Raw genomic sequence first — 57671 nt, 5'->3', positions numbered from 1 at the left:
AAAGTACCTGGGATCCTGCGGGATCCCTGCCGTCACCTTCAGCTGATACCTCGACCGGAAGAGAAGCACATGAGCACCGAACTTCGTATCGCAGTTCTCGGCGTCGGCATGATGGGTGCCGACCACGTCGCCCGCATCACCGGAACGATCTCCGGGGCGCGTGTCGCCGTCATCAACGACTACGACGCCGCCAAAGCGGAGGCACTGGCCGCCACCATCGACGGCTGTCGGGTGGTGAACGATCCGATGGACGCGATCGCCGACCCCGAGGTCGACGCCGTCCTGCTGGCCACCCCCGGCCCCACGCACGAGAAGCAGCTCCTGGCCTGCCTGGAACACGGCAAGCCCGTCATGTGCGAGAAGCCGCTGACCACCGACGTCGAGACCTCGCTCGCCGTGGTGAAGGCGGAAGCCGAGTCCGGGAAGAAGCTCATCCAGGTCGGCTTCATGCGCCGGTTCGACACCGAGTACGAGGAGTTGAAGGCCCTCGTCGATTCCGGCGACCTCGGCCGACCGCTGGTGGTGCACTGCGTGCATCGCAACGCTGCGGTACCGGCCCACTTCGACAGCGCGATGATCGTCAAGGACTCGCTGGTGCACGAGGTGGACGTCACGCGGTTCCTCCTCGACGAGGAGATCACCTCGGTCCAGATCATCGCGCCGTCGTCGAATCCCGCTGCCCGCGAGGGGTTGAAGGATCCGCAGATCGCCGTCTTCACCACCGAATCCGGTCGACACGTCGACGCCGAGGTGTTCGTCACCACGGGAGTCGGCTACGAGGTTCGCACCGAGGTCGTCGCTGAGCGCGGCAGCGCGATGATCGGGCTCGACGTCGGCCTCGTTCGCACGTCGGCACCCGGCACCCGGGGCGGATCGATCACGCCCGGATTCGTCCAGCGTTTCGGCCACGCGTACGACGTCGAGATCCAACGGTGGGTCGACGCGGTGCGCAGCGGCGCCGACACGGGCAACTACGTGGACGGCCCCGGAGCCTGGGACGGCTACGCCGCCGCCGCTGTCTGCGCGGCCGGAGTGATCTCGCTCGAATCCGGCACGCCGGTCGCGGTCGACATGGTCGAGCGCTCGTCCATCCCCGGAGCCTGAACGACCGTGAAGATCGCGCTGGATCCCACCCCGTTCCACCACGACCACTCGCTCCTGGAACTGCCGCGCGTCGTCGCCGATCTCGGCTTCGAATGGCTGCAGTTGACACCGCACGTCGACATGATTCCGTTCTTCGGTCACCCCAAGGCCGACGACGCGCTCGTGACGAAGTTCGGGGACGCCTGCAGAGATGCCGGGGTGGGCATCGCATCCATCCTGCCGGTGCTGCGCTGGTCCGGGCCCGACGAGGACGCGCGTGAGGCCGCGGTGCGGTACTGGAAACGCGCCGTGCAGATTGCCGTCGACCTCGGGGTCGACACCATGAACACCGAGTTCAGCGGGCGCCCGGAGAAGCCCGAGGAGTCCGAGCGCGCGTTCTACCGATCGATGGAGGAGCTCGTACCGATCTTCGAACGCGAGGGCATCGACGTGCTCGTCGACCCGCATCCCGACGATTTCGTGGAGGACGGCCTGCAGGCCGTCCGCACTCTTCGCGGTGTCAACTCGAAGAACCTGGGCATGGTGATCGTCGCATGTCATCAGTTCCACATGGGCGGCGATCTCGACGCCGTTCTCGATGCGGCAGGCGACATGGTGCGACTGGTGCACGTGGCCGACACCATGGATCACCATCGCTCGCACGGGCTTCGGTACATCACCAATCCGCCGGGTAACGCCGTTCGCGTGCACCAGCATCTGAAGATCGGCGACGGCGACGTCGATTGGGACCAGTTCTTCGGCGGACTCGGCCGACTCGGCTTCTACGACCGCGACACCGTGATGGTGTCGAGTGTCTTCGCCGAGAACGAGAACGCGCGCGACGTCTCGCGCTACCAGCTCGACACCATGTCCGAGTACATCTCGACGTACTCCTGATCCGAAACACACCACGTAGGGAAACAAATGAGTGAGAACGTGATTGCCCACTGGGTCGACGGAAAGCCGTTCGGCGGCAGCTCCGACCGCACCGCACCCGTCACCAATCCGGCCACCGGACAGGTCACCGGGCAGGTCGCGCTGGCGACCCTCGAGGACGCCCGTGCGGTGATCGACTCCGCCGCCGCCGCCTTCCCCGGTTGGCGCGACACGTCCCTCGCGAAACGCACCGCGGTGCTGTTCGCCTTCCGAGAACTGCTCAACGCCAGGAAGGGCGAGCTCGCCGAGATCATCACCGCCGAGCACGGGAAGGTTCTCTCCGATGCACTCGGCGAGATCGGTCGCGGCCAGGAGGTCGTCGAATTCGCCTGCGGCATTGCGCATCTGCTCAAGGGTGGCTACACGGAGAACGCGTCGACGAAGGTCGACATCTACTCCATCCGCCAGCCCCTCGGGCCCGTCGGCATCATCAGCCCGTTCAACTTCCCCGCGATGGTCCCGATGTGGTTCTTCCCCATCGCGATCGCGGCCGGGAACACCGTCGTGCTCAAGCCCAGCGAGAAGGACCCCACCGCCTCGCTGTGGATCGCGAAGCTGTGGGAGGAAGCCGGTCTGCCCCCGGGTGTCTTCAACGTTCTGCAGGGCGACAAACTCGCCGTCGACGAACTGCTGGCGAACAAGGCGATCAAGTCCATCAGTTTCGTCGGCTCCACTCCCATCGCGCAGTACGTGTGCGCCACGGGCACCTCGCACGGAAAGCGCGTCCAGGCCCTCGGCGGCGCCAAGAACCACGCCATCGTGCTGCCCGACGCCGATCTCGACCTCGCCGCCGACGCGATGGTGAACGCCGGCTTCGGCTCCGCCGGAGAACGGTGCATGGCCATCTCGGCACTGGTCGCCGTCGGCGACATCGCGGACGAACTCGTGGCCAAGATCGTCGAACGCACCACGCCACTGAAGACCGGCGACGGTACGAAGAACTCGGACATGGGGCCGCTGGTGACCAAGGCGCACCGCGACAAGGTCGCCTCGTACGTCGATGCCGGCGAGGCGGACGGCGCCACCATCGTCGTCGACGGCCGCACGGTCGACCCCGACGGCGGAGCCGACGGATTCTGGCTCGGACCGACCCTGATCGATCACGTGAAGACCGACATGTCCGTCTACACCGACGAGATCTTCGGCCCCGTGCTCTCCGTCGTGCGCGTCGACACCTACGACGAGGCGCTCGAACTGATCAACGCCAACCCCTACGGCAACGGCACCGCCATCTTCACCAACGACGGCGGCGCGGCACGACGCTTTCAGAACGAGGTCGAGGTCGGGATGATCGGCATCAACGTGCCCATCCCGGTACCCATGGCCTACTACAGCTTCGGCGGCTGGAAGAACAGCCTGTTCGGCGACACCCACGCCCACGGGATGGAGGGAGTGCACTTCTTCACCCGGGGCAAGGCCATCACCTCGCGCTGGCTCGACCCCAGCCACGGCGGCATCAACCTGGGATTCCCCGAGAACAGCTGAGGCACCGCCACCCCCCACATCCACAGCCGCACCCGGTCCGCGTTCTCGAACGCCGGATCGGTGCGGCTGTGGTGTTCGGGCAGCATCTAGGCTCGATCTCGATGACGACGTATCGACGCGCGGCCGCCGCCGCTGCCGCCGCCGGAGCCCTGCTGCTCACCGCGACCCCCGCTCTCGCGCAGCCGCTCCCCCCACCGACCAGCACGCCGTTCGCTACCCCCAGCACCGACGCGTGCCCGCATCGCGACGTCCCACCGCCCGCCGTCGACGCGTCCGAGGTGCCGGAACCGGGCCGGGCCGCACCCGCTCCCCTGCCGGTCCCGGCCGATCCGGTCGGCGGTCCTCGACTCGCTGCCTGCGGCGTCGTCGCGGCGGACGGAACCCCGCCCGTCCCGGACGACATCTCGGCGACGTCGTGGACGGTGAGCGACCTCGACTCCGGGGCGGTCGTCGCGGCCAAGGACCCGCACGGTCGCTACCGGCCCGCCAGCACGATCAAGGTCCTGCTCGCCCTGGTGGTACTCGACGAACTCGACCTCGACCGTTCCGTCGTGGCGACCGCCGAGGAAGCGAACATCATCGGCAGCGCCGTCGGTATCGGCGAAGGGGGCGTCTACACCGTGCGCCAGCTCATGCAGGGCCTGGTGATGGCGTCGGGCAACGATGCGGCGCAGGCGCTGTCGACCCAACTCGGTGGTGTCGAGGCCACGCTCGAGAAGATGAACGCGAAAGCCGACGATCTCGGGGCACTCGACACCAGGGCCGCGACACCGTCGGGTCTGGATGCCCCCGGAATGTCCAGTTCGGCGTACGACCTCGCGCTGATCTTCCGCGCTGCGATGGAGCAGCCCGTGTTCCGCGAGCTGGTGACCACCGAATCCGTGGAGTTCCCCGGCTACCCGCGGGATCCGTCGCGTCCGGAGAATCCGGCGATCGAGGGCAACCCCGGCATCGGGGTGGATCCGACGCAGCCGGTCAACGAGGACCGGCCGGGATTCACGCTGAGCAACGACAACCAGCTTCTGTACAACTACCCCGGCGCGATCGGTGGCAAGAACGGATACACCGACAACGCGAGACAGACGTTCGTCGGAGCCGCCGAACGCAACGGTCGTCGGCTCGTGGTCACCCTGCTCGACGCGGACGTTCTCCCCATCCGGCCGTGGGAGCAGGCCGCACGCCTGCTCGACTTCGGCTTCGCCGCACCCGATTCCGCCGCCGTCGGAGAGCTCGTCGATCCGGGGTCGGCGACCGAGACGACCACCGGCTCCGCCACCCCCACCACGGCTCCCCCGACCACGACGTCCCCGACCACCGGCTCCGTCCCGTCCGCACGGTCGGCCGGATCCGCCGACGACGAGAGCGATCTCGCGGTGCGCGTCGGCGTCGGTGTGCTCGGACTGATCGTGGTCGTCGGACTCGTCCTGTGGGCGCGCAAGCTGTCCCGCGGCTGAGCGCGTGCCGCCGCCTATCGGCCGATCAGCGCCGGAACCGGTCGCGAACGCCGTTGATACCGATGGCGGTCAGAACCCCGGCTCCGATCAGCGCGGCCGCACCGGCGGGTGAGAGTCCTTCACGTACCTCCACGCGCGGGGCGATGACGGCTCCGTCGGGCACCGGAGTGGCCTGCTGCTGGAGATTCTCCTGAGCCGTGGCCGCCCACGCGGTGCTGAAGAGCAGCAACCGGGACGTGGTGAACGCGAACACCAGAATGCCGATGATCGGACCGAACGCCACTCCTGCGGGTCCGGACGTCACACTCTCGAGGTAGACCGCACCGAGCTGCTTGAAGATCTCGAACACTACGGCGGCCATCAGCGCAGCGCGGGCGGCGCTGCGAACCGTGACGGGCTCGCGCGGCAACCGCGCGATCACCCAGGCGAACAGCGCCCACGTGGCCGTGAGAGCCAGGAGAATCGACACCACGCGGACCAGAATTCCGATTCCCGGGATGCCGTCGACGCCGAAGAAGTCGAGTAGCGCCGGAACCACGGAACCGCTGGCGAGAGCAGACAATCCGAGGGAGATCACCAGGGCGAGACCGAGACCGAGCAGCGCACCCAGATCCTTGACCTTGGTGGCGAGGAAGCTGCCGCGCTCGTGCTGGCGCTCCCACATGGCGGTCAACGCCTCGCGCAGATTCGCCGTCCATCCCAGGCCTGCGTACAGCGCGCCGACGAGTCCGATGAGACCGACGCTGGTGCGCGAGGCGACGGCCGATTCCACCAGATCGTTGATGGTGCCACCGAAGCTTCCCGGCACGTTGTCCGCGATCTGGGTCTGCAGTTCGGTCAGCAGGTCCGGGCGCGAGCTGAGAACGAAGCCGACCACCGCGAACGCCACCATCAGCAACGGGAACAGAGCCAACACGCTGAAGTAGGTGATTCCGGCGGCGTAGTAGTCGCCCTTCTGCCCCTGGTACCGAGCACCCGCCCGAGCGAGGTGGTCGAACCAGGTCCAGTCACGGCGCTTCTGCGCCACGGCGCCGGCGATATCGGGCATGTCCGTCAGCCTTTCGGTCGCAGAAAACCGACGCGCTCGTAGACCTGCGCGAGGGTGGCGGACGCGACCGAGCGTGCCCGGTCCGCGCCGTCGTTCAGTATTCGATCCAACTCGGCCGGATCGTTCATGTACTGGTCGAAGGCCGCACGCAGCGGCGTCACGAACTCGGCGAGGGCGTCGGCGGTGTCGTTCTTCAGGTCGCCGTATCCCCGACCCTCGTACCCGTCGACGAGCGTCGGGATCGGGGTTCCGGTCAGTGCGGACTGGATGGTCAGCAGGTTGCTCACGCCCGGCTTCGCTTCGGTGTCGAAGCGGATCTCGCGCTCGTTGTCGGTCACCGCAGACCGAATCTTCTTGGCGGACACGGTGGGATCGTCGAGCAGATCGATGCGGCCGGCTTCCGAGGATCCGGACTTGCTCATCTTGGCCGTCGGGTCCTGCAGGTCGTAGATCTTCGCGGCGCCGGTGACGATGTGCGCTTCGGGGACGACGAACGTCTTCTTGAAGCGGGTGTTGAAGCGTTGCGCGAGATCACGGGTCAGCTCGAGATGCTGGCGTTGGTCCTCGCCGACCGGCACCAGCGCCGGGCGGTAGAGCAGGATGTCCGCCGCCTGGAGTACCGGATAGGTGAAGAGGCCGACGCTGGTCTGCTCGCTGCCCTGCTTGGTCGATTTGTCCTTGAACTGCGTCATCCGACCCGCTTCGCCGAAGCCGGTGATGCAGTTCAACACCCACGCCAACTGTGCGTGTTCGGGAACCTGCGACTGGACGAACAGCGTCGACTTCGCCGGATCGATACCCACGGCCAACAGCTGGGCTGCACCTCGGAGCGTGCGCGCGCGCAGCTTCTTCGGGTCCTGCGGAACGGTGATGGCGTGCAGATCCGGAATGAAATAGAAGGCGTCGAACTCGTCCTGCAAAGTCACCCAGTTCCGCACCGCGCCGAGAAAGTTTCCGAGGTGATACGAATCGGCGGTCGGCTGAATGCCGGACAGAACGCGATCGCGCGGACGATCGGCAGGCGCAGTGGACATGGTGGGTAATCCTTCCACAGCGGGCACGGCACTCGAGACGGCCGATCCGGGTCAGCGGTAGGCCACGGTCACGGGTGCGTGGTCCGACCACCGCTGGTCGTAGGACTCGGCCCGCTCGACGACGGCGGTCTCGGCGCGTGCCGCCAGATCCGGGGTGGCGACCTGGTAGTCGATGCGCCACCCCGCATCGTTGTCGAAGGCCTTACCGCGGTACGACCACCAGGAGTACGGGCCGTCCTGATCGGGGTGCAGTGCGCGCATCACGTCGACCCACGGCGCATCGACGCCGATGATCCGGTCCAGCCAGGCGCGTTCGGTCTCGAGGAACCCCGACTTGGTGCGGTTCGCCTTCCAGTTCTTCAGGTCTCGCTCGGTGTGGGCGATGTTCCAGTCCCCACACACCACGACCGGCGATCCCGATGCCCGCGCCGCGCGGAGCCGGTCCGCCAACGCGCTCATGAATCGTTCCTTCGACTCCTGCCGCTCCGTGCCGACCTCGCCGGACGGCAGATACAGACTCGCGACGGTGAGATCGTCGAACGTGGCGGACAGGAACCGGCCGGCGTCGTCGAACTCCGGATCGCCGATGCCGACCTCGTGCGACGACGGCGGCGTGCGCGACAGCACCGCAACCCCGTTGCGACTTTTCTCCGACGGCTCGGCCGACACCAGGTTCCACCCCTGCCCCAGAGCGGGGCCGAGGGCACCCAGGAGTTCGTCGTCCGTCGCCCGCGTCTCCTGCAGACAGATGACATCGGCACGGGAGGACTCGATCCATCCAAGCATTCCTTTGCGAGCCGCCGCGCGAACTCCGTTGACGTTGACCGTGGTGATGATGTGAGGCACGCGGAGCACGGTAGCGAACTCCACCGACACCCTCGGCGGCTGCGTCAGACCGGACGCCGACGCTCCAGCGCGACCGCGAACATCAGGACGAACAGGCCCAGGACCGCCAAGCCGGCACCGGCGAGTGCCGGTGCGGTGTAGCCGAAGCCGGCCGCGATCACGACGCCGCCGATCCAGGCACCGGCGGCGTTGGCCAGGTTCAGCGCCGCGTGGTTGAGAGTCGCGGCGAGGGTCTGCGCGTCACCGGCCACGTCCATGAGCCGCGTCTGTAGTCCGGGCACCAGCATCGAACCCGACATTCCGATCAGGAAGACGAAGGTGAGCGCGCCGACCGGGGTGGCCGCGAACAGCACGAACCCCAGCAACGACGCGATGACCGCGAAGATCGACACGAACAGTCCGGGAATCAGCGCGCGGTCCGCGAGCCGGCCGCCGAGGATGTTGCCCGCCACCATGCCGCTGCCGTAGACGGCGAGGGCCAGGGGAATCGCGGCGCGCGACATGCCCGACACCTCGGTCAGGGTCGATGCGATGTATGTGTAGACGGCGAACATGCCGCCGAACCCGACCATGCCGAACACGAGGGTCATCCACACCTGCGAGCGACGCAGCGCACCGAGCTCGGTGAGCGGATTGGTGATCGCCATCCCCCGCAGCGGCGGCACGAGCCGCCAGATCGCGAGGATGGTGGCGAGGCCGATCAGGACGACCAGCGCGAACGCCGAACGCCACCCGGCGGTCTGACCCACCCACGAGGCGAACGGAACCCCGACGACGTTGGCGATGGACAAGCCGAGCATCACGGTCGCGACGGCCTTCGCGCGCCGACCCGGTTCGGCGAGATGCGCGGCGACGAGCGCAGCCACGCCGAAGTAGGCGCCGTGGGGAAGTCCGGCGACGAACCGCGCGGCGAGGAGTTCGGAGTAACCGGGTGCGAACACGGTGGCGAGGTTGCCGAGCGTGAACGCGACCATCAGCGCCAGGAGCAGCTTTCGGCGCTCGACGCGAGCGGCGAGGGCCGCGATGGTGGGCGCACCGACGACCACGCCGAGCGCGTAGGCGGAGATGGCGTGACCGGCGACCGGTTCGGTGACGCCCACGCCGACCGCGATGTCGGGTAGCAGCCCCATCGCGACGAATTCGGTGGTACCGATGCCGAAGCCGCCGAGCGCGAGCGCCCACATCGCAGCCCGGCGACGCCGTGTACGGGTGGCGCGACGTTCCGCATCGGTCGCGTGGATGTCGTCGTGTCCGAGCGTGTCGGAGTCGAAGGTCACGGAGGGCGGGGTCACGGTCTCACTTCTCGTTTCGTACGGAGCGGGCGGAATCGATTCAGTCGGATCCGAGTCATCCGGATCGCAGTCCGGCAATAGGACATCATCCACCCGCCGGGGAGTCTTTCGCCAATCGAACGACCGTGAGTTCGCGCACCCGACGCGGCCACGGACCCGCGGAAGGGAGGGCCGTGCTCTCGGCTGCCGCCGGGTCGGACCTACATAACGCCGGCGCGCTCCTTGGACGTTTCCCAAAAACAAACCCGAGGCTGGTTTCCCGTGGGAAAGCACGGCATGGTCGAACCTTGGAAGTGTCCGCATTCGACACACGGAATCGGCCTCGCGACGCCCGCGACGGGCGAATCGGAGTGGTCGACGCTCATGTCGAGCAGAACGGTCTGCAGGGGTTCGAAGGTGGATATCGCGTCATCCGACGGCAATGACGCCGTTCGTCTCGGTGACACTGCGTCTCGCTATGCGGAGATATTGGCCGACGTACTCGATCTCCCGTCCGTGGACGTCGACGCCCACTGGTTCTCCGACCTCGGCGCCGACTCGTTGGTCATGGCCAAGTTCTGCGCCCGGGTACGTCGCCACTCGGACCTTCCCCCTGTGACCATGCGCGATATCTACGCCACGTCGTCCGCGCGCGACCTGGCCGCGGCTGTCGACGGTGTCGGTGGTGTCGACGAAACGCGCGGCGATACCGAGCACCCCGGCGCACCGTCCGTCGTCGGCGCGCTTGCGGTCGACGAGAACGAGCACCGCGCCGGAACCGCGCAATACGTGTTCTGCGGTGGTCCTCCTCGGCTACCGAGCGACCGACGGCGTCGTCGAAACGGGGCCCGTCACGATCGGGCCGCGAGCACTGATCAGCGAGGCGACCGTCGTCGACATCGATTCCGAGATGGGTGACGACACCCAATTGGGACACCAGTCGAGCCTGCACACAGGTCAGCGCGTGCCCGACGGAGAACAGTGGGCCGGGTCGCCCGCCTCCCGAACGGAGTCCGATTTCGCGCTTCCCGCCACACCCGTGGACATCGGACGTCGCCGGGCGCGCTACGTGACCGCCCAGATGTTCTCGCTGCTGTTCCTCTACCTCCCGCTGTTCGTGGGCGGTGCGGATGTGCTGCTGTCGATGATTCCGGACTTCGAACTGAATCCGGCCGCGGCGTCACCGGCGTCACCCTTCTTCTACCTGGAGGCGCTCGAGATCTCGGCGCTGTGGTTCGCGGGTGTGTTCGTCGGCGGACTCGTGGTCGTCGCGGTGGTCCCGCGACTGCTGGCGCCGCTGGTGCGCCCGGGAAAGACGTATCCGCTGTACGGAATCCACTACACCGCGGCTCGGACCATCGCCCGCCTCACGACGGTGAAATATTATCTGTTTCTCTTCGGTGACAGCTCGTACGTCCTGAATTATCTCCGCTGGATCGGATACCGCCTCCATCACGTCGCGCAGACCGGTTCGAATTTCGGTACCGCGGTGAAACAGGAGAATCCGTTCGCGACATCCGTGGGCAGCGGAACGATGGTCGCCGACGGTCTCTCGGTCATGAATGCCGAATACACCAGTACCTCGTTCCGTATTTCACCGGTTCGGCTGGGCTCCAACAGTTTTCTCGGTAATCGGATCGCCTTTCCGCCGAGCGGTCGTACGGGCGACGATTGCCTGTTGGCCACCAAGGTGATGGTGCCTGTCGACGGCCCCCTCAGGACGGGCGTGGGTCTTCTCGGGTCACCGGCGTTCGAGATTCCGCGGACCGTCGAACGCGACCACCGGTTCGACCACTGGACCGAGGGCGCCGAGTTGCATCGCCGGCTGCAGGCGAAGAACCGACACAACCGGACGAGCATGGTTCTGACGCTCCTCGCGCGCTGGTTCTACTTCTTCGGCGTGACGGTACTGACGACTCTGACGGCACTCGCCCTTCCACGCCTCGGCGTTCTCGCCTTCCTCGGTCAGGCTCTGGCCTTCCTGATCTTCACCACGGTGTGGTTCGTGGTCCTCGAACGTGCCGGGGCCGGCTTTCGTCGCCTCCGCCCCCGGTTCTGTTCGATCTACCACCCCGATTTCTGGCGGCACGAACGTTACTGGAAGTTCGTGGTACCCGACTGGGACCGGGCCCTGGGCGGTACGCCGTTCAAGAATCTCGTGTCTCGCATGCTCGGTGTCGACATCGGACGGAGGGTGTTCGACGACGGATGCTCGCTCACCGAACGCACGCTGGTGACCATCGGAGACGACGTCACGCTCAACGGACACAGCGTGATTCAGTGCCACTCGCAGGAGGACGGCACCTTCAAGTCCGACCGCGTGCGCCTGGGCGACCGCAGCACCATCGGGCTGGGCGCCTTCGTCCACTACGGAACCGTTCTCGGCGCCGACGCGCGTCTGGAACCCGACAGCTTCCTCATGAAGGGCGAGGAGGTGCCGGACGGTTCCGAGTGGGGTGGGAATCCGGCGGTGCACCTCACGGCCGGTCCGAACCGGGTCGGCCGGCAGGATCACGTTCGTGATCGATCGAACGGTCACGTCGTTGCATTCGTCGCGCCGACCGTCGACGTTGCGAACGTCGGGGTCGCGAACGCCGGGGGCGAGAACGGCGGGTTCGAGAACGTCGGGGTTGCGAACGCGGACCGTGACGATTCCTCCGAGGTCGCCGCGCGCGCTTTCTGGGCCGGAGTCCTCGCTCGCGGTGGGGTGACGTCGGTACCCCCGTGGTCGCCACCCGGAACGGCGGCCGAGATCGCCGACCTCACCGTCGATCTCGGTCCGTTCCTCCGCGCGGGCCTGGACCAGATCGAGCACGTGTCACGTCGCACGTTGGTGCTGGCGGCGCACGTGGCGGTTCTCGCCACCGTCACTCGGGCGGACGAGGTGTGCACGCGGTTTCGCACCGATCCGCTCGAGACTCCGGTTCCGTTCGTCGCCGCAACGGCCGTCGACACCTGGCGCGAACTCCTGGTTGCCGTCGCTCGCACCGAGCAGGCGATCGGGGAGCACGGCGGTCCCCCGGCCCCCGAGTCGATGGAGACCGTCGCCGAGGTGGGTCCGGTCACCAACGCGATGTTCGTCGGGGAGAACGCCTCCTCGACGTCTCTGCCCCCGTCCGTCGCCGTCGCCGTCGGGTGCGCAGGCGACGGCAATGCTCTGACCCTGCGGTATCGCACCGAGCATCTGTCGTCGGAGGCGGCGGCCCGATTCGCGGGGTACCACCTCCGAGCGCTCGAACTGATGACGGCCGATCTCGACGCTGCCTGGACCGCGAACACGCTCCTGTCGGACACCGAACTACTGGTGCAACGCACCGGGATGTGGTTTCGCCGTGTCGAGGTGCCGGAGCTGCCCGTTCACCGGCAGTTCGCCGATCGGGCTCGACGACACCCCCATGCCGTCGCCGCGGTCTCCGGCACCACCGAGTGGACCTACCGCCGACTGCAGGCCGCCGCCAACCGCGTCGCACACACCCTCGTCGAGGGCCACGTGCATCCGGGTGATGTGGTGGCCGTCGCCACCGAACGCACACTCGGCTGGCTGGCGACGGTGCTCGCCGTGTTCGAAGTCGGGGCGGTCTACCTGCCGATCGAACCGCACTTCCCGACCGAGCGCATCGAGACCACCCTGCGGCGGGCGGAGTGCAGGATCGTAGCGGTGGAGGGTTCCGGCTCCACCTCCGTCCGCGACGCCTCGGCTCGCGCGAACGCGACCGTGATCGACCTGGAGGACCCGCTCGGCCGATTCACGAAGGGCGAGGAAATCCACTGGGCGGGCCGCTCGTCCGGTGCGCCGGTCACCCTGGACAGCCCCGCGTACATCTATTTCACCTCCGGGTCCACCGGTCAGCCCAAGGGCGCGGTCTGCGCTCACTCCGGCATGGTCAATCACATCGCGGCGAAGATCGACGACCTGTCGATCGGCGACGGAGCCGTCGTCGCCCAGATCGCCCCGCAGTGCTTCGACATCTCCCTGTGGCAGCTCGTCGCCGGGCCGCTCGTGGGCGGCCGCACGGTGCTGATACCGGGGGATGTGCTGCTCGACGTCGCACGATTCGTCGACTGCGTGGTCGACGCCGAAGTGTCCGTCCTGCAGGTGGTTCCGTCCTACCTGGACGTGGTCCTCGCCTATCTCGAATCCTCACCGCGGGAACTTCCCCACCTCGGCTGCGTTTCGGTCACCGGAGAAGCCGTCAAGAAGGATCTCACCGAACGATTCTTCGCGACGCTGCCGACCGTCGCGCTGGTGAACGCGTACGGACTCACCGAGACCTCGGACGACACCAATCACGAGGTCATGCACTCGGTTCCGGAGCGCGACCGCGTGCCACTCGGTCGACCCATCGGCAATACCCGGATCTACGTGCTGAACGACGAGTTGGAGCCGGTCCCCCTGGGGTCTCACGGCGAGATCGTGTTCTCCGGCGTCTGCGTCGGGCTCGGCTACGTCAACGACCCCGAGCGAACCGCAGCGGTATTCCTCGAAGATCCGTTCCACGCGGGCGAGCGGCTCTACCGCAGTGGAGATCTGGGACGGTGGTTGCCGGAGGGCAAGCTCGAGTTCCTCGGACGACGAGACACGCAGGTCAAGGTGCGCGGCTTCCGCATCGAGATCGGTGAGATCGAGAACGCCCTGCTCGAGGTCCCCGGAGTGCGCGACGGCGCGGTGGTCGTGGCCGAATCCGCGGACGGCGGTGACCATCTCGTCGCGTTCTACACCTCCACCGAACCCATCGCGGTGCGGACGATTCGCGACCACATCGCCGCGTTGCTGCCGCACTACATGGTGCCGTCGGTATGGCACCACTGCGAGACCCTGCCCCTGACGGCAAACAGCAAGATCGACCGCGCCGCACTGACGCGACGAGCCACGGCCACACTCACGCAATCGGTGACACCCGAAGTTGCCGCGGCAGCGTCCACGTCACCCGCGGAACGACGTCTGGCCGAGGTCTGGGCGCGAGTGTTGGGCGTGGAAGCGGACGCGATCGCCCCGACGGACAGTTTCGCCCTCCACGGCGGAACCTCGCTCTCTGCAGTCAAACTGGTGATCGCTCTGGATCATTCGGTGGGTATCGAGGACGTCAGGTCGGCGCCCACCCTCGCCGAACTGGCGCGGCTGCTTCCCTCCACCTCTCCCTCGCCGCGAGACACCGGTGTCGTTCACGCGAACGGCGTGGCCCGTACGGACACGGCCGACGTGACAGGACCCCCGCGATGACTGCCACTGCCACTGGTACGACAGCCACTGGTACGACTGCCACCGGCACGACTGCTGTCGACACGACCGTCCGAGACGCGAGCGCGATCGACGTTCGATCGGATCCCGGTCGGCCCCCGATCGTGATCGCCGACGACACCGATGTCCGGGCGTGGGTCGCACGTCGTCGTTCCGACCTGCAGCGAACGGTCGGCGAGCGGGGAGCCGTGATGGTCCGCGGTCTCGCACCGGCGAACCCGGCGGACGTCGAGTTCGTCGTGCGATCGATCGCCGGCGAATCCATGGCCGAACGCGAGCCCTTCGCCGCGCGTCGCCGCCTCGGCAACGGCGTCTACTCCTCCACGGACTGGCCGGCGAGACAACGGATGTGCCTGCACAACGAGACGAGTTACGCGCTGGACCTCCCGTCACTCGTCGTCTTCGCCTGCCGAGTCGCGCCGACCGACGGCGGTGCCACCCCGATCGCCGACGGCTGTGCCGTGCTCGACGCGCTGCCACCGGCTCTCGTCGAGCGGGTGGCCCGGGAAGGGTGGATGCTCCGACGAGCGTTCACCGGTGACGTGGGATCGACGGCAGCCGAATGCTTCGGCTCCGCAGACCGGGCCGACCTCGCGAAGTACTGCCGCAACAACGCTGTACGAGCGGAGTGGCGAGGCGACGTGCTGACCACCTCGCAGGTGCGGCCCGGAGTGGTCCGGCACTCGGGGAACGACGAACCGATCTGGTTCAACCAACTGGCGTTCCTCAGCGAATGGGGCATGGATCCGGACGTGCGGCAGTTCCTTCTGGACATCGGCGGGCCCGAGGCGCTGCCGTTCACCACGGCGTACGGCAGCGGTGAGCCGATCGACGCCGAGACGGTCGATGCCATCGGGGCGGCATACGACGCGTGCGCGGTCCGCGAACCCTGGCAGGCCGGCGACCTGTTGATCGTCGACAACATTCGTACCGCTCACGGCCGCGACCCGTTTTCGGGTGACCGTGACGTCATCGTCGGCATGGGAGGACCCGTGCGCCACGAAGGATCGGAGAACTGGACATGAGCACCGATACGATCGGAACGTTCGCCGTCATCTCGGGCGGACAGGTGCGGTCTGCGTTGACCGGCCGCGAATCGGACGTCGTGGCGTTGGTGGAGGAGACCTATCGGCGACACGGATCGGGCGACACCGTCAACCCACCGTCGTACTTCCTTCGCTTCCCCGACCGCCCGCGCTCACGGATCATCGCGCTTCCTGCGTCGATCGGGACCGGACCCCGGCCGGTGGACGGGATCAAATGGATCTCGAGTTTCCCCGACAATGTGGACAACGGCATTCCGAGGGCGTCGGCGGTCCTCGTTCTCAACGACGTCGAGACCGGGTATCCCTTTGCCTGCCTGGAGAGTTCCATCATCAGCGCAACCAGGACGGCGGCATCCGCCGCGCTCGCCGCGGATGTGCTGACCCGAGACAGACCGACTCGGCCGACACGCATCGGATTCGTCGGGACGGGTCTCATCGCCCGGTACATCCACGGATTTCTCGCTGCCACCGGGTGGTCCTTCGATCGGATCGGTCTCCACGACGCCGTTCCCGCCGGAATGGACGGGTTCCACGGCTATCTCGAGAGCGCGGGAGTCGACGTCGACATCACCCACCACGCGACGGCGCGGGAGTTGATCCAGGCCAGCGAGATCGTCGTGTTCGCCACCAACGCGGGCGAACCGCACGTTCACGATGCGTCGTGGTTCGCACACAATCCGCTCGTTCTGCACATCTCGCTCCGTGATCTCTCCCCCGAGATCATCCTGTCCTCGACCAATGTGGTGGACGACGTCGAGCACTGCCTGAAGGCGAACACCTCACCGCATCTCGCCGAACTACGTTCAGGATCGAGAGATTTCGTCGACGGCACCCTTCCCGAGGTACTGGAGGGCACCGTCACGTTGCCCGCCGACAAGCCGATCGTGTTCTCTCCCTTCGGTCTCGGCGTTCTCGATCTCGCGGTCGGCACCTTCGTCTACGACGCCGTGACGAACTCGGGAGATCTGCTCGTCATCGACGACTTCTTCCACGAGCGCACGCGATTCGGCTGATCCGATCCACCCAGTCACCCCACCGACGTCAGGACATCCCTGTGCCCGTCATCTCCGCACCGCACGAGTACCACGAGGACGATCTCTTCGTGGATCTGTCGCCACTGTTCGAGTTCCCTCTCGCTCTGAAATGCGAATGCTTCAACTTCGCCGGTTCGGTCAAGTTGACGCCTGCACTCGCGATGGTCGAGGCAGCCGAACGCGGCGGGCGCTTGCGGAAAGGATCGGTGCTCGTCGAATCGTCCTCGGGCAATCTCGGTGTGGCTCTCGCCGTCATCGCGGCGAGCAAGGGGTACGGATTCGTCTGCATCACCGACAACCGGTGCAACCGCTCCACGCGTCAGACGATGGAGGCACTGGGAGCGTCGGTGCAGGTGATCACCGAACCGGATCCGGTTCACGGGTTGCTCGGGGCGCGGATCGACCGGGTGCGCACACTGTGTGCGTCGGATTCGAAGTACGTCTGGCTGAACCAGTACGAGAACGAGAACAACTGGCAGTCGCACTTCGCGCGCACCGCCCCCGCCATCGCTCGACAGTTCCCCGACGTCGACGTCGTGTTCATCGGCGCCGGAACCACGGGAACTCTGATGGGCTGCGCAAGATGGTTCGCTCGATCGGGCCGCGACGTCCGCATCGTCGCGGTCGACACCGTCGGGTCGGTGACGTTCGGCGGACCTCCCAGCGTGCGGATGATTCCGGGCCTCGGTACCGGTATCCGGCCATCGATGCTCGACGAGAGTCTCGTCCACGATGTCGTGATGGTCCCGGAGGCGGACACGGTGCGGATGTGTCGGCGCCTCGCCGCACGCGGCTTTCTCTTCGGCGGTTCCACCGGAACGGTGGTCAGTGGCGCTGCCCGATGGCTGGCCGATCACCGGCCGGCCGATTCCCTGGCTGCGATGCCGCGGGCGGTCGCCATCGCGCCGGATCTCGGCGAGCGGTACCTCGACACCATCTACACGGCGCCCTGGGCGGACGCCCTGCTCGAACGCGGTGCGGATGCCCTGCTCGAACGCGGTGCGGTCTCGGTGTCGCCGTTGCCGGTTCGCGCATGACGGGCATCGGCACGTTCGTTCCCTCCCCGTGGAGCGCGGCGGGCCGCGAACTCGCCGCACGCATGGAACCGGCGGACGTCTCGGTCTCCGAGACACCCGTTCCCCGGACACCCGCGCCCCGGACACCCGTGCCCGACGAACGAATGGTCGAGCCCCCGGGTCGTCCGTCCCGGCGGGCCGCACGACCGCGTGGCGGGACGGCACTGCGCACCGGTGTCGCGGCGTTCGCGCGTCGGCGACGCGTGCTCGTGGCGGCGTCGCTACTGCTCGGGCTGATGCGGCTCGGGTCGACGGTCGGGCTCTCGGGTGGGTCCCTCGACGTCCGAGCTCTCGTCGATGCGGTCGCGGTGTCGGTGGCCGCTCTCGTCGTGCTGGCCGTGGCGGTCCCCGTCGTCCGCTACGGGCGCGACCGATTCACCGAGTTCGCTCCGGGGGAAGACGTCGTCGATCGCCTGGGGCTCCCCGCGGCCACGGTCCGGCCCGACGAGCCCACTTTCGCGCTCGCACTGCTCGACATCGCCGGATGCGTCTCGGAGCACGACAGCCTGACTGTCGTTCAGCTCAGCCACCCGGCCGACTGCGAACTCGGCCGGGACCTCGCCGCGGCCTCGGCGCTCGTCGGTCGACCGCGCACCCTGCACGAGCTGACCCCCGGAAGTCCCCCTCACCGGTCCGGCCGCAACATCGACGAATCCGCCGGTCGGCTGTACACGTATCGGACCACCGAACTGTCCCTCGCCGCCGTGACCACCCTGTCTGCCACGCCGCGCCCCTGCCTTCTCGTCGTGGACACCGCGCGCTCCACCTGGCGCGACCTCACGGGCGCGGTGGAACGGTTGAATGCACTCGGCTGCGCGGTGCAGGCCGTCGTCGTCTGGACGGGCCGCATTCCACGCGACCCTTCGGACAGCTGGGACCCCGGCCTCGTCTCGGTGCCGCACCACTCCTGAGCGGGCTCCCGGCGGACGAATTCGAGGCACTCGTTCACCCCTTTTCCCGGACCCGCTACCATTCTCGACAAGGTCATGAGCGCCAGCATCGAGCCCCGGCTTGCTGGCCGGCAACCCTCCAACCGCGGTGGGGTGCCCCGGGTGATGACCGGGTTACTCGGCGCAGTACGACAGCCGAGAGCAAGCGCGGGTCCGTCACCTCGGGCCCACCGACCGGGCCGATCCTTCGGCCCCGACCGGCCGCTTCCGACGCGGCCACTCGGAGGTTTCCACGTGTGTAGCTGTTCGCGATAGGCCCCGACCACTTCCCTCGTGCCCGACCCGACTCCGTGATCTCGGGCGTGTCCGACCCACGACGCAGCACGCGCCGACCGGGTCCGCGCACCGCATGGTCACCGACTCGATCGGGCTCTGTTCGACCACCAGCAGAGGACACAGAACCGTCATGACCGATACCCCGAACGACGCCGAACTCGTGAACGAAGTCGGCGCCCCCGTCGACGATCCCGCGCTCAACTGGAGCTTCGAAACCCGGCAGGTCCACGTCGGTCAGGTCGCCGACTCCACCACCCATGCCCGTGCTCTGCCGATCTACCAGACCACCTCGTACACGTTCGACAACACCGACCACGCGGCCGCGCTGTTCGGTCTCGCCGAGCCGGGCAACATCTACACCCGCATCATGAACCCCACCCAGGACGTCGTGGAACAGCGCATCGCCGCCCTCGAGGGCGGCGTGGCGGCGTTGATGCTCGCGTCGGGTCAGGCCGCGGAGACGCTCGCGATTCTGAACCTCGCGGAAGCCGGAGATCACATTGTCTCGAGCCCCAGGCTCTACGGCGGCACGTACAACCTGTTCCACTACACCCTGCCGAAGATGGGCATCACCACGACGTTCGTCGACGATCCCGATGATCTCGACCAGTGGCGCGCCGCCGTCACGCCGAAAACGAAAGCGTTCTACGGCGAGACGATCTCCAATCCCAAGAACGACATCTTCGACATTCCAGGGGTCTCTGCGGTCGCCCACGACAACGGTGTGCCGCTGATCGTCGACAACACGGTCGCGACGCCGTATCTGATCCGGCCGCTCGAGCACGGCGCGGACATCGTGGTGCACTCCGCGACCAAGTACCTCGGCGGCCACGGCACAGCCGTCGCCGGAGTGATCGTCGACGGTGGCACGTTCGACTGGACGCAGGGACGTCACCCGAACTTCACCACCCCCGATCCGAGCTATCACGGCGTCGTGTTCGCCGACCTCGGCGCACCGGCTTTCGCGCTGAAGGCGCGGGTACAGCTGTTGCGCGACATCGGTGCGGCCGTGTCCCCGTTCAACGCTTTTCTCATCAGTCAGGGCATCGAGACACTCAGCCTGCGCATGGAGCGGCATGTGCAGAACGCCACCGCCGTCGCGACGTACCTCGAAGGCCGTGACGATGTGACATCGGTGAACTACGCCGGCCTCGAATCGTCGCCGTGGTACCGCCGCGGACAGGACATCGCCCCGCGCGGGACCGGCGCCATCGTGGCGTTCGAGCTGGCCGGAGGCCTGGATGCGGGCAAACGCTTCGTCGATGCGCTCGAACTGCACAGCCATGTCGCTAATATCGGGGACGTGCGTTCTCTTGTGATACATCCCGCGTCGACGACGCACTCGCAGTTGACGCCCGACGAGCAGATCGCGTCCGGGGTCACTCCCGGCCTCGTGCGGCTCGCCGTCGGGATCGAGGGTATCGACGACATCGTCGCCGATCTGGAGAAGGGTTTCCGGGCCGCATCTTGATACTCGACACCCCATCGTTCGCCCGTTCGTCGGCGCTTCCGCCGCCGGACGGGCGAGTGGGCTCGGTGCACATCGGTGATGTGCCGCTGGAGAACGGCGACGTGATCTCCGACGTCACCGTGGCCGTTCAGCGTTGGGGGGCGCTGTCGCCCGGGCGCGACAACGTGGTGCTCGTCGAACATGCGCTCACCGGCGACTCCCACCTCACGGGCCCGGCCGGACCGGATCACCCGTCGCCGGGTTGGTGGACCGGCTTGGTCGGTTCCGGCCTCCCTCTCGACACCGACCGTTGGTGCGTGATGGCCACCAACGTCCTCGGTGGGTGCCGCGGCACCACCGGCCCCTCGTCGCTCGCACCCGACGGCCGAGCGTGGGGCTCCCGCTTCCCCGCCATCTCCATTCGGGATCAGGTCACGGCCGAGACGATGGTGGCCGATGTGCTCGGCATCGATCGCTTCGCGGCGGTCGTCGGTGGATCCATGGGGGGCATGCGGACACTCGAATGGCTCGTCGGACATCCCGCCAGGGTCGCGTCGGGCCTGGTGTTGGCGGTCGGCGCGCGGGCGTCCGCGGATCAGATCGGGACGCAGACCACGCAGATGGCCGCCATCACCGGCGATCCGGACTGGCGGGGCGGGGACTACTTCGACGCCGGTGTCGAGCCCCTGACCGGCTTAAAGATCGCCCGTCGCATCGCGCACCTGACGTATCGCACGGAACACGAACTCGACGCGCGGTTCGGGAACTCGTCCCAGGTGGGCGAGGATGCGTTGGCCGGCGGTCGCTACTCGGTCCAGAGCTACCTCGAGCATCAGGCCGACAAGCTGGTCGGTCGATTCGACGCGGCGACGTACGTTCTGCTCACCGAGGCGATGAACCGGCACGACGTCGGTCGTGGCCGCGGCGGAATCGAGCAGGCGTTGCGATCGGTCACGGTGCCGACGGTGGTAGGTGGGGTCGATTCCGACCGGCTCTATCCGCTGCGTCAGCAGCAGGAGATCGCCGACCTGATTCCGACCTGCGACGGTCTGCGAATCATCTCCTCGAGGGACGGTCATGACGGATTTCTGACCGAGCCGGAGCCGGTCGCGGCGATGTTGCTGGCCACGATGGATCTGGCGACCGACTCGATCGGCTGACCCGCCGGACCCGTCGGTCGGGTCGGTAACTCGGGTCCGGGTATCGAACCCGTCAGTCGGTGCCCAGCGGGTCGATCGACACCGCGAGCCACACGACGGCTCCGCCGACCGCGGCGAGCGACAGGGTGTCGAACATCCGCGACCGCACGGCCAGAAGCCCGACGCGTTCGGTGCTCAGGAACAAACGGCACGCGGCCGCGAGCAGGGTGGCGAGGCCGAAGACGAACGCCCCGCGTCGCCACCGGTCCGCGAGAACCAGCACGACGGCCGCCGCGATGACCACCACCACGGCGATCATCGGCAGGCTGCGGCGAATCGCGTCCCGCGTCATCGTCCGCTCGTCGCCGTTGCTCGTTCGGCGCTCTCGACCACATTGCTCAACAGGAACGCACGCGTGAGGGGCCCGACTCCGCCGGGATTCGGGGACAGGAATCCGGCGACCTCGGCGACGTCGGCCGCGATGTCTCCGCGGAGTCCGTCGTCGGTCCGCGAGACCCCGACATCGACGACGGCCGCACCGGGCTTGACCATGTCGGCGGTGATCAGGTTCGGAACGCCGGCGCCGGCGATCACGATGTCGGCGCGACGCACCTCGGCCGCGAGGTCACGAGTTCCCGTGTGGCACAGGGTGACCGTGGCGTTCTCGGAGCGTCGGGTCAGAATGAGACCCATCGGACGCCCCACCGTGACCCCGCGGCCCACGACAACCACGTGCGCCCCGGCGATGGGAACGTCGTAGCGCCGAAGGAGATGCACGATCCCGCGCGGCGTACACGGCAGCGTCGATTCCTTTCCGAGAACCAGACGTCCGAGGTTCACCGGGTGCAAGCCGTCGGCGTCCTTGGCGGGATCCACCCGCTCGAGGGCGCGGTTCTCGTCGAGATGTTTCGGCAGAGGCAGTTGCACGATGTACCCGGTGCACGCGGGATCGGCATTCAGTTCGTCGATGACCGCGTCCAGTTCGTCCGAGGTGACATCCGCGGGCAGATCTTTGCGGATCGAGTGGATTCCCACCTTGGCGCAGTCGTTGTGCTTGCCACGGACGTAAGCGGCGGATCCGGGATCGTCGCCCACCAGGACTGTGCCCAGTCCCGGGACGATGCCTTTCTCCCGGAGCGCGGAGACCCGCGCGGTGAGGTCCACGAACATCTCGTCGCGGGTGATCTTTCCGTCCAGTCGCGTTGCGGTCACGGGGGCCAGTTTCCCACGTCCGCGTCCGTCGGCGGCGCATGGCAGGGTGAAGCGGTGTTTCGACTGATGTTTCATGAACCCCGGATTCCGCAGAACACCGGCAACGCCATACGTCTGGTTGCCGGGACCGGCTGCGAACTGCATCTGATCGAGCCGCTCGGGTTCGATCTGTCCGAACCGAAACTGCGCCGAGCCGGGCTGGATTACCACGATCTGGCCTCGGTGACCGTTCACCCGGACCTCGCGACCGCGTGGGAGGCGCTGGCACCCGATCGGGTGTTCGCGTTCACCACGCACGCCACGACGTCCTACGCCTCGATCGAGTACCGGGAAGGGGACGTGTTGCTGTTCGGTCCCGAGCCCACCGGACTGGCTCCCGAAGTACTCGACGATCCTCGCGTCACCGATCGCATCCGCATTCCGATGCTCGAGGGACGACGCTCGATGAACCTGGCCAATGCGGCCTCGGTCGTCGTCTACGAGGCGTGGCGTCAGCTCGGCTTCGCCGGCGGCGTCTGACCCTTCGCCCTGCGGCGCCGAATCTTTCGGACGACGATCACGATTCCCACCAGCACGGCGACGAACGCGAGCCAGGGCAGCGCGGCGGCGATGAAGAGAACCCCGGCGCCCAGAGCACTCAGCAGCGCGTTCCATCCGTCCACGATCGCGCCGGTCACTCCCCCGGACGACACCTCGTCGGGGTCGGTGGCCGTGAGTTGCAGCGTGATCGTCGCCAGTTCGATCCGGTCGTCGAGCGATTGCTGTTGGGAACGCAGGCTGTCGAGTTCTCCCTGTCGATCCGACAACGCCGTTTCGATGGCGATGAGGTCCGCGGTGTCCGCGGCTGTGGTGAGGAGTTCTCGGAACCGGTCGACGGTTGCCTGCAGCGCCGCGATTCGAGCCGAGAGATCCTGGCTCTGCATCGTCACGTCGGATCGATCGAGGCTCGACGACGTCACGGTGCCGAGATCCCGGAGTTCCACCAGGGTCGCGTCGAGTTCGTCCACCGGGATGCGCAGTGTCAGCGAGCTCGATGCGATCTGATCCTCGACCGCCGGGGAGTCCGTCCGGGAATCGACTCGGCCACCTCGTGTACTCACCGCATCCTGAGCGCGGTCGGCCACTTCCTGCGGTTCGTCCACGGTGACAGCGAGGAATCCGTTGACGACGTCCTGCCGCGAGGACTCCGACGTCGAGAACTGGCCGCGCGCGGGTGCGTCGGCGGGGCCGACCGAATCGAGCATCGCTTCGGTTCCTGGTTGTTCCACGACGTCGACGGCCGTGCCCGGACCCAGATCCGGTTCGTTCTCCGCGCATCCGGCCAGGAAAAGAGCGCCGAGAATCGAGAGCGTCACCAGCAATCGTGTTCGCATGACGTGCATGCTAGCCAGCCAGAATGGAGTTGTTCCTCGACACAAACTGCACCCTTTACGTTCGGAGTAAGTAATCGAACACTTGTTCGATATGTCGGTTACTCTGGACGTATGGAACCGGGGGGTCCGCAGGATCAGGGGGTGAGCGACGCAGCCGAGGCTGAGGCGCCGGCCTCGCCGTGCCCGGACGGCTCGGCTGCCGGTGATTCCGATGCTGCTGGTTCTGCTGCTGGTGTTCCGGTGGTGTCGACGGCGATCTCCGACCCGGCGGCGGGTGCGGTGATCGCCGACCTCGAAGCCGCGGTGTCGGCGGTGGCGGCGCTCGATTCGTGGTCGCTGCCCGCCGCGGACACCCGCGCGGTACTGGTGCGGGCGGAGACGGTGATCCGCACCCTGGTGGGGGCCTCGCACACCTGGTTGCACGAGGTCGTCGAACGCGGCGGGTTCGACGACGTCGTCGGCGCCCTGGGATCCGGGGGTGCGCCGTCGGCGTTGGCGCATCTGCTGCGCGTCACTCCCCGCAATGCCGCCCTGCGCCTGCACGTCGCGGCCGACCTCGCGGACCGGACGACGCTGACGGGCGATCCGGTGGACCCGCGGATGCCCCACGTCGCCGCAGCCTCCCGCGAAGGAGTCCTCGATCCGGGGCACGTGGCGGTGATCCGCAAGTTCCATCGGGATCTGCCCGCTCGCACGGACCCGGGGCAGCGTGATCAGGCGGAGAAGCAGTTGGTGGACCTGGCCCGGTGGGTGCGCCCGGACGAGTTGGCGGTGGCGGCGAAGCGGATCCTGGAGTTGCTCGACCCCGACGGCGCCGCCCCCGACGACCACGATGCCGCGCGGAAGCGGTTCATCCGGTTCGACCCGCAGGGGGTGGACGGGATGTCGACGGGCAGTTTCTGTGTCGATGCGCATCTGCGGGCGATGCTCGAGGTGGCGTTCGAGGCGCTGTCCACTCCGGGGCGTTGCATGCCCGGCGAGGACGATGCCGGTACCGACGGGGTGAGGTTCCCGGCCGGCGCCGCCGAACCCCCCACACAGACACCGGACGCGGACGCGGACGGCGCGAACGGCGCGGACGACGAGACCGCAACCGACGCCGATCGCGCTGATGTCGATGACGCTGCGGGCGATATGGACGACGCTGACGACTCCGCCGGCCCTGCCGTGCCTGACGACGCCGCCGAGACCGACGATGACGACGTCGACAGCCCTGTCGACGATCTCGACGCCGCCGACTACGCCGGAGCCGGTCACGACGCCACCCTCGACCTCGAGCTGGACCTGGACTGGGCCTCGGGTACCCCCGAGGCCGTACCAGGGGAGAAGTCTGCCTCCGACCCTGCTGCTGCGGATCGCGCCGGCCGGGATTTCCGCACCGGTGGGCAACGACGCCACGACGCCCTCAAACACCTCCTCGCAGAAGTGCTGGCCTCCGGCACCCTCGGCACCCACCGGGGCTTTCCCACCACCGTCGTCGCCACCATCGGCATCGACGAACTCACCGCCGCCGCCGGACTCGCCCCCACCACCGGCACCACCCTGTCCATCGGCGACCTCATCCGACTGGCGTCGGCCTCGCACCCGTACCTCGCGGTGTTCGACGACGCCTCCGGCCGCACCCTGCAACTACTGCGCAGCAAACGCTGCGCCAGCACCGATCAGCGTCTGGCCCTGTTCGCCCGCGAACGCGGCTGCACCTTCCCCGGCTGCACCCGACCCGCCATGAGAACCCAGGCCCACCACACCCACGAGTGGGCCGACGGCGGCTACACCGACATCGACACCCTCACCCTCGCCTGCCCGATGCACCACCGCCTCATCGGCACCGCCCCCAACCAGTGGGCCACCACCAGAGCCCCCGCCGGACACCGCCACGCCGGCCTGACCCTGTGGCACCCACCGGCCGTCCTCGACCCCGACCGACGCGGGCGACCCAACCACTACTTCTTCCCCGAGAGATACTTCCTCGAGTAGCTCGGCCGAGCACAGGTCACGAGCCGACCCGATCATGAGCACGTGATCGGGTCCTTCGTGCTACCTACCGAAAGTCTCTGGACCGCAGCAGTACTCGAAGATCGAGAGGATCGAGACGATCGGCGACCAAGGTCACCACCCCCTCGGCGTTCTGGACGATTCCGCGAATGAACAGCGCTTGCGACAGCTGCGCCAGACTGCGGTACTTGGCCCACAACCCCACCGAGCACACCACGTTGATCATGCCCGTCTCGTCCTCGAGGTTGATGAACGTGACCCCGGCGGCAGTCGCGGGACGCTGACGATGGGTCACGGCTCCTGCCACCAACACTCGATCCCCGTTCGCCACCGCCAGCAGCCCGTCGGCAGGAACCACGCCCATCTCGTCCAACTGCTTCCGCAGGAACTGCGTGGGATAGCTGTCGGCCGACACTCCGGTTGCCCAGATGTCGGCCGCCGCCAATTCCCACGAACTCATGCCGGGCAGCGACGGCGCTCGTACGGACGCGCCCAGCCCCGGCAGTCGGTCGGGCCGCTCCCCCGCCGCGGCACCGGCAGCCCAGAGGGCCTCCCGACGCGTCACTCCGAAGCAGGTCAGGGCACCGGCCGTCGCCAAGGACTCCGCCCTCGGTACCGAAAGCTCCACCCGCCCGGTAAGATCGAGCAACGATGTGAACGGGCCACCCTCGTCTCGAACGCGCACGATCTGCTCCGCCAGATCCGTCCCGATGCCCCGCACCTCGGCCAATCCCAGCCGCACATCCATACCGCCCGCTTCGACGGTCGCGTGGGCGAGGCTTCGCGACACGTCCGGACCGTGCACGGTCACCCCGTGCCGTCGGGCATCGGCCACGAGGGACTGCGGCGAATAGAAGCCCATGGGTTGAGCACGGAGCAGACCGGCGCAGAACACCGCCGGATGGTGGAGTTTGAACCACGACGAATAGAACACCAGGGACGCGAAACTCTGCGAATGACTCTCGGGAAAACCGAAATTCGCGAAGGCATACAGCTTGTCGAAGATGCGGTCCGCCTTCGTCCCCTCGATACCGTGCAGCTTCTTCATCCCGTCGTAGAACCGCTGACGAAGCTGGTTCATCTTCTCCGGGCTTCGTTTCGAACCCATGGCCCGTCGCAACTGGTCGGCCTCGGTCGCCGAGAAGCCGGCCACGTCCACGGCCATCTGCATCAGCTGCTCCTGGAAGAGCGGCACCCCGAGGGTGCGCTCGAGCGCTCGCTCCAACGAGGGGTGGTCGAAGGTCACCGGCTCCAGACCGTTGCGTCGACGGACGTAGGGGTGCACCGAATTACCCTGAATGGGACCGGGTCTGATGAGTGCGACCTCCACCACCAGGTCGTAGAACTCTCGCGGTTTGAGCCGTGGCAGTGTGGCCATCTGGGCCCGCGACTCGACCTGGAAGACACCGACGGAATCGGCGCGCTGGAGCATCTCGTACACGGCGGGCTCGCCGAGATCGAGTTCGGCGAGATCGACGGTGAGCCCCTTGTGCTCGTCGACGAGGTCGATCATGTAGCGCAGCGCCGACAACATGCCGAGTCCGAGCATGTCGAATTTGACCAGTCCCACTGCGGCACAATCGTCCTTGTCCCATTGCAGGACAGTTCGCCCCTCCATGCGGGCCCATTCCACCGGGCACACGTCGGCAATGGGCCGGTCGCAGATCACCATGCCCCCGGAGTGAATTCCGAGATGACGCGGAAAGTTCTCGATCTGCGCCGCGAGATCCAGGACAGGCTCCGGAATCCCGGTCACCTCGTCGGTGTTCCGATCGATTCCCGACCACCGAGTGATCTGCTTGCTCCACGCATCCTGTTGACCCTGCGAGGCTCCGAGTGCGCGCGCCATGTCGCGAACCGACGACTTGCCCCGATAGGTGATCACGTTCGCGACCTGCGCCGCGTAATCCCGCCCGTACTTCGCGTAGACGTGTTGGATGGCCTCTTCGCGGCGATCCGACTCGATGTCGACGTCGATGTCCGGCGGCCCGTCCCGCTCCACGGACAGAAATCGTTCGAACAGCAGCCCGTTGCGTACCGGATCGACGTTGGTGATCCCGATGGCGTAGCACACCGCGGAGTTGGCCGCGGATCCTCGACCCTGACAGAGGATTCGACGGCTCTTGCAGAAATCGACGATGTCGTGGACCACCAGGAAGTAGCCGGGAAAATCGAGCTCGGTGATGGTCGCCAACTCGTGCTCGATCTGAGCGTAGGCCGCCGGCTCGTCCTCACGGCGACCGTACCGGCGAGCGGCCCCCACCATCGTCAACTCACGCAGCCAGGTGATCTCGGTATGGCCGGAGGGAACGTCGAACGGGGGCAACTGGGGCGCGATGAGCTGGAGATCGAACGCGCAGTCCGCTCCCAGCGCGGCCGCACCGGCAACGGCACCCGGATAGCGCTCGAACATCCGAGCCATCTCCGCCCCCGAGCGCAGATGGGTGCCACCCAGCGGCGGAAGCCATCCCGACGCGTCGTCGAGGCTGCGTCGGGCCCGGACCGCGGCCATCGCCATCGCCAACCGCCGACGCTCCGGTCTCGCGAAATGTGCTGCGGTGGTGGCGATCACCTGCACGCCGACACGAGTGGCGATCTCGAACAACGCATCGTTGCGCTCGTCGTCCTCCGCCGTGCAGTGGTCGGTGAGTTCCACCGAGACCCGCCGCGCACCGAAGCGCTCGACCAGATCACCGAGCGCGTTCTCGGCGGCCGCGACACCACCCTGCGTCAACGCCTGTCGCACACTGCCTTTGCGGCATCCGGTGAGAATCTGCCAGTGCCCCTCGGCGGCAGCGGTCAACTCGTCGTAATCGTAGATCGGCTTGCCCTTCTCCTCTCCGGCGAGATGTGCCGCCGCGATCCGACGGGACAGGCGCCGATACCCCTCCTGACCGCGCGCGATCACCAGCAGATGGGTGCCGGCCGGGTCGGGAGCACCTGTGCGGGGGCCCGCCACGGTCCCGTCGCCGGGCCCCAGGGACAGCTCGGCTCCGAACACCGTCTTCATACCCAGTTCGCGCGCCGCCTCGGCGAAACGGACGACCCCGTACATTCCGTCGTGATCGGTAAGAGCGATCGCGTCCAGTCCCAGACGCGCCGCCTCCTCCACCATCTCCTCGGGCTGCGACGCCCCATCGAGGAAACTGAACGCCGAATGGGCGTGCAGTTCCGCATACGGAACCGCGCTCGGCGGGCGCTCGATCGCCCCGACGTACGCTTCGCGCTTGCGCGACCAGGCCGGGCTGTCTCCTCCGTCACCGACCAGCGGGTCCACGACCCGGGGCCGTCCGGACAGCACCCGTTCCATCTCGGACCACGTGGGAGGACCGTCGTTCCACGACACCGACCCCACCCCTTTCGCCGTCGTTCGAGGCTCGTTCCCGAGCCCTACTTATTCGAACATACGTTCGTCGAACAAGCGAATTGCTGGAACCTGACCAAACTTCGTCACGGGTGCCGGTCGACCGTGACAAGACCTCCGATGGAGCCCTCGAAACGCGCTCGAGTGCACGTACTGTGCGGACGTCGGGAAGTAGCGGGAGACCGAATATCGGTTCGCGGCCTTCGAACACTTCGCTGTAGGGACGGAACCGTAGATGGAACATGTGACCGGGACGAGCGCCCCCACGGACCGCGTCGACGAGCACACGGCGCACATCGACACCGAGCACGACGAGACGTTCGAGCTCACCTCGGTTCAGCGCGACATGTGGTTCGCCCAGCAGTTGCACCCCCACGTATCGGCGTCCGTGGCCCACTACCTCGAAATTCGCGGACCGATCGACTTCGAGCTGCTGCAACACTGCGCTCGGACCGCGACCATCGAAACGGGTTCGTTGCTGACGCGCTTCGTGCCGTCGCCGGGCGACGCCGCGCTCCCCGTCCAGATCGTCGACTCGGTACACATCCCGGAAGCGACGTGGGTCGACGTCAGCGATCGACCGGATCCGACGGCCGCGGCCAGGGAGTGGATGCACGCCGACTACACGCGCCCGGCCGACCTCATGTCGACCCGCGGGTGCACCACCGCTTTCATCACCATCGGCCCCGACCACCTCTACTGGTACGCCCGCGCGCACCACACCCTGATCGACGGATACGGGGCGGCCGTCATGGCCCGTCGCGCCGGCGAGATCTACACCGCCGTGCAGCGCGGTCGAACCCCACCGCCCGCCCGCTCCCGCCACCCTCGTGAATTCCTGGAAGCGGATCGTCGGTACCGCGCCTCACCACGAATCGCGAAGGACCGGGCGTACTGGAGCGAGGTCGTACGAGGACTGCCGGACCCCGTGTCGCTGAGCGGACGCACCTCCGCCCCCTCCGCGCACAACCATCGCGCCGATCGCAGATTGGACACGTCCGAGGACCGCGCGGTGCGGGACGGCGCCACCCGAGCGGGGACCACCGTGTCCGGACTGGTGATCGCCGCTTTCGCCGCCTATCTCGGCCGATGCACCGACCGAGACGACGTCGTCCTGACCCTTCCGCTGGCGGCCAGGGTGTCCGCGTGGATGCGCACCAGCGCAGGGATGACCGCCAACGCGGTGCCTCTTCCCCTGTCCACCGCACCGACGTCGACGGTGCGAGACATGGTGACCGAGGTCGGCGGCCGCATCCCCACATCGTTGCGTCACCAACTGCTTCCGGCCTCGGAGATCGCCGGGGAGAATCGCGTCGGGAACACCTCGTTCGGGCCCACGGTGAACCTCATGCTGTTCAGCACGAACATCGAGTTCGGCGATGTCACCGCGCACCTCGAACTGCTGACGTCCGGCCCCGCCGACGACATGGCCCTCACGGTGTACGACGCCTACGGCGACAACGACTCCCGTCCGTCCGCGACCGAGGTCGACGGGGGAATCCGAGTCGATCTCGAGGGCAACCCGGCGCTGTATTCCGCGGACGAGATCCACCGTCACAACGAGCGTTTCGTCGGCTTCCTGGTCGCGTTCGCACAGGCCGAACCCCGGACCCGGCTGGCCGATCTGGCCATCCTCACCGCTGCGGACCGACGCATTCTCGCGGCCGCGTGCGACGGTGGCCGCGGTCCCGACCCGACCGTGCTGCCGGAGATCTTCGATCGTGCCACCCGTCTGTCCGCGGACCGACCTGCCGTGGTGGACGGCGACACGGTCATCGACTACCGCGAGCTCGATCGGCGCAGCAACGCGTTGGGGAGGTATCTGATCGACCTCGGCGTGGGACCGGACACGTTGGTGGCCATGGTTCTTCCGCGGTCCCACCTCTCGGTCACCGCAATGTGGGCGATCGCCCGCGCCGGCGGGGCGTACGTGCCGGTCGATCCCCGGTACCCGGCCGAACGTACAGCGGCCATCGTCGCCGACAGCGGAGCATCGGTGGGCATCGCGACCTCGGACCGAATCGAGACGCTGTCGAGCGACGTTCGGTGGATCGCCATCGACGACCCGGACGACCTCGACGTCCACTGGAGCACCTACCCGTCGGATCCCATCGAACAGCGCGACCGCAGCACCGACCTGCTCCCCGACCACCTGGCCTACATCGTCTACACCTCGGGCAGCACCGGAACACCCAAGGGCGTCGCGGTGACCCACAGCGGCATCGCCGCGATCACCTCCGCGGCCGTCGAGGTCCACGACGTCGGCCGGGGTTCACGCGTGATGCACTTCGTGTCCCCGAGTTTCGACGCTTCCGTCCTCGAGACCATCCTCGCGTTCGGTGCGGCGGGCACCCTGGTCGTCGTTCCGCCCGACGTGGTCGGTGGTGACGAGCTGGGGACGATCATCGAATCGCAGTGCATCGATTCCGGGTTCATCACTCCCGGCGCGTTGAGCACCATCGCACCCCGGTTCGGACGCTCGCTGTCCTCCATCGGTATCGGTGGGGAGGCCGTACCGGCGTCGCTGGTCGACGAATGGCAGCACGACCGTCGCGTGGTCAACGTCTACGGACCGACGGAGACCACCATCGCGGTCACCCTGGAACTCCTCCGAGCCGGCGAACCGGTGACCCTGGGACGGCCCATTCCGGGCGTGTTCACGTACGTCCTGGACCGATCCCTGTCCATCGTGCCGCCGGGGTGCATCGGCGAGCTCTACGTCGGCGGGCCCGGTCTCGCTCGCGGCTACCTCGGCGACAGTGCCCGTACCGCAACGCGTTTCGTCGCCGATCCGTGGGGCGCTCCGGGCGGGGGCTCTCGGCTCTATCGCACCGGCGACCTGGTGATGCCGACGTCGGACGGACGCCTGACCTACGTCGGGCGCCGAGACGACCAGGTCAAGATTCGCGGCTTCCGCATCGAGCTCGGCGAGATCGAGCAGGCCCTGCGCTCGCACGCGTCGGTCGTCGACGCCGTCGTCACCGTGCACGGCGACGCCGACCGCCGTCGCCTGGTGGCGTATCTACGGACGGACGGCGGTGTGTGCGACGAGCGCTCGGTGATCGAGCACGTGTCCCGCCTGCTACCGCAGTTCATGGTGCCTCGGACCGTTCTCACCGTGGAGTCGTTTCCCCTGACCGTCAACGGAAAGATCGATCGCCGCGCTCTGCCGCCTCCACCCGCGGATCACGGCACCCGACTCGGCGGCGTTCCGACCACGAAGACCGAAATCCTCGTCGCGGAGATCATGCAGGAGGAGGTCGGCATCTCTCCGCTGGGTACGGACGACGACTTCTTCGCCGTGGGCGGAAACTCCCTCACCGCAACGCGAGTGGCCATGCGCGCCACCGCCGCGACCGGGCGGCGTATCGGCGTGCGCGATGTCTTCGAATCGCCGACGGTGGCCGGACTGGCCGCGCGCATCGACGCCGCGCCCGTCACCGACAACCGCTCGTGGGACGACCTCGTGGTCTCGCCGCGACCCGACGTGGTGCCGCTCTCGCCCGCGCAGCGAAGCATGTGGCTCCTCGCCCGCTACGACGACTCACCCGCGTACCACGTACCGTTGGTGCTGAGGGTCTCCGGCGAACTGCACGTCGGCGCGGCGGCGGCGGCCATCGACGACCTGGTGGCGCGGCACGAGTCGCTTCGGACCGTGTACCCGGCCGTCGACGGAGTTCCTCGCCAGCACGTGCTGTCGGAGGTGGTGATGTCCGTGACGGAACGGCGCGTCGATGTCGATACCGTCGCGTCCGCCGTCGTCGACTTCGCCTCCACACCTTTCGAACTCGACACCGAAGTGCCCGTCCGTGCCGCCGTGTTCACCGTGGGCGACCGGGGTGACGATCACGTACTCGCCCTCGTTCTGCACCACATCTGCGTGGACGGATCGTCACTGCGCCCACTGGCCCGTGATCTCGCGGAGTTCTATCGAGGTCGGGTCGAGGGCTCAACACCCACGCTCCCGGCCATGCCGGTGCAGTACGCCGACGTCACGCTGTGGCAACAGCGGGCCCTCGGTTCGGAGACCGATCCGCAGTCCCGCCTCTCGTCGTCGGTGCAGACCTGGCGGGAGATTCTCCGCGACCTTCCCGACGCGATGCCGCTTCCGGCGGATCGACCGAGGCCGCCGGTCCCCACGGGAAGAGCCGAGTCGCTGGATCTCGTGCTGTCCCCCACCGACCGAGCGGCTCTGTCCGAGTTCTGCACTCGTCACTCGGCGACGGAGTTCATGGCGGTGCACACCGCAGTGGCCGTCGCGCTCGCGCGATCGGGGGCGGGCTACGACGTCGTGGTCGGCACCGCTGCGGCCGGCCGCGACGACAACCGCCTCGACGACGTGGTCGGCATGTTCGTCAACAGCGTCGTGCTCCGCACGCGGCTGAACTCGGCCGCACCCATCGGCGACGCGCTCGACGCGGTGAGAGCGGCGGACCTGCAGGCCTATTCGGGCGCGGACACGCCCTTCGACGTGCTCGTCGAACACCTCGACCCACCCCGAGTGCCCGGTCGACACCCGCTGTTCCAGGTCATGGTCAGTGCACGCTCGGTGGTGTCCGGCACGGTCGAACTACCGGGCGCGACGGCTACCACCCACGGCTTTTCGCTCCCGGTCACCAAGTACGACCTGGAGTTCACCGTCGACGACGCCCGGAGCGACGGACTCGGCATCACCCTCACCCATGCCACCGACCTGTTCGACGACTCCACCGCCCGCTCCATTCTCCACCGAGTCCGACTGATGATCGACGCCATGATCGGCGACGACGCCACCCCCATCCGTGCACTCACCATCCTCACCGCCGAGGAACTCGCCGAGACCGTCCCCTTCGGCGGCGCACCCGCGGTCGGTCGACTACGCGTCGATCGTGAGATCATCGGAACTGCTCGGCTGCAACCGGATTCGATCGCTCTCACCGACGGAGAACGATCGATGAACTACGCCGAGCTCGAGCAGACGGTGACGGCGCTCGCCCATCGACTGGTCGCCGAGGGTGTGTCGGTCGAGAGTCGGGTGGCGTCGTTCGTGCCGCGTTCCGTCGATTCCGTCGTGGCCCTGCTGGCCGTGCTGCGCAGCGGCGGCGCCTGTGTTCCCGTCGATCCCGCGTATCCCTCCGACCGACGTCGCCGCATGACCGATGACGCGGGCATCGAACTCGGGCTGGCGACCGAGGAGACGCGAGTGGACGCCGATACCGACATCCGGTGGATCGTCCTCGACGACGACACGGGGACCTCCCTCACCGACACTGCCTCGTCCGACACGGTCTCTTCCGACACGGCCTCGCGCGAGACATCGCTCGTGGAAGCACCCGATACGTCCGCGGCCTACGTCATCTACACCTCGGGAACCACCGGTCGACCCAAGGGCGTTGTCGTCACGCACGCCGGTCTCGCCAACGCGGCGGTCCGGTTGCGTCGGGCGTTCCGGATGGATGCGACGGCGCGGGTGCTCGCGTTCGCCTCTCCCAGCTTCGATGCATCCGTGCTCGAGATCGTCCTCCCGCTCGAGGTGGGTGCATCGACGGTCGTGGCACCGGCCGGCATACACGGCGGGCGTGAGCTCGAGGAATTCATCGATCGACACGGCGTCACCCACGCGTTCCTCACGCCCTCGGTGCTCTCGTCGATGGATCCCGACCGCGTGCCGAGCCTGCGCACCCTGGGGATCGGCGGCGAGAACTTCGGCCGCGATCTGCTCGACGCCTGGGCCGCCGACCGCCGCATCGTGAACGTCTACGGTCCCACCGAGACGACCATCACCACGCACCTACCGGCGTTGACGGCCGGGTCCCCGGTCGCGATCGACGCACCCGGACCCGGGGTGAGCGCCGTGGTGCTCGACTCCGGACTGCAACCGGTTGCCGCCAACGTGGTGGGAGAGCTCTACGTCAGCGGAGTGCAGGTGGCCCGCGGGTACCTCGATCGGCCGGGGACCACGTCGGTGCGCTTCGTGCCCGCGCTCGTCGGTGACGCGGGTGGCCGGATGTACCGCACGGGTGACCTCGCCAAATGGTCGTCCACCCCCGAGGGCCCGACGGTCCGTATCGTCGGCCGTGCCGATTCTCAGGTCAAGGTGCGCGGCTTCCGCATCGAACTCGGCGAGATCGACGCCGCGATCACCGATCTCGGCGGTATCGACGTGTGCCTGACGACGACGGTCGACGGACCCGCGGGCGAGAAGGCCCTGGTGGCGTACGTCCACGGCCCCGGTGCCGACGAGACGATCGCCGCTCGGCTCGCTCGCTCCCTGCCCGGGTACATGATTCCCGCGTCCATCATGGTGCTGGACGAGGTGCCGCTCACCCCGGTCGGAAAGATCGACCGGGGCGCGCTCCCTGCCCCTGTGTTCGTCCGCGCGCAGGGTTCCGCGCCGACGACGGACACCGAGCGAGCTCTGGTGGAGATCGTGGACGCGGTGCTCGACACGAACGGCGTCGGAGCCGATTCCGATTTCTTCTGGGTGGGCGGTACGTCGCTGTCCGCGACTCGATACGTCGCTCGAATCGACGAGGTCTTCGGCGTGCGGGTCCCGGTTCGCTCGGTGTTCGAACATCCCGTCGTGGCCGACCTCGCTCGCGAAGTCGACGCGTTGCTCACCCGATCCGAGTCGGACGACGACGACCCCGCGGGAACCGCGACTCCGATCGACGACGCGGACACTCGGGCCGCTCTCGACCCACCGCAGCGGCCCGACCCGCTGCCGCTCTCACCCATGCAGTTCGCGATGTGGTTCCACAACCGCATACCCGGCAGCGCCGTGGCCCTGAACATCGTTGCCGTACTGCGTGTATCGGGTCCGTTTCATCCGGAGGCCGCGCGCGATGCACTGGTCGACGTCGTGGCGCGACACGAGTCCCTGCGCACGGTGTTTCCCTCGACCCCCGACGGCCCCGTCCAACGGATTCTCGTCTCGGACCAGGCGGAGATCGACTTCGATCTCGTATCTCTCGACGACGCCGCGCACGTCCTCCGAGGTCGCCCAACCGAGGATGCCGCCGTGCGCGATGCCGTGCGGCGCATCGCGGATCGCCCCTTCGACCTCACGACGGACGTGCCGATCAGAGCTCGGGTCGTCGTGGTCTCACCGACCGACCACGTTCTGGTGCTCGTCGTTCATCACATCGCCGCGGACGGTTTCTCGATGCGACCACTCACTGCAGATTTGTTGACCGCGTACGGTTTTCGATCGACCGGTCGGGCCCCGGAATGGGCCGCGCCGCCCATGCAGTACGCCGACTACATGCTCGCGCGAGAGTCGGCCGCCGACGACTCGACCGAGTCCTGGAACCATTGGACGAACCGACTACGTGATCTGCCCGACGAAGTGACGTTCCCGCCGGACTCCCCGCGTCCCACCACGGGCACGGGCAGGGCATCGTCGGTGCGATCTATCGTTCCGGCCGCCGCCTGGAGTGCCGTCCGGAAACACGCCCTGGACTTCGGGTGCACTCCCTTCATGGTGGTCCACGCCGTCGCCGTCGCACTCCTCGCGCGGCGCGCCGACACCAGCGATGTCGTGGTGGGCACCCCGGTCGCCGGACGCGGTGGCTCGGCACTGGACTCGATGATCGGCATGGCCGTCGACACGCTGGTTCTGCGGACCGATGTCGACGGCGCAGCATCGTTCGCCGACCATTCCCGTCGCGTTCGAGCGGACGACCTGGACGCGTTCTCGCACCTCGGCGTGTCCTTCGACGCGCTCGTCACCGCGCTCTCCCCCACGCGACACCCGGCCAGACATCCGTTGGTGCAGTGCATGATCGCGTACGAGGAGGAGCAACTCGACTCCCTCGAACTGGGCGACACCGTGGTGCGCCGGGTTGCGGTACCGGTCCGTGCCAGCGCGTTCGACAGCACGCTCACCGTCCGCGCCGCGGGGGACGGATCCGCCGAGGTCCACCTCGCGTACTCCTCGGACCTCTACCTTCCGAGCACCGCATCACGGTTGGTGGACGAGTTCGTGTCACTGCTGGCCGAGTCGGTCCGCCGACCCGATCTGTCTCTCGACGAGCTGACCACACGCGTCGGCGTCGGCCCGCTCGCGCCACGCACGTTGCCGGAGTTGCTGACTCACGGATTCGGTGGTGATGTGTCCGCGATCGCCGTCCGAGACGGCGACAGATCCGTCACCTACGCCGAACTCGACCGGCTCACGACAACACTCGCCCGCTGCCTCGAACGGCACGGTGCGGGCCCGGGCGATCGAGTGGCGGTCGCCATGGCGCGGTCGCTCGAATCGGTGGTCGCGTTCTGCGCGGTCGCACGGTCCGGCGCCGCGATACTTCCGCTCGATCCGAACTATCCGGTTCAGCGGTCGACGTACATCCTCGACGACGCCGCTCCCGTGATCGGCCTCACGACCACCGAATTCGCCGCTGTGCTTCCCGATTCCGTGTCGTGGATCGACATCGACTCGCGGTCGGCCCTCGACGTGGAACGGCGGCAGGATCGCCCTTCGGCGGACGACCGGGTCGTTCGACCGGACGACGTGGCGTACGTCGTCTACACCTCGGGTACGACGGGCCTGCCCAAGGGTGTCGAGGTCACCCACCGCGGCCTCGAGTACTTCGCCGCCGACCAGGCTCGGTTGTACGGGGTGGATTCGGATTCGATCGTGTTGCACGGCGCCTCACCGGGTTTCGATGCCGCCGTCCTCGAGCTGCTTCTCGCGCTCACCACCGGCGCGCTCTGCGTCGTCGCTCCTCCCGAGGTGTTCGGCGGCGCGGCGCTGGCCGCACTGCTCGCTCGAGAACGAGTGACCACCGCATTCGTCACACCCGCCGCACTGGCGACGGTCCCGACCGAGGGACTCGAGCACCTCACCACGGTGGGCGTCGGCGGCGAGGCCCCCACCACGGCGATCGTCGACGCGTGGGCACCGGGGCGAAGGATGATCAACGCCTACGGCCCGTCGGAGGCCACCGTGGCCGCTGCCATGGGCGAACTGCGGAGCGGTCGCGAACTGCACATCGGTACCCGAGTTCTCGGCGCGACCGTGTCGATCCTCGACGCTTCGCTGCGTCCGGTGAACGACGGCGACGTCGGCGAGATGTACGTCGCCGGCCCCGGACTCGCACGCGGGTATCTCTCCCGGCCCGCGTTGACCGCCACCCGATTCGTCGCCGACCCTCGGTCGACCGAACCGGGAACCCGGATGTATCGCACGGGTGATCTCGCACGCACTCTGCGCCGGGCGGACGGCGAGGTCCTGCAGATGACGGGCCGCGTCGATCGCCAGGTGAAGATCCGCGGGATGCGCGTCGAGCCGGGCGAGGTCGAAGCGATTCTCGAGCAACGAAGCGACATCCACACCGCCGTCGTCACCACCGCGGACGGCACCGGTGCGACGGACACGCGGCTGGTCGCGTACGTCACCTCGACCTCGGACGCCGACGACCCCGACCTCGCCGGTCGCATCCGCCGGGAACTCTCGACGACGGTGCCCTCCCATCTCGTCCCGTCGACGGTGGTGGTGCTCGATTCGATGCCCACGACGGCGCACGGAAAGATCGACCGCTCGCGCCTGGTCACCTCCCCGCGTGTTGCGCCCAACGGTGTTGCGTCCAACGGCGATGCGGCAAACGGTGTTGCGCCCCACGGTGTTGCCGCCTTCGTGGGGGCCGCGCCCGCCGTCGACCGACGAGATTCCGACCTTCTGGAGAACATGACGAACACCACTGCACCGGAGAGCGCCGGGCCGGTGGAGCAGCATCAGCCCACCGACGCCGCGAGCACACTGGATATCGTTCAGGCCGCGTTCGCCGAATCGATGGGGCTCGATCACGTGCCACCGGACGCCGACTTCTTCGAACTCGGTGGCACATCACTGGCCGTGGTGCGCACCATCGACCGACTCGGGGAGACACTGCCCGCACATCGGAACGTCGAACTCGACATCCGCTGGTTCTTCGACCGCGCCACACCACGATCCATCGCGCAACGTCTCGACGACTCCGTCGGACACTCGGCGCCGCGCGACACGCGCCCGGCACCCGCTCGGCTCGACATGCTGTTGACGCTGCGCAGCGCCGGAGCAGGAGGCGGGGACGGTCCGTCGTTCCCGGACGGTCCGGACGCCCGGGACGAGCTGCCGCTGTTCTGCATACACCCCGCCGTGGGATTGTCGTGGACCTACGCGGGTCTGCTCCCTCACCTGGATCCGGCCATCGCCGTTCACGGTGTCCAAGCTCGCGGGATCTACAGCGCCGCACCGATTCCGTCGTCCGTCGACGAGATCGCCCGTGACTACGTCAACGTGATCAGGGAGCAGGTTCCCACCGGCCCCTACCGGCTCCTGGGGTGGTCGCTGGGCGGCCTGATCGCTCACTCCATGGCCGTGGAACTGCGGCTGCTCGGAGAGGACGTCGAGCTCTTCCTCATGGACGCCTATCCGCTTGCCGACGCCTCGTCGGCCGACGGTCGATCGGAGCGTCGACAGATGACGGTGGCCGACCTGGTGCGCGAGTTCGCCGGCGGCGAATTCGACGACGTGGACGACGATCTGACCCTCGAGGAGGCGATAGCAGGACTGCGTACGCTGCCGTCCGAGGTCCGCGCGATGCTTCCCGTCACCGCGATGCGCGACGACCAGCTCCGACGGCTCCACGAGCGGTACCAGGTGTTCGTGGACCTCGGGTACGAGCACCGGCCCCGCTACTTCGACGGCGACATGGTCTTCTTCTCGGCGGCGACCCGCTACGGGGAACACGGCCGCACTCCGTGGCAGTGGCGACCGTACGTGGGTGGCGCGATCACGGACCACTCGATTTCGTGCGCGCACAACCAGATGACGGAACCCGTTCCACTGGCCGAAATCGGTCGCCGTCTGGACGGATACCTCGCGCGTCGCGCGTCCATCGTGGGTCTGCGGTGAATCCGCCCACCGTCGACGTCCGCGGACTGGTCAAACAGTACGAGGGGCGGCGCGGAACTCACCGGGCCCTGGACGGCATCGACCTGCAGATCCAACCGGGCACCGTCACCGCCGTTCTGGGACCGAACGGCGCCGGCAAGACCACCACGGTGCGCATCATCTCGACGCTGACCCGCCCCACGTCGGGGACGGTGTTCGTCGCCGGGGTCGATGCCGTCGCCGAGCCACGCCGGGTGCGCGAACGCATCGGGATGTCCGGACAGTTCGCGGCGGTCGACGGCAACCTCACCGGGTACGAGAACGTCCGGATGATCGCCCGGCTCTACGGCTACGACGGTCGCCGCGCCAAGGAGCGAACCCGAGAGTTGTTGGCGCTCTTCCGCCTGGAGGACGCAGCGGGACGCCAGGCGTCGACGTACTCCGGCGGTATGCGGCGCCGACTGGACCTGGCCGGCGCGCTGGTGGCTCGGCCGCCCCTGGTGATCCTCGACGAACCGACCACGGGTCTGGATCCGCGCAGTCGCGGCGAGATGTGGGACGTGGTGTCCGAATTGACCACGGACGGTACGTCGGTGCTCCTCACCACCCAGTATCTCGACGAGGCCGACCGTCTCGCCGACGAGGTGGTGGTCATCGACCACGGCACCGTGGTGGCGCGGGGGACACCGATGGAGTTGAAGTCGAAGGTGCGCCGACCGAGCGTGGACGTACAACTGCACGATCCGCACAACCTTCGCCTCGCTCACGACCTGTTACCCCGGATGAACTTCCGCTGCACCCGGGACACCGCGAAGCACGGGTGGTTCACGGTCGAAGCCGTGTACGGAACCCGCACGATGGTTCAGGTCCTCGCCCGTCTGCACAGCGCGGGCATCGACGTGGTGGACGCGACGGTGACGGTTCCCAACCTCGACGACGTGTTCTTCGACCTCACCGGCGCCGGCCCTCGATCCAGGAACGCCACACCGGTACCGCCCGGCCACGCGCCCGACCGACCGCATCCGTACCGCACCGAGGAGTCCCGATGACGTCGACCACCGTTCTCGAACGGCGCGGCTCGCGGAGTTTCCTCCACGACTGCATCACGATGACCCAGCGCAACGTCATCACCATTCTGCGTGTTCCGCAGTTGCTTCTCGGTGCGACGGTGCAGCCGCTGATGTTCGTGCTGCTCTTCTCGTACGTCTTCGGCGGCGCGCTCGGCGGTGACAGTTATCGAGAGTTCTTGATGGGCGGGATCTTCACGCAGACCGTGGCGTTCAGCGCCGCATTCACCGCGATCGGTCTGTCCACCGACAGCAAGGAGGGCATCGTCGAACGGTTCCACTCGCTGCCGATGTCGCGGTTGGCGATCGTTCTGGGCCGCACTCTGTCGGACGCCATGGTGTCGTTGGTCAGCATCGCCGTGATGACCGGCGCCGGATACCTGGTCGGTTGGCGTATCCGCGGGAGCTTTCTGGACGCGCTCGGGGGAATCGCGCTGCTGGTCCTGTTCGGCTTCGCCGTCTCCTGGGTGGGAGCGGTGATCGGTCTCGTCGCCGGCAACGCCGAGAGCAGCCAGAGCGCACTGATGATCCTGCTGTTCCCCATCTCCTTCATCTCGTCCGCGTTCGTTCCCTCGGCCAGCCTTCCGGGACCGCTGCGGGCATTCGCGCAGTGGAATCCGATCACGTCGGTGGCCCGCGCGACCCGAGTGAGCTTCGGCAACCCGACCTCGCCGAATCCGATGCTGCCGGAACCGGTCAACTGGGCGTCCGAGAACCCGGTGACGTACTCGGTGCTGGCGTCGTTGCTCGTCCTCGCCGTGTTCGTGCCGCTCACTCTGCGGGTGGCCGACCGGCGCACCTGATCGGAGCCGGCAGTCCGATCGACGTCGGGCCGAGGACGCGGCTCGGGTTTTGCATCGGACAGAACGGGCATACCGCCTCGATGCCCACCGCAACGGTCTTCGCACCGTCCCCTCTGCTCACCGTCACGCTGGACACCTCCCCCAACGGCACCACCGAGCTGCACATTCACCCCGGCGGGCAGGGCCATTGGATAGCACGCATGGCGACGAACCTGGGCCTGGACGTCACCCTCACCGGAGCGTTCGGCGGCGAGAGCGGAGGTGTGCTCCGTGACCTGATCGAGCGTGAAGGCATCACGGTCCGATCGATCGACGCAGGTCGGGAGTCGGGTTCCTACATCCACGATCGACGGAGCGGGGAACGAACCGAACTGGTCGAGATCGACCCCCCGGCGCTGGCACGGCATGCGTCCGACGACCTCTACGGCATCACGTTGGAATGCGCCGCGCAGTCCGACATCGTCCTGCTCGGAGGACCGCACACGGCAGACGTGGTGTCGCCGGACTTCTACCGCCGCCTGACGACAGATCTGCGGTCACTGGGCAAGACGGTCGTGGCGGATCTGTCCGGTCCGACCATGACAGCGGCGTTGTCCGGCGGACTGTCCGTTCTGAAGGTCAGTCACGAGGACCTGATCGAGGACGGCCGCGCCTCCTCCGAGGACCCGAAAGTTCTCGTCGAGGCGATGCAGGCTCTGCACGACGAAGGAGCGAACATCGTGGTGCTCTCTCGCGCTGCCGAGCCCGCGCTCGCGCTGGTGGACGGTACCGTCCTCGAGATCGTGACACCGCCACTCGAGCAGGTCGACCATCACGGGGCCGGAGACTCCATGAGCGCCGGAATCGCCGCCGCACTGGCGCACGGAAGCACTATGCAGGACGCGCTACAGTTCGGCGGTGCCGCCGGCACCGCGAATGTGACCCGCAGAGGTCTCGGCACCGGGCAGCGCGGCCTGGTCGACACCCTCACCTCGTCCGTCGTCGTTCGCCCGTTCGCGGGATGACGTCCACCCACTCGTCTCGCGAGGCCCCGATGCGTGCACTGATCACCAACGACGACGGCATCGACAGCCACGGCATCTCGGTGTTGACGGCGGTCGCGATCGACGCGGGCTTCGACGTCGTGGTGGCGGCACCCCACGAGGAGCGCAGCGGTGCGAGCGCGTCCCTGTCCGCCCTCGAGGATCGCGGTCGACTCCGGAGCACCCGCGTTCGATTGGACGATTTCTCGGTCGATGCGTTCGCGGTCCACGCCTCGCCCGCCTTGATCACGTTCGTCGCCACGCAGGGCGCGTTCGGACCGAGGCCGGACATCGTGCTCTCCGGCATCAACCACGGCCCCAACACCGGCTCGGCGGTGCTGCACTCGGGAACCGTGGGCGCAGCACTGACGTCGTCGACGCACGGAGTACCCGGCATCGCCCTGTCCCTCGTCGGTAACGCCGACGAACCGACGTCGTGGGAAACCGCTCGCATCGTGACGCGACGGGTGCTCGACTGGTTCGTCGATCATCGGGATTCTGCCCGGGTGCTGAACGTCAACATTCCCCCGGTTCCCCCGTCGGAACTGCGCGGCATTCGACGCGCCGACATGGCGACCTACGGAGCCGTGCAGGCCGAGATCGGCGACACCGACGACGAGTTCGTGACGGTGCGGTTCGACGAGATCGCCGCCGACGACGAGAGCGACAGCGATGCGAGCCTCGTGGCACGAGGATGGGCGACCGTGACCGCTCTCCGGCCGCCGTCCGCGGTGCACGTGAGCTTCGACGGTCTGGAATGACCCGCACGCGGTAGGTCGACGACCGTTCGGCAGCCAACACCCACAGAGTTCTCTCGAGGCAGTTTCACTACAGTCGTCTCGAGCGAGGGTCTTTCCTCCCCGACCGAGATGGAGAACTCTGTGACACGTTGGGCATCGTTCGTGGTGTCGCGGCACTGGTGGGTCCTCACAGCCGCGGTGCTGATCGTCGTCGTCGGCGGCGTCTGGGGAATCGGTGTCTTCGGCAAGCTCAGCCAGGGTGGGTACATCGACCCCGGAAGCGAGGCCGCGCAGGTCGCCACCCAGGTCGAGGACCTCGGCACCGCGACTCCGGACATCATCGCGATCTACACACCCCCCGAGGGTCGAACGCTCGCCGACATCGAACCGGATGTCACCGCAGTTCTCGATCGATTCCGCGACGACGTGAATCCGGCGGAGCTGTCCTCGTACTGGACCGCAACTCCTCTCGAACGCCCGTTCCTGGTATCCGAGGACGGAACGAAGGCGCTCGCGACGGTGGTGTTGGGACCCGACACCGGCGTCACCCTGTCGAGCTTCGAGGAACTGCTCCCCCAGCTCGAGGTGGACGGCGTGCAGACCCAGTTCGCCGGAGCGACCGTGGCCGGCATCTCGTTCAACACCCTCCTGCAGGAAGATCTGATCAGGGCCGAACTGATCGCGATCCCGATCACGCTGTTACTGCTCGTCTTCGTGTTCGGTGGCGTGGTCGCGGCGGCACTTCCGGTCGCGGTCGGCGTGCTGTCCGTGATCGGGGCACTCACCGTGCTGCACGTCTTCACCTCGTTCACCGAGATCAGCTCCTTCGCCGTGAACGTCTCCTCCATCCTCAGCCTCGGTCTGGCCATCGACTACGGGTTGTTCATCGTCAGCCGATTCCGGGAGGAACTGCGGACGGGCATGGAGCCCGCGGCCGCGGCGCGGCGCACACTGCTCACCGCGGGCCGCACCATCGCCTTCTCGGGGATGCTGCTCATCTGCGCCTTCGCCGGCATGCTCGTCTTCCCTCAGGCCATCATTCGATCGTTGGGGTACGGGGCGATCGCCGCGGTGACGTGTGCGGCCCTGCTGTCCCTGAGTTTCGTTCCCGCACTCCTCGCCATCCTGGGCCCACGCATCAACGCCATCACGTGGTCCCGAACGGCGTCGGACCGGGGAGATGCTCGGGCACAGAAGTTCTGGGGCTCGGTCGTCAAGAAGGTGATGCTGCGCCCCAAGACCGTGGCCATCGTCATCACCGTCGGGCTGCTCATCGTGGCCGCTCCCCTGTTCCGGGCCACTCTCGGCGAGGTGACGTACACGGCATTGCCGGCCGACGACCCCGCGCGCGTCGCGTTCGAGACCCTGTCCAACGATTTCGCGAGCACCGGGGACGCGGCCACCGTGGTCTTGGAAGGCGAGTCCGCGCGGCCGGACGGCGCGGCGATCAATGCCGTCACCACCGCCGCGTCGTCGGTACCCGGGATCGCGGACGTCCAGTTCGGCACCGCGAGCGGTGACTTCGTGGTGCTCTCGGCGACGTTCGCCTCCGGAGTGGATCAGGAAGAGCAACAGAACGTCGTCGGGGAACTGCGGAACATCCCGGCCCCCGCCGGAACCGATCTTCGGGTGGGCGGTGCAGCGGCCCTCGTCCTGGACGGCAACACCGCGATCATGGACTGGTTGCCGGTGATGTTGCTCATCATGGTGACCTCGACGCTGATCCTGCTGTTCCTGGCGTTCGGATCGGTGGTGCTCCCGATCAAGGCGGTCCTCATGGCCGGGCTCAGCATGGCGGCAACCTTCGGCGCGATGACCTTCGTGTTCCAACTCGGCTACGGCGCGGAACTTCTCGGCGTGACACCGGCTCCTCTGGAGGCCACGTTCGCGGTGTTCATCCTGGCCGTGGTCTTCGGCTTGTCGACCGACTACGAGGTGTTCCTGATGTCACGCATGGTCGAGGCCCGCACCGCGGGAGCGACCACCGACGAAGCGGTGATCCTCGGGGCGCAGCGCACGGGTCGCATCGTCACCGCGGCCGCGCTCATCCTGATCATCGTGGTCGGCGCGTTCTCGTTCTCGGAACTGTCGATCATGAGGTTCCTCGGAGTGGGCATGATCTTCGCCCTCGTGGTCGACGCCACCATCATTCGCATGCTTCTGGTGCCGTCCCTGGTCAAACTCATGGGCGAGGCGAACTGGTGGGCACCCGCGCCGATGAAGAAGTTGCACGCGAAGGTGGGGATCGGGCACTGATCGCGGGGTGGTCGCCGTGAGGTTCCGACCGCCGCATCCTTACCGAGGAGTAAGTTGCCCGGATACGGAGTATCGGTGACGGTGCAGACGGTCGGAATGCGGACGGTCGGAATGCGGAGGGGTCGAAGTGCGGAGTGGTCGGGATGCGCACGTGAGTTCCTATGTGGTGATCGGTGGTTCGGGATGTACCGGCCGCCACGTCGTGCGAAGACTGCTGGATCGAGACTTCACCGCCCGCGTGCATCTCCTCGTGCCGCCGTCGGGTGAGGCGCGCGCGGACGCGATGGCCCGGCGGATGGACGCGCACGATCGCCTGAAGGTGCACGCCGGGGTCCTCGGCGCAGTCGAGGACGTCGATCACGTGATCCACTTCCTCGCTGCGCACGATCCGAACGCCGACTATCCGAGCGCCGACGATGCGTTCGCTACCGACGTCGACACCGCGACCACCGCCGTCGACATTTCTCGACGATTCGACGCCACCCTGCACCATGTCTCGTCCATCGCGGTCGCGGGCGACGCCGCCGGGACGTTCACGGAGAACGATCTCGACGTCGGACAGGGATTCCCCACATCGGATCACCGCGCCGCGTTCGAGGCCGAGAAGCTCGTTCGTGCGGCCTCCGACCTGAGAGTCCGCGTCTACCGCCCCTCGGTGGTGGTGGGTGATTCGATCACCGGCGAGACCGACAGAATTCACGGCCCCTACCACCTCTTTCGCGTCGTTGCGGCCCTCGCGGCGCTGCCGTCGTTCACGCCGCTCGCCCTGCCCGACGTGGGTGCGACCAACCTCGTCCCGGTCGACTACGTCGCCGACGCACTGGTCGCGCTCGTTCACGCCCCGAGGTTCGACGGACGCACGTTTCATCTGGTCCATCCACGACCGCAGCCGTGGGCACATGTCTATTCGGCCCTCGCCGACGCGGCCGGAGCGCCGCCTGCTCGTCTTCCCGTTCCCGGCGCACTTCTCTCGCCGCTCCTGCGGACCGGCGCCCGACCGGTCGCCGCGGCACGTGCGGCGGTGTCGGCTCGATACGAGATCCCCCGAGGAGCCCTCGAGCACGTGACGCATCGCGCGCGGTTCGGATCCACCCGCACCCGAGAGGCGTTGCGCATCATCGGCTTCGAGCGAACGGTCCCCGACGTCTCCGCGTACGCGGGCGTGCTGTGGTCCTACTGGCGTACCGATCTCGATCCGTACCGCGCACGCCGAGACGACCCGGCCGGACCGCTGGTGGGCCGACACGTACTGGTCACCGGCGGATCGTCCGGGATCGGAAGGGCCGCGGTGTCGGCGATCGCACGGAAGGGCGCGCGCGTCGTCGTCGTGGCACGCGACCGGGCCAAGCTCGATTCCGTGGTGGCCGAGGTGCGCGCCGCGGGCGGCGACGTGCACGGGTACGCGTGCGATCTGACCGACGACGACGCGGTCGCGGACACCGTCGCGGCGATCCTGCGCGATCACGACCACATCGACATGCTCGTCAACAACGCCGGTCGATCCATTCGCCGTTCCCTGACGCTGTCGACGGACCGGTTGCACGACTTCGAACGCACGATGGCCGTGAACTACTTCGGCGCGCTGCGGCTGATTCTGGCGTTGCTGCCGCAGATGCGAGAACGACGGTTCGGGCACGTCGTCAACATCAGCAGCGCGTCCGTGCAGAGTCACGTTCCACGCTTCTCCGCCTACGTGGCCAGCAAGGCCGCCCTCGATGCGTTCACCTCGGTGGCCGCCGCCGAAACACTCGCGGACGGCGTCACGTTCACGACCATCCACATGCCGCTGGTGGACACCCCCATGATCGCACCCAGCGGCAAGGCGAACGTCAACAAGGTGGAAACGGTGGAGAAGGCCGCCGCGATGGTGGTGCGCGCCCTGATCGAGAAGCCGAAACGCATCGACGTCCCCACCGGCACGTTCGCCGAGTGGGGCGCGCTCGTCCTTCCGCGCTCGGCCGACCGCGTCATGGCGTCGTACTACCGCGCCTACCCGGACTCGCCCGCGGCCAAGGGCGTCGCCGACACCAGCACCTGGTCGTCGGGTCCGCGGGCCCCGAAGCAGAACCGCCGCAACCCTCGGCTGCCGAGAGTCGTTCGCCGACTGGGGCGGTGGGTGCCGGGCGCATTCTGGTGATCGGTCAGGGCACGCGAGAGGTCGCGGCGGTGTCGGCGGCGCGCGCGTCGTCCACCAGCCGGTGAATGCGGAGCGCGACCTCCTCCAGTTGATCGACGATGTCCCGCCGAAGCCGGTCCACGGCATCCGGTGACATCGGCCCACGCTCACCGGAACCGCGATCCAGAGACACCAGCAGCTCGATGTTCGTGCGGAGCGCGGTCAAGGGCGACAGCAGTTCGCGACCGGCGTCGACGATCAGCTGGTTCTGCGACTGCCGTGATCGTCGCAGAGCGTCGAGCATGTCGTTGAAGCGGGCCGCCAGGTGCGCCAGTTCGTCATCGCCCGCGACCTCCACCGGGCTCAGGTCTCCGGTGTCGGACACCCGTCGGGTCGCGCGGGTCAGGCGCCCGACGGGGCGTAGCCCGGTCCCGGCCACCGCGTATCCGGCACCGGCGGCCAGCACCACCAGTGCGGCTCCCACCACCGTGAAGATCGCCACCAGGCCTCCGAGAACGCCGTCCAGAGACTTGTACGACTCCCCCACCAGGAGGGTTGCCCCGCTGGGCGCCTTCACCGCCACGACGGCGAAACCGTGCAGATCCGTCTCGAGCCGGTCGAGGTCGCCGCGCACGACGGAGGCGATCTCGGGCTCGAAGTCGCCGTCGTCCGACGCGAACGGGGCATAGGTTCCCGTGGCGGTGTACATCTGTCCGGCACTGCTCACCAGGACGACCCGAAGGTAACTCGCTTCTCCGGGGCCCGCCGCGAACCCGCCGAAGACCGCGGGGGTTCCACCGGACACCTCGCCGGCCACGAGGTCGTCCGCGTCGCGTGCCACGCGGTCGGCGAGCTGTGTGCGCAACGCATCCGCCGTCACGACGTAGATGACGATCGAGCACACTGCCACCGCGAGAGCCGCGACACTCACGGTCAGAACCTGGATGCGCGTCCGCAACGACACCGCCGTCGTGCCTCGTCGCGATCCCATAACCGACGAGTATTGCGCCGGGGGCTGAGAAAGAACTGAGTTCGGCCCGGACCGGTGCGATCGTCGTCAGGACCGGGGTGATCGGGATCCACGCCGGAGTCGGCCGAGAGCCTCGGCCCACACTCCGCCGAACCTCATCGTCATGTACCCCAGGGGCACCAGGGTTCCGGTCCACTTCGCGACGCTGAGCGTGTTCGACAGGTACACCCGACCGGTGGTGATCGCATGAACGTCCGCGAGCATTCTCAGATCGACGAGGTTCTCGACGAGGTCGGCCCCGGCCGCGACGGCAGGAGCGGCGAGAAGGGCACGACGCACCGGGGGCGCCAACGGCACGAGCTCCGCGAGCCGAACCGCGCCGAGTCGCAGCGCCGTCGCGTAGAGCACCGGATGGTGGAAGTTCGCGTGGTAGCCGTTGCGCAGTTCACGGCGTGCCCTGGCGTCGAGGCCCTCGATCACGCGTCGATATGCCCGTGCGGACGGGGAGATCTGCAGAGCGAGGTAGGCCGCGCCGCCCGTACCGGTGACGCGTACCAGGCTCGCCTCCGAAACCGCGTACATCGCTGCCGCGGCGGCCAGACGACCGTCGAGCCGGGTCGGACGCAGGGGCACCTGCAGGTGCCGGGACGGAACGGACCGGGGGTTCGCGGGAGTCGCGGCCACCGACGTTGCGGTCACGGAAGTCATGGTGGGCAAGATAGCGATCCGCGAGACGGTTTCGAGGCCCGACCGCAGGATCCGTCGCGACTCTGGTCGCGGTCACAGAACGCAGTCGTCAGGCGTCGGACGCGGTCCCGAGCAGGAACGGCAACGCGGCGTCCTCGAACGCCGAGTAGCGATCTCGATGGACGCTGTGCCCACTGTCGACGGCGACCACCCGAGCATCGGCCAGGGCGCCCATCATGGCTTCGAGCCGAGTCCGGTCGACCATGCCCGTGGCGCCCCCGACGATCACCAGGACGCGAGCCTCGATGTGCGCCAACGCCTCCCACCACTGCGGATTCGGCGTGCGGAACTCGGTCAGCGCACCGGTCGTCATGGACCGATCGAACGCCAGAGCGGCCCGCGGATTCCGGACGATGCTCGTCATCGCGTGCAGCAACTCCACCGGCGACGGAAGTTTGGCCGAGATGGTCGGCGCGGCGTCACCGGGCCGGATGGGGACCGGAGCCTCCTCGATCACCAGACGCCGCACCGTGGAGGGCCGACGCTGCGCCACCAGGGTGGCGGCATGACCGCCGAGGGAATGGCCCACCAGGTCGACGGTGTCCACGCCCAGCCGGTCGATGAGCGCCTCGAGGTCGGTACCGAAATTCGCGAACAGGTAGCTCGCGGCGTGGGGGCTGCGACCGTGGCCGCGTAGATCCGGAATCACCACCCGACGGCCCCGCCGACGCAACGCCGACGCGAACCGATACCACGTCGAACCGTCTCCCCCCATGCCGTGGACCAGGATCACCGGCACGTCCGCATCGACTCCACGGCCCGAGCGCGGGCCGGTGTCGCGGTAGGCGATGACGGCGTCGTCGGCGGTGGTGAGTCGTTCGTCGATCATGGTCACGAGATCCGAGGGTAGCGGGACGGCAGCACCCGCTCACTCGTACAACAGCATCACTCGAACGACAGCATCACTCGTACAACAGCGGCACGCTGTCGCCCGTGTTCTTGCCCAGATGAATTCCGCGGGTCAGCGCCGACGAGCCGAACTTGCGCTGCACTCCGTCCAGTGCGGAGTCCAGAGCGGTCCGATCGATCTCGGGGTGCTGTTGCTCGTCGGTGTCGCGCACGTCGAGCGGCAACTCGAGCTGGTGTGCCGCCTCGGCGTCGAGATTGGACACCGCGACTCCCACCAGCGTCAATCCCTGCATCGTGATCGTCGACATCGAGGCGGCGAGCAGACCACGCGCGGCAGTGAGGACGAGGTGAGTGTCGGCCGTCGGGCGCGGGAGGGTCGTGGACCGGGTGGCCCGGGTGAAATCGTCGAAACGCAGTCGCAGGGTGATGGTCCGACCGGCTTTCCCACCCTTGCGCATCCGGTAGGTGACCCGGTCCACGAGCGCGGTCAGGGCGATGTCGATGTCCTCGGGGCTCTTGTGCGACCGACCGAGCGCGTGCTGCGCCCCGACCGAGCGGCGGGCGGTTCCCGTGCGCACCCGTCGGGCGTCGACACCCTGCGACAGCGCGTGCAGATGCGAGCCCGCGGCGGAGCCGAGGATGGATTCGAGAGCGCCCTCGCGGTGGGCGGCGAGCTCTCCGATCGTCCGGATGCCCTGGGCGTGCAGCTTCTGCGCGGTCACCTTCCCCACGCCCCACATCCGTTCGACCGGCAGCGGGTGCAGGAACTCGAGTTCGCGGTCCGGGGGTACTTCGAGCAGACCGTCGGGCTTGGCCACCGCGCTGGCGATCTTGGCGAGGAACTTGGTGCGGGCGATGCCGACGGTGATGGGCAACCCCACGTCCTCGGCAACCGTGCGCCGGAGGTCGATCGCGATGTCGCGCGGCGTTCCGGACAGGCGGGCGAGACCGGTGACGTCCAGGAACGCCTCGTCGATGGAGATGCCCTCGACGAGCGGGGTGATGTTCTCGAACACCGCGAAGACGTCCTTGCTGGCCTGCGAGTACGCGGCCATGCGCGGTGGCACGACGACGGCCTGCGGACACAGAGCCCGCGCCTGACGCCCGCCCATGGCGGTCTTGACTCCGTAGGCCTTCGCCTCGTAGCTCGCGGCGAGCACCACGCCGCCACCGACGATGACCGGCCGGCCACGCAACGACGGATCGTCACGCTGCTCCACGGAGGAGTAGAACGAGTCGAGGTCGGCATGCAGAACGGTTGCGGCACCGGCATTCTCGCGTGCACGAGCGGCCATCTCACCGTTCATTCGTAGATCCCTTCCACGTACCAGCGGCCTCCGTCGTGGAGTATCAGCAGCGCGCGAGCGTCCTCGAGCAGCACCTGTGCGCGAGCGATCGACCGAGCCGACGACAGCGCCGCGAGATCCCACCATCGCTCGTCCACCGGCCACGGCCCGGCCCATCCGGACAACTCCCAACTCCGGGTACCCCAGCTCACCCGAGCCGGAACCCCGTCGAATGCGCCGCGGTCGGTCACCTGCACCGGCCGGCCGACCGGATCCGTCACGGTGATCTCGGGCCGGGTGGTCATCAGCGCCGAGGGCGACGGTTCCGGAAGGCGTCCCGGCCACGGCATCGACGGATCGGAGTCCGGTACCGGCTCGTCCCCCCACGGCACCATCGTCACCCGCTCTCCCGGCCCGCGCCCGCCGCTGAGCACTCCCATCCGCACCGCGTCACCGCCGAGAAGTCCCTGTACCCGCACCAGTGCTCGACGGGCGCGATCTCCCTCGTCGCCGACGCCTCCCCACAGGCCCAGTTGCAGGGCACCGGCGGACACCACTTCCACCGGTTCGAGCCGCAGGACCACGATGCCCGCGGTGGGCTTGGCCTCGCTGCGCCCGGTGAGCCAGCCGTCGAGTTGCCAGCGCACCCGATCCGCGGTGCCCTCCGGGGTCAGCGGCTCGGCGCAGCGCCAGGTCCGGGACAGGTGCTCCCCGTTACCGGTACTGGCCTGGACCAACAGTCGCGTACACGCGACACCGGCGGCGGACAGTGCCACGTGCAGCCGTTCGGCCAGCGCGCGACCGGCGAAGGCCGCGGCATCGACACGATCGATCGGCGGATCGCACTCGTACTCCACGTCCAGATCGGGAGGCAGGGTCCGGGCCGAGGGCGGGCGCTCCGGCTCTCCTCGGGCACTGCGGTGGGCGGCCACCGCGTCGACCCCGAATCGAGAAGCGACGTCCACGGGCGACAGGGCCCCGAAATCGCCGATGGTGCGCAGTCCCAGCCGGACCAGCAGGTCGACCAGATCCACCCGGTCCGGCGCGGCGAGGGAGGGCTCCGCAGACAGTTCGGACACCGGCAGCGGGGCCAGGAACTGAGCGCCGCCGCCGCGTGGCACCACCGCGCCGTGCCGCGCGGCGATCACCGCGGTGGACACCTCGTCCGCGACACCGATCTGGCATTCCACACCACCACCCGAACCGGCCAGGACGACAGCAGCGACGGTGTCCACCAGCCGCTCGGCGGCGGCTTCCTCCGAGCCGAAGTAGCGTGCCGCGCCGCGTGCGGACAGCACGAGCAGGCCGGGTCGGAGCACCTCGATCCCCGGAACCACCTCGTCGACGGCCGCGGCCACGGGTTCGAACAACCGGGCGTCTCGGTCCGTGTCCGCGCGCGCCACATACAGTTCCGGACACCGGGCCTGGGACTCGCGGCGGCGCGCGCCGCGACGCACACCGTACGTGCGCGCGGTGGCCGAGCAGGCGACGACGCGGTTCGCGGAGACCACCGCGACCGGCGACGATGCCGGGACGTCGGCCGCGGCGGCAGCCGCCACCGCGGGCCAGTCCGGGCACCACACCGCCAGCACCCGACTGCGGTCGGCCGATGCGGAACCGGGCGACCGCGACGGCAGACAACTGTTCGAACGCATGTCATGATTAGAACATGCGTTCGAATACATCGACAGCGTCGTCCGCGTCCCGACTGGACGAACTGCGGACGCGAATCGCCGCTCTCCAGTCTCCGGTGGGCGCGTCGGCGCGGGCCGATCTGCACGAGGACGACGTCCTCACCGTTCCCGGCGGACTCGGTCGGTTGCTGCCCGCCGGTGGCATCGCGAAGGGCAGCGTGGTGCTCTGCTCGGGTAATTCGCTGATGAACGGTCTGCTCGCCGCCGTCACCGGCTCCGGGAAGTTCGCAGCCGTGGTCGGCTGTCGCCGGCTCGGCCTGCTGTCGATGGCGGAGATGGGGGCGGATCTGTCCCGGTTGGCGCACATCCCCGAGCCCGGCGACGAGGGACTGTCCGCACTGGCCGTGCTGTTGGACGGCCTGGATCTGGTGGTGATCGACCTGGCCGGCGCCTCGGTTCCTCCCAGCCGATCACGCGCTCTCGTGGCCAGAGCACGCAGCCATCGCTCCGTCATCGTGGTCACCGGGGGGACGTGGACGGATTCCGATCTGGTGCTCGAAGCTCGACCGGCGGCCTATCACGGCATCGGTCGAGGACACGGACGGTTGAGGTCGATCCACCTGGACGTTCACGTGTCCGGCAAAGGCATGCGACCTCGCTCGAGCCGCATCGTGCTCGCAGGCGACGACCCCGCTCACACGGCCTGGACGATCGAGACGGCGTCCACCGAACGCGTCGGATAACCTCGGCACCGTGACCGACCGACAGCATTCCGAAGGACCAGGGACCGGCTCGCGGCGGTCGCGGCCCGCAATCGGGCCGGACTACCTGCTGGCCGGGCGCTACCGTCTCGATTCCAAGCTCGGTGGCGGCGGCATGGGCGCGGTCTGGTTGGCCAACGACACCCTCCTCACCCGCAAGGTGGCGGTGAAACAGGCGACGTCGACCGTCGACCTCTCCCCCGACGCAGCCCGTGAGGTGCGTGAGCGTGCGATGCGCGAGGGTCGGATGGCCGCGCAGCTGAACAATCCGCATGCCATCGCGATGCACGACGTCGCGCTCGACAGCGGCGAACCGTGGCTCATCATGGAGTACCTGCCGGCACGCAGCCTGGCGTCGGCCCTCAACATCACCGAAACGCTGCCGCCGGAGCAGGTCATCCAGATCGGCGCCCAGATCGCCGACGCACTGAGCGCCGCGCACGCCGCGGGCATCGTGCACCGCGACATCAAGCCGGGCAACATCCTGGTGGCGGACCGCGGCGGCGCACTCGGCATGGTCAAGATCAGTGACTTCGGCATCTCTCGGGCCAAGACGGACACCCACGAGGAGAACAGCGCCGTCATCACCGGCACCCCGGCGTACTTCGCCCCCGAGGTCGCCCGCGGAGCCGATCCCACCGAGGCGAGCGACGTCTTCTCGCTGGGCGCCACGCTGTACACCGCGACCGAGGGGCAACCGCCGTTCGGAATCGACGCGGACTCCATCGCGCTTCTCCACCGTGTGGCGAGCGGACGCATCGTGCCACCCCGACGCAGCGCGGCCATGACCGCCACTCTGCTGCACATGCTCGAACCCGACCCCGCGCGCCGACCGACCATGGAGCAGATTCGCGAACGGTTCGTTCGGCTCGCCGTGGGAAAGAACGGCAGCCCGACGTCGGTGCTCAATGCCCCCCTGCGTGGACCCGACGGACAGGTCCCGCACTGGGCTCGCCGCGGCTCCCGGACCACGACCACATCGCGCCGCGCCGAACGCATCCACGGCAGCACGATGACCGGGCTTCCCGCGGCCTCGACCGACGTTCCCCTCGACCGGGTGCGCAGCCCCTCCGTCCCCGTCGGTTCGGGCGTGCCCGACTCGACGACCCCCGACACCGCGATCCCGACGAACCACACCCCGACGAACCGGCCCACGGCCCCGACGTACGCGCCGCCCCCGTTCGAGGTCTCACCACCGAAGAAGGCCGGCCCACCGGTCGGCACTCCGATCTACATCGGACTCGCGGTGATCGTCGCGCTCGTGATCCTCCTCGTCCTGGTACTCTGACCGCCGGCGATCCGTCAGCGGTGCAGGGACATTCGGGCCACCAACCCTCGATGATCGGAACCGACGACGTCGATCACGTCCACCGCGGTGAACTCCGCGCCGCGGGCCAGGACGTGGTCGATACCGACCACGGGCGGATACCACTTGTCGGTCGGGTAGGTCGGAAGAATGCCGGCTCCCACCGCATCGGCAGCATCGGCGAACCGATCGGTCACCCGTCGAAAACGCGCGTGCGTGTGGGTCGAATTGAAGTCACCCGAGACCACGACCGCACCGGAACGACCCTCGGCCGCGTCGGTGGTCGCCTCCGTCAGCAGCGTCAACTCCCGCCCCCAGTCCCGCGAGTTCGGGTAGGGCGGAATGGGGTGCACCCCGAACACCCGCACCGGTTCTGCTCCCCCGACATCGACGTCGGCGACCACGTTGGCCAGCAGGAACCCGTCGAGCTCGCGGCCCTCGCTCAGGGGAAAGCGGCTGTAGATGCCGGCCCCGGCGCCGCCGACGTACGGGGCGGTGAACCGATACGGGAGATACTCCGCGACCCCGGCGGCGTCCAAGGCCGCGACGGCGTCGTCGGTGAGTTCCTGCACCGTCATCACGTCGATCTCACGCTCTCGCACGACGTCGATCAGCGCGTCCGGGTCAGCACGTCCGAGCATCAGGTTGGCCTGCAGGACCGTCAGCGACGGGCCGTCCGCACGGGCTGCCGCAGCCGGCACGTACAGCGGGACGACGGGGAGCGAGCCCACCACGATCACCACCACGGACAGCAGCACCGGTAGCCACCTGCGGGTCAGCGCGAACGCCGCGGCGCCGATCACCGTGCCCAGCAACAGGAACGGCGCGAACGACGCGATCGCCACGAGGGCCGTGTCGGCGACGTCGATTCTGCTCGTGGCGACGGCCACCGCACCCGACGCGAGACCAGCGCACCCGACACCGACCGCGACGGTACGCCGCACCGTCACTCGATACGCCGGTTGTGCGCCCATCGGGTGAGGGCATTGCGATTGGACTGCTGGGTCTTGCGCAACACGTTCGACGCGTGGGTCTCCACCGTCTTGATCGAGATGACCAGAGACTCCGCGATCTCGCGATAGGTGTAGCCGCGGGCCAGCAACCGCAGCACCTCGAGTTCACGCGGGGTCAACGAGTCGAGCTCGGGATCGAGAGGTGGCTCGGCAACCGCCGATCGGCCCGTGAAGGAGTCGAGCACGAAGCCCGCGAGCCGAGGCCCGAAGACCGCATCGCCACCCGCGACCCGGCGCACCGCGTCCGCGAGCTCGGAGCCGGAGATCGTCTTGGTGACGTACCCACGTGCACCCGCACGAATGACGGCGATGACGTCCTCCGCGGCATCGGACACGCTCAGCGCCAGGCACACCGGACCGGCCGCGATGGCTCGCAGCACGGCCACACCGCCGCCGTCGGGCATGTGGACGTCGAGGAGCACCACGTCGGGCCGCGTCGCGTCGATTCCACGAACCGAGTCCGCCACGGTGCCGGCCTCCCCGACCACCTCGATGTCGCTCTCCCGAGCGAGTTCGGCCCGGACCCCGGACCGGAAGACTCCGTGATCGTCGACCAGGAACACCCGATAGGTGCGGCCGTGTCCTGCGGTCGGATCGCTCACGCGGAGTGGTCCTCCTTCTCTCTCCGGTCGGTGCCGGCGTCGGGTTCGGTGCCGGGTTCGGTGCCGGGTTCGGAATCGTCCGCTCGGGCCCGGGGAAGCCGGAGTCGGACTTCCGTTCCCCTCCCCGGAGACGATCGCACCTCCACCTCACCACCCCGACGCTCGATCCGCGCGCGGACACTCTTGGCCAGTCCCTGCCGATCGTCCGCCACCTCGTCGACGTCGAACCCGCACCCTCGGTCGCGCACGAACACCTCGACGGAGTCGGCGGACGCTTCCGCGAACAGGTCCACGGTCGAGACGCCCGAATGCTTCGCGGCGTTCACCAACGCC

40 protein-coding genes and 1 riboswitch (2 of these 41 cut by a window edge) are annotated in these 57671 nt (G+C 68.1%); of the genes, 24 read left to right on the top strand and 16 right to left on the bottom strand.

Going from position 1 to position 57671, the window contains the following annotated elements; all coding sequences use genetic code 11:
- The 5 genes from ACY466_RS09095 to ACY466_RS09075 form a co-directional block, all read left to right on the top strand.
- A protein-coding gene (locus tag ACY466_RS09095; RefSeq protein ID WP_463251817.1) for a sugar phosphate isomerase/epimerase family protein crosses the window boundary here: on the top strand, positions 1-46 show its 3' end. Its footprint begins 878 nt before the window's first position; 46 of the gene's 924 nt are visible here — the last part of the coding sequence; the start codon falls outside the window, past its left edge; it ends in the stop codon at positions 44-46.
- Positions 47-69: 23 nt separating this feature from the next.
- Positions 70-1104 (top strand): Gfo/Idh/MocA family protein, encoded by a 1035-nt coding sequence (locus tag ACY466_RS09090; RefSeq protein WP_463251815.1) that lies wholly within the window; start codon positions 70-72, stop codon positions 1102-1104.
- 6 nt (positions 1105-1110) lie between these two features.
- The gene (locus tag ACY466_RS09085; RefSeq protein WP_463251813.1) at positions 1111-1980 is read left to right on the top strand and encodes a sugar phosphate isomerase/epimerase family protein; all 870 of its coding nucleotides are present in this window, start codon (positions 1111-1113) and stop codon (positions 1978-1980) included.
- A gap of 27 nt (positions 1981-2007) precedes the next feature.
- Complete coding sequence (locus tag ACY466_RS09080) at positions 2008-3504, top strand: CoA-acylating methylmalonate-semialdehyde dehydrogenase (RefSeq protein WP_463251811.1); 1497 nt, start codon at positions 2008-2010, stop codon at positions 3502-3504.
- Positions 3505-3605: 101 nt separating this feature from the next.
- Positions 3606-4958, top strand: coding sequence for a D-alanyl-D-alanine carboxypeptidase family protein (locus ACY466_RS09075; RefSeq protein ID WP_463251809.1), 1353 nt, complete (start codon positions 3606-3608; stop codon positions 4956-4958).
- 25 nt (positions 4959-4983) lie between these two features.
- Here ACY466_RS09075 and yhjD read toward each other — a convergent pair whose 3' ends face one another.
- The 4 genes from yhjD to ACY466_RS09055 are packed head-to-tail and all read right to left on the bottom strand — an operon-like array spanning position 4984 to position 9070.
- Positions 4984-6006, bottom strand: coding sequence for an inner membrane protein YhjD (yhjD, locus tag ACY466_RS09070; protein ID WP_463251807.1), 1023 nt, complete (start codon positions 6004-6006; stop codon positions 4984-4986).
- 5 nt (positions 6007-6011) lie between these two features.
- Positions 6012-7040, bottom strand: a complete 1029-nt coding sequence (gene trpS / locus ACY466_RS09065) for a tryptophan--tRNA ligase (RefSeq protein WP_463251805.1) — start codon at positions 7038-7040, stop codon at positions 6012-6014.
- Between the two features lie 51 nt (positions 7041-7091).
- Complete coding sequence (locus ACY466_RS09060) at positions 7092-7886, bottom strand: exodeoxyribonuclease III (RefSeq protein ID WP_463251803.1); 795 nt, start codon at positions 7884-7886, stop codon at positions 7092-7094.
- A 44-nt stretch (positions 7887-7930) separates the two neighbouring features.
- The gene (locus ACY466_RS09055) at positions 7931-9070 is read right to left on the bottom strand and encodes an MFS transporter (protein ID WP_463252198.1); all 1140 of its coding nucleotides are present in this window, start codon (positions 9068-9070) and stop codon (positions 7931-7933) included.
- Positions 9071-9646: 576 nt separating this feature from the next.
- On the opposite strand from ACY466_RS09055, the gene ACY466_RS09050 reads away from it, so the two are divergent.
- From ACY466_RS09050 to metX, 8 genes are all read left to right on the top strand, one after another.
- Complete coding sequence (locus ACY466_RS09050; RefSeq protein WP_463252197.1) at positions 9647-10075, top strand: acyl carrier protein; 429 nt, start codon at positions 9647-9649, stop codon at positions 10073-10075.
- Positions 9957-14378: a Pls/PosA family non-ribosomal peptide synthetase gene (locus ACY466_RS09045; RefSeq protein ID WP_463251801.1), complete on the top strand. Its 4422-nt coding sequence runs from the start codon at positions 9957-9959 to the stop codon at positions 14376-14378. Before ACY466_RS09050 ends, ACY466_RS09045 begins: the two co-directional genes overlap by 119 nt.
- Positions 14379-14500: 122 nt before the next feature.
- Positions 14501-15421: a TauD/TfdA family dioxygenase gene (locus ACY466_RS09040; protein WP_463251799.1), complete on the top strand. Its 921-nt coding sequence runs from the start codon at positions 14501-14503 to the stop codon at positions 15419-15421.
- Entirely contained in the window at positions 15418-16455 is a 1038-nt protein-coding gene (gene sbnB / locus ACY466_RS09035; protein WP_463251797.1) for a 2,3-diaminopropionate biosynthesis protein SbnB, read from the top strand. Before ACY466_RS09040 ends, sbnB begins: the two co-directional genes overlap by 4 nt.
- Before the next feature lie 41 nt (positions 16456-16496).
- The gene (gene sbnA, locus ACY466_RS09030; protein ID WP_463251794.1) at positions 16497-17513 is read left to right on the top strand and encodes a 2,3-diaminopropionate biosynthesis protein SbnA; all 1017 of its coding nucleotides are present in this window, start codon (positions 16497-16499) and stop codon (positions 17511-17513) included.
- Positions 17510-18463, top strand: coding sequence for a hypothetical protein (locus tag ACY466_RS09025; protein WP_463251792.1), 954 nt, complete (start codon positions 17510-17512; stop codon positions 18461-18463). Before sbnA ends, ACY466_RS09025 begins: the two co-directional genes overlap by 4 nt.
- 71 nt (positions 18464-18534) lie before the next feature.
- A riboswitch (SAM riboswitch) is annotated at positions 18535-18656 on the top strand.
- 252 nt (positions 18657-18908) lie between these two features.
- Positions 18909-20249 carry a bifunctional o-acetylhomoserine/o-acetylserine sulfhydrylase gene (locus ACY466_RS09020; protein ID WP_463251790.1) on the top strand — a complete coding sequence of 447 codons (1341 nt, stop codon included), beginning with the start codon at positions 18909-18911 and terminating at the stop codon, positions 20247-20249.
- Positions 20243-21388 (top strand): homoserine O-acetyltransferase MetX, encoded by a 1146-nt coding sequence (gene metX / locus ACY466_RS09015; RefSeq protein WP_463252196.1) that lies wholly within the window; start codon positions 20243-20245, stop codon positions 21386-21388. Before ACY466_RS09020 ends, metX begins: the two co-directional genes overlap by 7 nt.
- A gap of 52 nt (positions 21389-21440) precedes the next feature.
- Here metX and ACY466_RS09010 read toward each other — a convergent pair whose 3' ends face one another.
- Both ACY466_RS09010 and ACY466_RS09005 read right to left on the bottom strand, forming a co-directional pair.
- Entirely contained in the window at positions 21441-21719 is a 279-nt protein-coding gene (locus tag ACY466_RS09010; RefSeq protein WP_463251788.1) for a DUF3017 domain-containing protein, read from the bottom strand.
- Complete coding sequence (locus ACY466_RS09005) at positions 21716-22579, bottom strand: bifunctional methylenetetrahydrofolate dehydrogenase/methenyltetrahydrofolate cyclohydrolase (protein WP_463251786.1); 864 nt, start codon at positions 22577-22579, stop codon at positions 21716-21718. The genes ACY466_RS09010 and ACY466_RS09005 overlap by 4 nt, the downstream gene beginning before the upstream one ends.
- Before the next feature lie 54 nt (positions 22580-22633).
- Here ACY466_RS09005 and ACY466_RS09000 point away from each other — a divergent pair, with 54 nt between their 5' ends.
- Positions 22634-23098 (top strand): tRNA (cytidine(34)-2'-O)-methyltransferase, encoded by a 465-nt coding sequence (locus tag ACY466_RS09000; RefSeq protein WP_463251784.1) that lies wholly within the window; start codon positions 22634-22636, stop codon positions 23096-23098.
- On the opposite strand, the gene ACY466_RS08995 is transcribed toward ACY466_RS09000, so the two are convergent.
- Entirely contained in the window at positions 23071-23952 is an 882-nt protein-coding gene (locus tag ACY466_RS08995) for a DUF4349 domain-containing protein (protein ID WP_463251782.1), read from the bottom strand. The genes ACY466_RS09000 and ACY466_RS08995 overlap by 28 nt on opposite strands.
- A 141-nt stretch (positions 23953-24093) precedes the next feature.
- Here ACY466_RS08995 and ACY466_RS08990 point away from each other — a divergent pair, with 141 nt between their 5' ends.
- Positions 24094-25929, top strand: a complete 1836-nt coding sequence (locus ACY466_RS08990) for an HNH endonuclease signature motif containing protein (RefSeq protein WP_463251780.1) — start codon at positions 24094-24096, stop codon at positions 25927-25929.
- 64 nt (positions 25930-25993) lie between these two features.
- Here the strand turns inward: ACY466_RS08990 and ACY466_RS08985 are convergent, their stop codons facing one another.
- Positions 25994-29293 (bottom strand): error-prone DNA polymerase, encoded by a 3300-nt coding sequence (locus ACY466_RS08985; RefSeq protein WP_463251778.1) that lies wholly within the window; start codon positions 29291-29293, stop codon positions 25994-25996.
- Between the two features lie 253 nt (positions 29294-29546).
- On the opposite strand from ACY466_RS08985, the gene ACY466_RS08980 reads away from it, so the two are divergent.
- From ACY466_RS08980 to ACY466_RS08950, 7 genes are all read left to right on the top strand, one after another.
- Positions 29547-40187, top strand: a complete 10641-nt coding sequence (locus ACY466_RS08980; RefSeq protein ID WP_463251776.1) for an amino acid adenylation domain-containing protein — start codon at positions 29547-29549, stop codon at positions 40185-40187.
- Positions 40184-41215: an ABC transporter ATP-binding protein gene (locus ACY466_RS08975; RefSeq protein WP_463251774.1), complete on the top strand. Its 1032-nt coding sequence runs from the start codon at positions 40184-40186 to the stop codon at positions 41213-41215. The genes ACY466_RS08980 and ACY466_RS08975 overlap by 4 nt, the downstream gene beginning before the upstream one ends.
- A complete protein-coding gene (locus ACY466_RS08970; RefSeq protein ID WP_463251772.1) occupies positions 41212-42036 on the top strand; it encodes an ABC transporter permease in 825 nt (274 codons plus the stop codon). Before ACY466_RS08975 ends, ACY466_RS08970 begins: the two co-directional genes overlap by 4 nt.
- Positions 42037-42116: 80 nt before the next feature.
- Positions 42117-43040, top strand: a complete 924-nt coding sequence (locus ACY466_RS08965; RefSeq protein WP_463251770.1) for a 1-phosphofructokinase family hexose kinase — start codon at positions 42117-42119, stop codon at positions 43038-43040.
- Positions 43037-43819, top strand: coding sequence for a 5'/3'-nucleotidase SurE (surE, locus tag ACY466_RS08960; RefSeq protein ID WP_463251768.1), 783 nt, complete (start codon positions 43037-43039; stop codon positions 43817-43819). The genes ACY466_RS08965 and surE overlap by 4 nt, the downstream gene beginning before the upstream one ends.
- Positions 43820-43939: 120 nt before the next feature.
- Positions 43940-46054, top strand: a complete 2115-nt coding sequence (locus ACY466_RS08955; RefSeq protein WP_463251766.1) for an MMPL family transporter — start codon at positions 43940-43942, stop codon at positions 46052-46054.
- A gap of 151 nt (positions 46055-46205) precedes the next feature.
- Positions 46206-48191, top strand: a complete 1986-nt coding sequence (locus ACY466_RS08950) for an SDR family oxidoreductase (RefSeq protein WP_463251764.1) — start codon at positions 46206-46208, stop codon at positions 48189-48191.
- A 4-nt stretch (positions 48192-48195) separates the two neighbouring features.
- On the opposite strand, the gene ACY466_RS08945 is transcribed toward ACY466_RS08950, so the two are convergent.
- The 5 genes from ACY466_RS08945 to ACY466_RS08925 all read right to left on the bottom strand — a co-directional run bounded on the left by ACY466_RS08945 (position 48196) and on the right by ACY466_RS08925 (position 53677).
- Positions 48196-49161, bottom strand: coding sequence for a HAMP domain-containing protein (locus ACY466_RS08945; protein WP_463251762.1), 966 nt, complete (start codon positions 49159-49161; stop codon positions 48196-48198).
- A gap of 66 nt (positions 49162-49227) precedes the next feature.
- The gene (locus tag ACY466_RS08940) at positions 49228-49848 is read right to left on the bottom strand and encodes a hypothetical protein (protein ID WP_463251760.1); all 621 of its coding nucleotides are present in this window, start codon (positions 49846-49848) and stop codon (positions 49228-49230) included.
- Positions 49849-49936: 88 nt separating this feature from the next.
- The gene (locus ACY466_RS08935) at positions 49937-50716 is read right to left on the bottom strand and encodes an alpha/beta fold hydrolase (protein ID WP_463252195.1); all 780 of its coding nucleotides are present in this window, start codon (positions 50714-50716) and stop codon (positions 49937-49939) included.
- 73 nt (positions 50717-50789) lie between these two features.
- The gene (dinB, locus tag ACY466_RS08930) at positions 50790-52031 is read right to left on the bottom strand and encodes a DNA polymerase IV (RefSeq protein WP_463251758.1); all 1242 of its coding nucleotides are present in this window, start codon (positions 52029-52031) and stop codon (positions 50790-50792) included.
- An 8-nt stretch (positions 52032-52039) separates the two neighbouring features.
- On the bottom strand, positions 52040-53677 hold the full coding sequence (locus tag ACY466_RS08925; RefSeq protein WP_463251756.1) for a DNA polymerase Y family protein: 1638 nt from the start codon (positions 53675-53677) through the stop codon (positions 52040-52042).
- A gap of 14 nt (positions 53678-53691) precedes the next feature.
- On the opposite strand from ACY466_RS08925, the gene ACY466_RS08920 reads away from it, so the two are divergent.
- Positions 53692-54399 (top strand): hypothetical protein, encoded by a 708-nt coding sequence (locus tag ACY466_RS08920; RefSeq protein ID WP_463251754.1) that lies wholly within the window; start codon positions 53692-53694, stop codon positions 54397-54399.
- Between the two features lie 10 nt (positions 54400-54409).
- Complete coding sequence (locus ACY466_RS08915) at positions 54410-55705, top strand: serine/threonine-protein kinase (RefSeq protein WP_463251753.1); 1296 nt, start codon at positions 54410-54412, stop codon at positions 55703-55705.
- A 14-nt stretch (positions 55706-55719) separates the two neighbouring features.
- Here the strand turns inward: ACY466_RS08915 and ACY466_RS08910 are convergent, their stop codons facing one another.
- The 3 genes in view from ACY466_RS08910 to ACY466_RS08900 are tightly spaced (each overlapping or abutting the next) and all read right to left on the bottom strand, a layout consistent with a single transcriptional unit that may run on beyond the window.
- Complete coding sequence (locus tag ACY466_RS08910; RefSeq protein WP_463251751.1) at positions 55720-56697, bottom strand: endonuclease/exonuclease/phosphatase family protein; 978 nt, start codon at positions 56695-56697, stop codon at positions 55720-55722.
- Positions 56670-57338: a response regulator gene (locus ACY466_RS08905; RefSeq protein ID WP_463251749.1), complete on the bottom strand. Its 669-nt coding sequence runs from the start codon at positions 57336-57338 to the stop codon at positions 56670-56672. The genes ACY466_RS08910 and ACY466_RS08905 overlap by 28 nt, the downstream gene beginning before the upstream one ends.
- Positions 57335-57671, bottom strand: partial view of an ATP-binding protein gene (locus tag ACY466_RS08900; RefSeq protein ID WP_463252194.1) — the 3' portion only. Its footprint extends 1019 nt past the window's final position; only the last 337 of its 1356 coding nucleotides appear in the window; the start codon falls outside the window, past its right edge; the stop codon is at positions 57335-57337. Before ACY466_RS08900 ends, ACY466_RS08905 begins: the two co-directional genes overlap by 4 nt.

Source organism: Rhodococcus sp. K11/5 (assembly GCF_055193735.1).
This window is presented reverse-complemented; position numbering and strand designations above follow the sequence as displayed.

Bases quoted from the DNA above. Each gene is read 5' to 3' on its own strand.
- ACY466_RS09090 (WP_463251815.1), top strand. From the start codon at position 70: ATGAGCACCGAACTTCGTATCGCAGTTCTCGGCGTCGGCATGATGGGT.
- ACY466_RS09080 (WP_463251811.1), top strand. From the start codon at position 2,008: ATGAGTGAGAACGTGATTGCCCACTGGGTCGACGGAAAGCCGTTCGGC.
- ACY466_RS09075 (WP_463251809.1), top strand. From the start codon at position 3,606: ATGACGACGTATCGACGCGCGGCCGCCGCCGCTGCCGCCGCCGGAGCC.
- yhjD (WP_463251807.1), bottom strand. From the start codon at position 6,006: ATGCCCGATATCGCCGGCGCCGTGGCGCAGAAGCGCCGTGACTGGACC.
- trpS (WP_463251805.1), bottom strand. From the start codon at position 7,040: ATGTCCACTGCGCCTGCCGATCGTCCGCGCGATCGCGTTCTGTCCGGC.
- ACY466_RS09055 (WP_463252198.1), bottom strand. From the start codon at position 9,070: ATGTGGGCGCTCGCGCTCGGCGGCTTCGGCATCGGTACCACCGAATTC.
- sbnB (WP_463251797.1), top strand. From the start codon at position 15,418: ATGAGCACCGATACGATCGGAACGTTCGCCGTCATCTCGGGCGGACAG.
- ACY466_RS09025 (WP_463251792.1), top strand. From the start codon at position 17,510: ATGACGGGCATCGGCACGTTCGTTCCCTCCCCGTGGAGCGCGGCGGGC.
- ACY466_RS09020 (WP_463251790.1), top strand. From the start codon at position 18,909: ATGACCGATACCCCGAACGACGCCGAACTCGTGAACGAAGTCGGCGCC.
- ACY466_RS09010 (WP_463251788.1), bottom strand. From the start codon at position 21,719: ATGACGCGGGACGCGATTCGCCGCAGCCTGCCGATGATCGCCGTGGTG.
- ACY466_RS08995 (WP_463251782.1), bottom strand. From the start codon at position 23,952: ATGCGAACACGATTGCTGGTGACGCTCTCGATTCTCGGCGCTCTTTTC.
- ACY466_RS08980 (WP_463251776.1), top strand. From the start codon at position 29,547: ATGGAACATGTGACCGGGACGAGCGCCCCCACGGACCGCGTCGACGAG.
- ACY466_RS08970 (WP_463251772.1), top strand. From the start codon at position 41,212: ATGACGTCGACCACCGTTCTCGAACGGCGCGGCTCGCGGAGTTTCCTC.
- ACY466_RS08965 (WP_463251770.1), top strand. From the start codon at position 42,117: ATGCCCACCGCAACGGTCTTCGCACCGTCCCCTCTGCTCACCGTCACG.
- surE (WP_463251768.1), top strand. From the start codon at position 43,037: ATGACGTCCACCCACTCGTCTCGCGAGGCCCCGATGCGTGCACTGATC.
- ACY466_RS08945 (WP_463251762.1), bottom strand. From the start codon at position 49,161: ATGGGATCGCGACGAGGCACGACGGCGGTGTCGTTGCGGACGCGCATC.
- ACY466_RS08940 (WP_463251760.1), bottom strand. From the start codon at position 49,848: ATGACTTCCGTGACCGCAACGTCGGTGGCCGCGACTCCCGCGAACCCC.
- ACY466_RS08935 (WP_463252195.1), bottom strand. From the start codon at position 50,716: ATGATCGACGAACGACTCACCACCGCCGACGACGCCGTCATCGCCTAC.
- dinB (WP_463251758.1), bottom strand. From the start codon at position 52,031: ATGGCCGCTCGTGCACGCGAGAATGCCGGTGCCGCAACCGTTCTGCAT.
- ACY466_RS08925 (WP_463251756.1), bottom strand. From the start codon at position 53,677: ATGCGTTCGAACAGTTGTCTGCCGTCGCGGTCGCCCGGTTCCGCATCG.
- ACY466_RS08920 (WP_463251754.1), top strand. From the start codon at position 53,692: ATGCGTTCGAATACATCGACAGCGTCGTCCGCGTCCCGACTGGACGAA.
- ACY466_RS08910 (WP_463251751.1), bottom strand. From the start codon at position 56,697: ATGGGCGCACAACCGGCGTATCGAGTGACGGTGCGGCGTACCGTCGCG.